At 48.4% G+C, this 57671-nt stretch carries 57 protein-coding genes, 1 other RNA gene and 1 other annotated feature (1 of these 59 running past the window's edge); of the genes, 44 read left to right on the top strand and 14 right to left on the bottom strand.

From position 1 onward, the window contains the following. Window position 1, top strand: a 1-nt sliver of a protein-coding gene (locus ACTTK7_RS09155; protein ID WP_462867605.1) for a sensor histidine kinase. Its footprint begins 1379 nt before the window's first position; only 1 of the gene's 1380 nt is visible here; its start codon lies off the left edge, out of view; only part of the stop codon is in view: it crosses the left edge, with 1 base visible at window position 1. A 25-nt stretch (window positions 2-26) separates the two neighbouring features. Here the strand turns inward: ACTTK7_RS09155 and ACTTK7_RS09150 are convergent, their stop codons facing one another. Both ACTTK7_RS09150 and ACTTK7_RS09145 read right to left on the bottom strand, forming a co-directional pair. Continuing rightward, window positions 27-950, bottom strand: coding sequence for a peptidylprolyl isomerase (locus ACTTK7_RS09150; RefSeq protein ID WP_462867603.1), 924 nt, complete (start codon window positions 948-950; stop codon window positions 27-29). A 121-nt stretch (window positions 951-1071) separates the two neighbouring features. Continuing rightward, entirely contained in the window at window positions 1072-1257 is a 186-nt protein-coding gene (locus tag ACTTK7_RS09145) for a hypothetical protein (RefSeq protein ID WP_022793771.1), read from the bottom strand. A gap of 161 nt (window positions 1258-1418) precedes the next feature. Here ACTTK7_RS09145 and ACTTK7_RS09140 point away from each other — a divergent pair, with 161 nt between their 5' ends. Next, a complete protein-coding gene (locus tag ACTTK7_RS09140) occupies window positions 1419-1988 on the top strand; it encodes a YpmS family protein (protein WP_462867601.1) in 570 nt (189 codons plus the stop codon). A 38-nt stretch (window positions 1989-2026) separates the two neighbouring features. Here the strand turns inward: ACTTK7_RS09140 and ACTTK7_RS09135 are convergent, their stop codons facing one another. The 5 genes from ACTTK7_RS09135 to ACTTK7_RS09115 all read right to left on the bottom strand — a co-directional run bounded on the left by ACTTK7_RS09135 (window position 2027) and on the right by ACTTK7_RS09115 (window position 5447). Then, window positions 2027-2575: a DUF3267 domain-containing protein gene (locus ACTTK7_RS09135; RefSeq protein WP_462867599.1), complete on the bottom strand. Its 549-nt coding sequence runs from the start codon at window positions 2573-2575 to the stop codon at window positions 2027-2029. Window positions 2576-2760: 185 nt separating this feature from the next. Further along, window positions 2761-3324: an HTH-type transcriptional regulator Hpr gene (locus ACTTK7_RS09130; RefSeq protein WP_322525681.1), complete on the bottom strand. Its 564-nt coding sequence runs from the start codon at window positions 3322-3324 to the stop codon at window positions 2761-2763. A 39-nt stretch (window positions 3325-3363) separates the two neighbouring features. Next, window positions 3364-3588 (bottom strand): hypothetical protein, encoded by a 225-nt coding sequence (locus ACTTK7_RS09125; RefSeq protein WP_462867597.1) that lies wholly within the window; start codon window positions 3586-3588, stop codon window positions 3364-3366. Between the two features lie 310 nt (window positions 3589-3898). Then, entirely contained in the window at window positions 3899-4984 is a 1086-nt protein-coding gene (gene serC / locus ACTTK7_RS09120) for a 3-phosphoserine/phosphohydroxythreonine transaminase (protein WP_462867596.1), read from the bottom strand. 34 nt (window positions 4985-5018) lie between these two features. Further along, a complete protein-coding gene (locus ACTTK7_RS09115) occupies window positions 5019-5447 on the bottom strand; it encodes an HIT family protein (protein ID WP_462867594.1) in 429 nt (142 codons plus the stop codon). 176 nt (window positions 5448-5623) lie between these two features. On the opposite strand from ACTTK7_RS09115, the gene ACTTK7_RS09110 reads away from it, so the two are divergent. Together ACTTK7_RS09110 and ACTTK7_RS09105 are read left to right on the top strand one after the other, a co-directional pair. Further along, window positions 5624-6370 (top strand): ABC transporter ATP-binding protein, encoded by a 747-nt coding sequence (locus ACTTK7_RS09110; protein ID WP_462867592.1) that lies wholly within the window; start codon window positions 5624-5626, stop codon window positions 6368-6370. Further along, a complete protein-coding gene (locus ACTTK7_RS09105) occupies window positions 6367-7578 on the top strand; it encodes an ABC transporter permease (protein WP_462867590.1) in 1212 nt (403 codons plus the stop codon). Before ACTTK7_RS09110 ends, ACTTK7_RS09105 begins: the two co-directional genes overlap by 4 nt. A 44-nt stretch (window positions 7579-7622) precedes the next feature. Here the strand turns inward: ACTTK7_RS09105 and ACTTK7_RS09100 are convergent, their stop codons facing one another. Beyond that, window positions 7623-8801 carry a M20 family metallopeptidase gene (locus ACTTK7_RS09100; RefSeq protein WP_462867588.1) on the bottom strand — a complete coding sequence of 393 codons (1179 nt, stop codon included), beginning with the start codon at window positions 8799-8801 and terminating at the stop codon, window positions 7623-7625. Window positions 8802-9011: 210 nt separating this feature from the next. Here ACTTK7_RS09100 and liaF point away from each other — a divergent pair, with 210 nt between their 5' ends. The 4 genes from liaF to hemH all read left to right on the top strand — a co-directional run bounded on the left by liaF (window position 9012) and on the right by hemH (window position 14186). Continuing rightward, complete coding sequence (gene liaF / locus ACTTK7_RS09095; RefSeq protein ID WP_462867586.1) at window positions 9012-9803, top strand: cell wall-active antibiotics response protein LiaF; 792 nt, start codon at window positions 9012-9014, stop codon at window positions 9801-9803. Window positions 9804-9871: 68 nt separating this feature from the next. Beyond that, window positions 9872-12028, top strand: coding sequence for a transglycosylase domain-containing protein (locus tag ACTTK7_RS09090; RefSeq protein WP_462867584.1), 2157 nt, complete (start codon window positions 9872-9874; stop codon window positions 12026-12028). A gap of 176 nt (window positions 12029-12204) precedes the next feature. Then, a complete protein-coding gene (gene hemE, locus ACTTK7_RS09085) occupies window positions 12205-13257 on the top strand; it encodes a uroporphyrinogen decarboxylase (protein ID WP_462867583.1) in 1053 nt (350 codons plus the stop codon). Next, window positions 13254-14186, top strand: a complete 933-nt coding sequence (gene hemH, locus ACTTK7_RS09080; RefSeq protein WP_462867581.1) for a ferrochelatase — start codon at window positions 13254-13256, stop codon at window positions 14184-14186. Before hemE ends, hemH begins: the two co-directional genes overlap by 4 nt. Before the next feature lie 47 nt (window positions 14187-14233). Here the strand turns inward: hemH and ACTTK7_RS09075 are convergent, their stop codons facing one another. Then, entirely contained in the window at window positions 14234-15187 is a 954-nt protein-coding gene (locus ACTTK7_RS09075) for an agmatinase family protein (protein ID WP_462867579.1), read from the bottom strand. Between the two features lie 185 nt (window positions 15188-15372). Between ACTTK7_RS09075 and ACTTK7_RS09070 the strand changes: the two genes are divergently transcribed. The 4 genes from ACTTK7_RS09070 to pheA are packed head-to-tail and all read left to right on the top strand — an operon-like array spanning window position 15373 to window position 18642. Further along, the gene (locus ACTTK7_RS09070; RefSeq protein ID WP_462867577.1) at window positions 15373-15915 is read left to right on the top strand and encodes a Spo0B C-terminal domain-containing protein; all 543 of its coding nucleotides are present in this window, start codon (window positions 15373-15375) and stop codon (window positions 15913-15915) included. A 22-nt stretch (window positions 15916-15937) separates the two neighbouring features. Beyond that, window positions 15938-17227 (top strand): GTPase ObgE, encoded by a 1290-nt coding sequence (gene obgE / locus ACTTK7_RS09065; RefSeq protein ID WP_462867575.1) that lies wholly within the window; start codon window positions 15938-15940, stop codon window positions 17225-17227. A gap of 55 nt (window positions 17228-17282) precedes the next feature. Next, complete coding sequence (locus tag ACTTK7_RS09060) at window positions 17283-17723, top strand: ACT domain-containing protein (protein ID WP_462867650.1); 441 nt, start codon at window positions 17283-17285, stop codon at window positions 17721-17723. A 28-nt stretch (window positions 17724-17751) separates the two neighbouring features. Next, the gene (gene pheA, locus ACTTK7_RS09055; RefSeq protein WP_462867574.1) at window positions 17752-18642 is read left to right on the top strand and encodes a prephenate dehydratase; all 891 of its coding nucleotides are present in this window, start codon (window positions 17752-17754) and stop codon (window positions 18640-18642) included. On the opposite strand, the gene ACTTK7_RS09050 is transcribed toward pheA, so the two are convergent. After that, window positions 18639-19196: a 3H domain-containing protein gene (locus tag ACTTK7_RS09050; RefSeq protein ID WP_462867572.1), complete on the bottom strand. Its 558-nt coding sequence runs from the start codon at window positions 19194-19196 to the stop codon at window positions 18639-18641. The genes pheA and ACTTK7_RS09050 overlap by 4 nt on opposite strands. A 122-nt stretch (window positions 19197-19318) precedes the next feature. Between ACTTK7_RS09050 and ACTTK7_RS09045 the strand changes: the two genes are divergently transcribed. From ACTTK7_RS09045 to aspS, 16 genes are all read left to right on the top strand, one after another. Continuing rightward, window positions 19319-20077 carry a YebC/PmpR family DNA-binding transcriptional regulator gene (locus ACTTK7_RS09045; RefSeq protein WP_462867571.1) on the top strand — a complete coding sequence of 253 codons (759 nt, stop codon included), beginning with the start codon at window positions 19319-19321 and terminating at the stop codon, window positions 20075-20077. Window positions 20078-20218: 141 nt separating this feature from the next. Then, the gene (gene ruvA / locus ACTTK7_RS09040) at window positions 20219-20827 is read left to right on the top strand and encodes a Holliday junction branch migration protein RuvA (protein WP_462867569.1); all 609 of its coding nucleotides are present in this window, start codon (window positions 20219-20221) and stop codon (window positions 20825-20827) included. A 24-nt stretch (window positions 20828-20851) separates the two neighbouring features. Then, complete coding sequence (gene ruvB, locus ACTTK7_RS09035) at window positions 20852-21859, top strand: Holliday junction branch migration DNA helicase RuvB (protein WP_462867567.1); 1008 nt, start codon at window positions 20852-20854, stop codon at window positions 21857-21859. A 116-nt stretch (window positions 21860-21975) separates the two neighbouring features. Then, window positions 21976-23019, top strand: a complete 1044-nt coding sequence (queA, locus tag ACTTK7_RS09030; protein ID WP_462867566.1) for a tRNA preQ1(34) S-adenosylmethionine ribosyltransferase-isomerase QueA — start codon at window positions 21976-21978, stop codon at window positions 23017-23019. Then, window positions 23016-24155 carry a tRNA guanosine(34) transglycosylase Tgt gene (tgt, locus tag ACTTK7_RS09025; protein ID WP_462867564.1) on the top strand — a complete coding sequence of 380 codons (1140 nt, stop codon included), beginning with the start codon at window positions 23016-23018 and terminating at the stop codon, window positions 24153-24155. Before queA ends, tgt begins: the two co-directional genes overlap by 4 nt. 33 nt (window positions 24156-24188) lie before the next feature. After that, the gene (gene yajC / locus ACTTK7_RS09020) at window positions 24189-24440 is read left to right on the top strand and encodes a preprotein translocase subunit YajC (protein ID WP_022793796.1); all 252 of its coding nucleotides are present in this window, start codon (window positions 24189-24191) and stop codon (window positions 24438-24440) included. A gap of 110 nt (window positions 24441-24550) precedes the next feature. After that, window positions 24551-24871, top strand: a complete 321-nt coding sequence (locus ACTTK7_RS09015) for a post-transcriptional regulator (protein ID WP_462867563.1) — start codon at window positions 24551-24553, stop codon at window positions 24869-24871. Window positions 24872-25031: 160 nt separating this feature from the next. Then, entirely contained in the window at window positions 25032-26333 is a 1302-nt protein-coding gene (gene secD, locus ACTTK7_RS09010) for a protein translocase subunit SecD (protein ID WP_462867561.1), read from the top strand. Next, the gene (gene secF, locus ACTTK7_RS09005) at window positions 26323-27273 is read left to right on the top strand and encodes a protein translocase subunit SecF (protein WP_462867560.1); all 951 of its coding nucleotides are present in this window, start codon (window positions 26323-26325) and stop codon (window positions 27271-27273) included. Before secD ends, secF begins: the two co-directional genes overlap by 11 nt. 100 nt (window positions 27274-27373) lie before the next feature. Continuing rightward, complete coding sequence (locus ACTTK7_RS09000; protein ID WP_462867559.1) at window positions 27374-27694, top strand: LapA family protein; 321 nt, start codon at window positions 27374-27376, stop codon at window positions 27692-27694. 162 nt (window positions 27695-27856) lie between these two features. Next, window positions 27857-30220 (top strand): single-stranded-DNA-specific exonuclease RecJ, encoded by a 2364-nt coding sequence (gene recJ, locus ACTTK7_RS08995; protein WP_462867557.1) that lies wholly within the window; start codon window positions 27857-27859, stop codon window positions 30218-30220. Continuing rightward, window positions 30210-30731 (top strand): adenine phosphoribosyltransferase, encoded by a 522-nt coding sequence (locus ACTTK7_RS08990; RefSeq protein ID WP_462867555.1) that lies wholly within the window; start codon window positions 30210-30212, stop codon window positions 30729-30731. Before recJ ends, ACTTK7_RS08990 begins: the two co-directional genes overlap by 11 nt. Window positions 30732-30931: 200 nt before the next feature. Next, window positions 30932-33112: a RelA/SpoT family protein gene (locus ACTTK7_RS08985; protein WP_462867553.1), complete on the top strand. Its 2181-nt coding sequence runs from the start codon at window positions 30932-30934 to the stop codon at window positions 33110-33112. A gap of 30 nt (window positions 33113-33142) precedes the next feature. After that, the gene (gene dtd, locus ACTTK7_RS08980) at window positions 33143-33601 is read left to right on the top strand and encodes a D-aminoacyl-tRNA deacylase (protein ID WP_462867551.1); all 459 of its coding nucleotides are present in this window, start codon (window positions 33143-33145) and stop codon (window positions 33599-33601) included. 43 nt (window positions 33602-33644) lie between these two features. Continuing rightward, window positions 33645-33870: a binding site (T-box leader), on the top strand. 59 nt (window positions 33871-33929) lie between these two features. Further along, a complete protein-coding gene (gene hisS, locus ACTTK7_RS08975; protein WP_462867550.1) occupies window positions 33930-35213 on the top strand; it encodes a histidine--tRNA ligase in 1284 nt (427 codons plus the stop codon). Next, window positions 35210-36997 carry an aspartate--tRNA ligase gene (gene aspS, locus ACTTK7_RS08970; protein ID WP_462867548.1) on the top strand — a complete coding sequence of 596 codons (1788 nt, stop codon included), beginning with the start codon at window positions 35210-35212 and terminating at the stop codon, window positions 36995-36997. Before hisS ends, aspS begins: the two co-directional genes overlap by 4 nt. A gap of 4 nt (window positions 36998-37001) precedes the next feature. Here aspS and ACTTK7_RS08965 read toward each other — a convergent pair whose 3' ends face one another. Beyond that, window positions 37002-37298, bottom strand: a complete 297-nt coding sequence (locus ACTTK7_RS08965) for a hypothetical protein (protein WP_462867546.1) — start codon at window positions 37296-37298, stop codon at window positions 37002-37004. Window positions 37299-37395: 97 nt separating this feature from the next. Between ACTTK7_RS08965 and ssrS the strand changes: the two genes are divergently transcribed. Both ssrS and ACTTK7_RS08955 read left to right on the top strand, forming a co-directional pair. Beyond that, a non-coding RNA gene (gene ssrS, locus ACTTK7_RS08960) (6S RNA) lies at window positions 37396-37578 on the top strand. Between the two features lie 256 nt (window positions 37579-37834). Continuing rightward, window positions 37835-39886: an ATP-binding protein gene (locus ACTTK7_RS08955; RefSeq protein ID WP_462867544.1), complete on the top strand. Its 2052-nt coding sequence runs from the start codon at window positions 37835-37837 to the stop codon at window positions 39884-39886. A gap of 67 nt (window positions 39887-39953) precedes the next feature. Here the strand turns inward: ACTTK7_RS08955 and ACTTK7_RS08950 are convergent, their stop codons facing one another. Beyond that, on the bottom strand, window positions 39954-41237 hold the full coding sequence (locus ACTTK7_RS08950; RefSeq protein ID WP_462867542.1) for a replication-associated recombination protein A: 1284 nt from the start codon (window positions 41235-41237) through the stop codon (window positions 39954-39956). Between the two features lie 221 nt (window positions 41238-41458). Here ACTTK7_RS08950 and cymR point away from each other — a divergent pair, with 221 nt between their 5' ends. Together cymR and ACTTK7_RS08940 are read left to right on the top strand one after the other, a co-directional pair. Then, entirely contained in the window at window positions 41459-41878 is a 420-nt protein-coding gene (gene cymR / locus ACTTK7_RS08945; RefSeq protein WP_027847299.1) for a cysteine metabolism transcriptional regulator CymR, read from the top strand. Window positions 41879-41971: 93 nt separating this feature from the next. After that, complete coding sequence (locus ACTTK7_RS08940) at window positions 41972-42694, top strand: hypothetical protein (RefSeq protein ID WP_462867541.1); 723 nt, start codon at window positions 41972-41974, stop codon at window positions 42692-42694. A gap of 34 nt (window positions 42695-42728) precedes the next feature. Here the strand turns inward: ACTTK7_RS08940 and ACTTK7_RS08935 are convergent, their stop codons facing one another. Continuing rightward, window positions 42729-43328 (bottom strand): hypothetical protein, encoded by a 600-nt coding sequence (locus ACTTK7_RS08935; protein ID WP_462867539.1) that lies wholly within the window; start codon window positions 43326-43328, stop codon window positions 42729-42731. 161 nt (window positions 43329-43489) lie between these two features. On the opposite strand from ACTTK7_RS08935, the gene ACTTK7_RS08930 reads away from it, so the two are divergent. The 12 genes from ACTTK7_RS08930 (at window position 43490) to ACTTK7_RS08875 (ending at window position 56334) form a co-directional block, all read left to right on the top strand. After that, on the top strand, window positions 43490-44644 hold the full coding sequence (locus ACTTK7_RS08930) for a cysteine desulfurase family protein (protein WP_462867537.1): 1155 nt from the start codon (window positions 43490-43492) through the stop codon (window positions 44642-44644). After that, window positions 44641-45738, top strand: coding sequence for a tRNA 2-thiouridine(34) synthase MnmA (mnmA, locus tag ACTTK7_RS08925; protein ID WP_462867535.1), 1098 nt, complete (start codon window positions 44641-44643; stop codon window positions 45736-45738). Before ACTTK7_RS08930 ends, mnmA begins: the two co-directional genes overlap by 4 nt. 100 nt (window positions 45739-45838) lie before the next feature. Further along, the gene (locus tag ACTTK7_RS08920; RefSeq protein WP_462867533.1) at window positions 45839-46501 is read left to right on the top strand and encodes a tetratricopeptide repeat protein; all 663 of its coding nucleotides are present in this window, start codon (window positions 45839-45841) and stop codon (window positions 46499-46501) included. Between the two features lie 9 nt (window positions 46502-46510). After that, window positions 46511-48805 (top strand): SF1B family DNA helicase RecD2, encoded by a 2295-nt coding sequence (recD2, locus tag ACTTK7_RS08915; RefSeq protein WP_462867531.1) that lies wholly within the window; start codon window positions 46511-46513, stop codon window positions 48803-48805. A 304-nt stretch (window positions 48806-49109) separates the two neighbouring features. After that, window positions 49110-51752: an alanine--tRNA ligase gene (gene alaS / locus ACTTK7_RS08910; RefSeq protein ID WP_462867529.1), complete on the top strand. Its 2643-nt coding sequence runs from the start codon at window positions 49110-49112 to the stop codon at window positions 51750-51752. A 138-nt stretch (window positions 51753-51890) separates the two neighbouring features. Continuing rightward, on the top strand, window positions 51891-52160 hold the full coding sequence (locus tag ACTTK7_RS08905; protein ID WP_322525937.1) for an IreB family regulatory phosphoprotein: 270 nt from the start codon (window positions 51891-51893) through the stop codon (window positions 52158-52160). Beyond that, complete coding sequence (gene ruvX / locus ACTTK7_RS08900; protein ID WP_462867527.1) at window positions 52157-52582, top strand: Holliday junction resolvase RuvX; 426 nt, start codon at window positions 52157-52159, stop codon at window positions 52580-52582. Before ACTTK7_RS08905 ends, ruvX begins: the two co-directional genes overlap by 4 nt. 17 nt (window positions 52583-52599) lie before the next feature. Beyond that, window positions 52600-52890: a DUF1292 domain-containing protein gene (locus ACTTK7_RS08895; protein ID WP_091611995.1), complete on the top strand. Its 291-nt coding sequence runs from the start codon at window positions 52600-52602 to the stop codon at window positions 52888-52890. A 110-nt stretch (window positions 52891-53000) separates the two neighbouring features. Then, entirely contained in the window at window positions 53001-54101 is a 1101-nt protein-coding gene (mltG, locus tag ACTTK7_RS08890; RefSeq protein ID WP_462867525.1) for an endolytic transglycosylase MltG, read from the top strand. Window positions 54102-54122: 21 nt separating this feature from the next. After that, the gene (locus ACTTK7_RS08885; RefSeq protein ID WP_462867524.1) at window positions 54123-54794 is read left to right on the top strand and encodes an O-methyltransferase; all 672 of its coding nucleotides are present in this window, start codon (window positions 54123-54125) and stop codon (window positions 54792-54794) included. A 60-nt stretch (window positions 54795-54854) separates the two neighbouring features. Next, window positions 54855-55331 carry a transcription elongation factor GreA gene (greA, locus tag ACTTK7_RS08880; protein WP_298788016.1) on the top strand — a complete coding sequence of 159 codons (477 nt, stop codon included), beginning with the start codon at window positions 54855-54857 and terminating at the stop codon, window positions 55329-55331. Window positions 55332-55515: 184 nt separating this feature from the next. Continuing rightward, a complete protein-coding gene (locus ACTTK7_RS08875; protein ID WP_462867522.1) occupies window positions 55516-56334 on the top strand; it encodes a YrrS family protein in 819 nt (272 codons plus the stop codon). Window positions 56335-56388: 54 nt separating this feature from the next. Here ACTTK7_RS08875 and ACTTK7_RS08870 read toward each other — a convergent pair. Beyond that, a protein-coding gene (locus ACTTK7_RS08870; RefSeq protein WP_462867520.1) for an IS3 family transposase occupies window positions 56389-57548 on the bottom strand; the annotation gives its coding sequence in 2 pieces (ribosomal slippage) (window positions 56389-57257 and window positions 57257-57548; 1161 coding nt in all). Window positions 57549-57671 lie beyond the last annotated feature (123 nt).

The following is a 57671-nucleotide window of genomic DNA, read 5'->3' as shown; positions in this document are numbered from 1 at the left end:
ACCGCCCCGGTTTTTTGTATAAGATGTCAGCTGTCTGAGCTCTCTTCACTTGCTTCAGTGAATGTCTGCACCCAGTCCTCGTATTCTTCGTTTTCGACGTTAATATCAGCGTCCTGCATGAGTTCATTCAGTACCTGCTGGCCGTCCTGCTGTTCTTCAGCTTCAAGCGTCTGTTTAATATCATCTTTTAATTCTTTATAGCTTTCTTTTTTGCCGGTGACATTAATAACGTGGAAGCCGTGCTCCGTTTCGACAGGTTCTTCGGAAATGGAGTCCATATTCATGTTAAAGGCAGCTTCCTCGAAAGCCTCCGTCATTTCACCTTTACCAAAATAACCAAGCTCTCCGCCACTTTCACCAGAAGCAGTATCGACAGACTTTTCTTTTGCAAGCTCAGCAAAATCTGCGCCGCCTTCGAGTTCTTTGATTATTTCGTCTGCTTCTTTTTCACTTTCAACAAGAATATGGCTTGCTTCGACCTGCACAAGATCGTTTTTATTTTCTTCGTAGTAATTTTTCATTTCTTTTTCGGTTACATCAACATCCTGGGAGCCCAGCTCATCAACCACGATCTGCGGCTTTATATACTGCTCCTTGAAAGCTTTCACACTCTCAACCTGAACGCCCATATTTTCCTGTACAGTCTGAAGGAATTGATCATTATCGTCTATGCCGTACTGCTCTTTCATAGATTTGAATTTTTGAGTAACCTGCTTATCTGAAATATTAAGATCATCGGCTTTATCATTCAATACTTTTTGCTGAATGAGATTGTTTAAGGCACCTTCGCCGTAATTGTCCTTTAAATCATCCATTAAATCCTGCTCAGAGATACTTTCGCCGTTCACTTCAACAATCGCATCGTCTCCCGCTGCGCTGCCTTCATTGCTGCAGGACGCAAGCAGAAGGGCTCCACTGATCCCTGCGACTGTAAAAATATATTTTTTCATTTCTCCAGCTCCCTATGTATGTTCATGGTGCTTTAATATTATACCATATTAAAAAGTTTAAAACTGTCGATAAATGTAAAAAATCCTATTGCATTATACAATAGGATCGAAATTCTCAGCTTTAGGCTGCCAAAAGAAGTTCAACATACGATGAAATCAACAGGATGGTCACAAGTATATTGATAGTGTTGAAGACCTTCGGCTGTTTTTCATCCGGGACTTCCCGCTGGGTTACAAACTTATTGGTCATGGAGTTCATGATAAACAGATAAGCAACAGCGAATACAATAAAGAAAAGAATAAACATAAAATTCCCCCATTCCTAACGATACTACCATAACAAATCATAAAGCAAAAAGATAGGCAGAACCCGTAGGAGCAAAGAAAAAGATATTATATCTATAACGTTTTTGCCGAACATGATATAGTGAAAAAGCAGTTGTTACAAGAAAAAAGGAGTGGATCTGCTTGGCGCGGAACATATGGAAAATTTTATTCATTCTGCTTTTGGTTATCAACATTATTATCATCGGTGCTGTAGTCTTCTGGTGGGTTTCTCTGGACCAGGAAAGTGGATCCACCGAAACAGAACCGCAGACTTCTGAAGAGGAAGAATTTCAACCGTACTTTACCGGGGAAACAAATTCCGCGCAGGTGAATAATATTTTAGAAGCAGAGATGGAAAACGAAAGAGCCGACTTAGTGGTGGAAGACGGTCAGTTTAAAATTATTTCTGCGCTGGAGCTTCTCGGTCGTGAAATTGATATTGAGCTGAGCTTTGTGCCCGAAGCTTTAGAGAACGGAAATGTCGAGCTGCAGAAGGATGATTTCTCCATTGCGGGGCTTCCACTGCCGGGGCCGGAAGTACTGACAGTCGTGCAGAACCAGTCGGAATTTCCGGAGTTTGTCCAGATTAATCCGGAGGAAGAAACGATTAGAATACGTCTTGATCAGTGGAGTGAAGATGAAGAGTACACTGTTCGGGCAGAGAAGGTCAATCTGGAGGAAGACGATATTGTCTTTGTTGTAGGCAGATAAAAAGATCCCGGCGCCGAAGCGGCGCCGGGATCTTTTACTTAAGAAGGCTGTTTCAGTACAATATCCATGCCGTCAAGCTTTCGTTCCACCGTACAGTGCTTTGGAGCTCTCACCAGCTGGCGGATAAAAGCAAAGTCTTTAAGGGCCATGCCGCTGTTTAATGAAAAAACAATAAGGAAGTAATGCATATAGCCGGGCATGAGTATGGCCCCTGCAATACTTGCGGCCCCAAGAACTATAAACGGACTGAGCATGGTAATAACGTACATATTTCGAGATACTGGTTTACTGAAGCTGTATTTAATCACAGGAAGCTGCTTCCTGCGGTCTCTGTCGAATTTCCAGGTTGTGGCTATACCAATCATCCAAAGCGGTACGGCGTGCAAAATAGAATGCAGAGGGTAGATCATAAGCATTATTAAAAGAAGAACTTCCAGGCCGATACCTTTTAGCTGTGTTTCCGGCTGCAGCGAACTAAAGATTAAAAAAGCAAACATAAAAGTTAAAAAGGAAAATCCTACCGACATGATTGTCATTTTTGTTGTGTTGTTTTCTTTTCGTAGATTTACTGATTTCCAGCAATTCATGCGACGGCCTCCTCTCTCTCCAAACCCCAACTTTGAATAATGTAATACCAAAAGAAGAAAAAATCAATAGGGTTATAAAAAAATATATATAGAACGAAATTTCTAATAATTCGCTCTACAGAAGAGGAAAGAAGCCAATACGCTGATGCAGGGAGCCTGAGCAGAGCAGGTGGTCTGTGAAAGGTTTATTTGGCAGATCTGTCTGCTGGAAGGAGGGTTCCGTCTTTATCCATAAAATCATTTTCAAAAGACTGGAGGGACTCTTCAAACAAATGCATAAATTCTTCTCCATAAATGTAGCGTACGATGGTCATAAGTTCAGAAAACTCGGGAAACTTTCCGTACAGCTCTTTGATGGGAAGGGCTCCTTCAGAAACCTGAAATGTTTCTTTTTCGTAGGACTCGAGGATGGAGAGAAGCAGGCTTTCGCCGTCTTCTGTTAGCTCGATATACGTATTGCGTTTATCATTCGTTTTCTTTGAAAATTTTAACAGGCCCCGGTCTTCCAGCTTTTTCGAAAAATTAAAGGCTGTTGAGACATGCATAACCCCGAACTTCGCAATTCCGGAAACGGAAGCGCCCTCTAATTGGTGCGCGACCCAGAGAATTTGAAATTCATTAATATTTAAATTGTAGGGTTTAACCCATTCCTGCCAATCTTTTTCCACCGATTTCCATAATGCTTTAGACAGCTGTGCAGCACGGAGACTGAATAATATCGACTGCTTGGCATCAAATGAAGAGTCCAATTAAAGACCCCCCTCTCTTATAAGCTGGGTTATCAGTGACTAGGAACGCCTCGTTTCTTTTTTGATCTGCTTATTTAATTGAGAAATGGAATCAGAAATATCTTTTACCTGTTCCTGAATAGAGGCGACCTCGGGTTCAACTTCCTGCTTGTAACGCTTATAGGTTTTTTTCATTTCTTTGGTCAGCACATCAAATGCCTGGAAGCCTTCTGTAGCAGCATACTGCCAGTCCTCCATGGCTGATTTCTTTGTTGAGGATTTCAAGCCGGAGCGACTCCATTCCGAGTGCTTAATGGAATGTCTTACAGCAGGACCAGAAGCAGGTGTAGTAAAAAGTATAATTAAACTGCTAGCTAACGATCCTGTGAATATACCGGCAAAAAGAGATTTCAGATCCATCCGCCTCATTCCTTCCTTGAAATACATTTTTAATATATTATTCTTTAATAGTAGTATAGGCGAATTCAGTGAAAAAATAAACAATTTCAAACAATTTCGGGTGTCTCGAAGGAAGAGAATCCTATAAATTTTTATTTTATAAAAATAATCAGCGGATAATTCCGCTGATTAAAACCTACTGGTGATTTTTTTGAAAGGTAAGCATAAAGTCCTGCAGAGCCTGGCAGCTCTCCTTGGAAACAGCGTTATAAATGGACGCCCGGCATCCGCCGACAGATCGGTGGCCGTTTAATCCGACAAAACCGGCCTGCTTAGCGTCAGCTAAAAACTGTTTATTCAATTCTTCCGTAGGAAGATTAAATGTGACGTTCATGGAAGATCGGCTGTCTGTTTCAGCATGACCCTGGTAAAACCCACCGCTGCCGTCAATAGTGTCATACAGGAGAGCCGCTTTTTCCTTGTTGCGCTGCTGCATGCCAAGGACGCCTCCGCGTTCTTCCATCCAGCCGAGCACTTCATTCAGAAGGTAAACAGCAAATGTCGGCGGGGTATGGAAAAGCGAATTTTTTTCCGCATGGGTACCGTAGCGGAGCATGGTCGGGGTGTGTTCGGGAGCCTGGCTGACCCAGTCTTTTTTGACGATAACGACGGTAATGCCGGACGGACCGAGATTTTTTTGAGCGCCTGCGTAAATCGCTCCAAACGATGAGACCGGAACCGGACGACTTAAAATGTCGCTCGACATATCGGCGACTACCGGGGAAAGCCAGTTATAATCAAGCTCCTGCCACTGCGTGCCGAAAATAGTATTGTTTGTGGTAATGTGTACGTATTTGTCCCGGCTGTCGAGCTGAAGGGCGTCGATATCAGGAATATGGGTGAAATTTTGCTCCTTTGCCGAAGCCCCGACCCGGGTCTGTCCGATCATCTGAGCTTCTTTTAATGCTTTTTCCGACCAGGAGCCTGTTAAAATATAGTTAGCCGTTTCCCCGGATTGGAGGACGTTCATCGGAAGCATTGAAAACTGCAGACTCGCTCCTCCCTGCAGAAGCAATACGTCATAATCCTCCGGAATATCGAGCAGATGCCGGAGCCTTTCCTGAGCCTGGTTATGCACTTGTTCGTAATCAGAACTTCGGTGGCTGAGCTCCATAACGCTCATGCCAGTATTGTTAAAATCAAGCATTTCCTTCTGGGCTTTTTCCAAAACTTCGTCCGGCAGGGCAGCCGGACCTGCGTTAAAATTATATGCGCGTGACATATGCTCTCTCCTTTAGCCATCCATATTTATTTATCTATAAACGATCGGCAATCCCTTTAGCCATATCGGCTAAATCAGCGCTTGTGTACTGTTCGTTATTATCGGTAAATGTAAAAGAGAACCCATCGTTTTCTGTATAACGTGGAATGAAGTGAAGATGATAATGAAAAACGGATTGCGATGCCACGCTGTTATTGTTGTTTAGAAGATTCATGCCGTCTGGCTGGAAGGCTTCTTTTATAGCGTTCGCAATTTCCGGGGCTTTTTTAAAAAGAGCCGCTGCAGTTTCGGGACGCAGTTCAAAAATGTTTTCCTGATGATCCTTCGGAATTAAAAGGGTGTGGCCCTTCGTGGTCTGGCCCAGATCCATAAATGCCAGAAGGTCGTCATCCTCATAGACGACAGAAGCAGGAATCTCCCCGGATGCTATCTTGCAGAAAATGCAGTCATCATTGTGTGCCATAGTGTTGATCTCCTTTCTAAACGTAAGTATATCTACTATCCTATTATACGTAGTTACAGTTTAGAGTTAAATGGAAATGTAAGAAGAAATAAATTCCCTGCAAAAATATACAAAATACGGTGAAACTGTGTAGAATATAAAAAGACTGTATTTTACTTAGCTGAAGGAGCGTTTGTATGACAGCATTACTTACTATCGATCATATTACCGGCGGTTACAATATCCATAAGCCGGTGCTCCATGACCTGGAATTTGATGTGGGGCCCGGGGAAATTGTAGGCTTAATCGGTTTGAACGGCGCGGGGAAAAGCACGACAATCAAGCACGTTCTCGGACTGATGGAGCCGGTGGAGGGCGGAATTTATATTAATGGTAAAACCATTCATGAGGACGCGGAAGCTTACCGGAAACAGCTGGCATACATTCCTGAATCACCTATATTATACGAAGAAATGACGCTCTGGGAGCATCTGCGCCTGACAGCAATTGCTTACGGGGTTCCGGAAGGCGTCTGGGAGAAGCGAAGTGAAAAGCTGATGGAAACCTACCAGATGACCCGGCGGAAAAACTGGTTCCCCAATCATTTTTCCAAAGGAATGAGGCAGAAGGTGATGATCATGTGCGCCTTTTTGGTGGAGCCGAAGCTGTACGTCGTCGATGAACCGTTTGTCGGGCTCGATCCGGTAGCCATTAAATCACTGCTCGATATGATGGTGGAAATGAAAGAAAACGGAGCGGGGATTTTAATGTCGACGCATATTCTGGCGACCGCAGAACGCTATTGTGACCGCTTTGTACTGCTGCATGAAGGACGGGTCGCTTTGAAGGGAACCATGAAGGAAATCCAGGATCAGGCAGGTATGCCGGGAGCGAACCTTGATGATTTGTATATTGAAGTAACCAAAGGAGAAATCACATCATGACCGGGCAATGGTGGAACGAGCGGGCAGGAGCTTTTTGGGGAAAGGCCGGCCGTTACCTGCGGTTAATCGGAAACAGCGGGTTTATGTTTGCACTGTATATTCTCCTGTTCGCCGGAGCAGTATTTTACCCGGCTTTTCTGGACTGGCTCCCACAGTCTTCGTGGGTGGTAATTGCTCTCTGGCTGATTTTTTCTGTATTAACGCTTCGCGGGCCGATCCGGCCATTTGTTCAGTCCGGAGACCTTGTATTTCTTCTCCCGCTTGAAAAGCGGATGGCGCCATTTTTCAAAAAATCCATTCGCTACTCAGCGGCTCTGCAGGGAGTGGAAGTACTGGCCGTATATATCGTTCTCGGCCCGGTTATTCAGGAGCGCACCGCCGCCGGGGGCGCTGGTTATATCGGCATGCTTCTGCTTTTGCTCGTAATAACCTTTTTGACAACATTTATTAAATGGGAAGAATGGAAATGGCACAACCATACTCATCGTTACATATCCACAGCGGTTCGCTGGGTCTGGCCGGCTCTTTTAATGCTCGCTGCCTGGTGGGGGAGCATTTTTCTGGCCGGCGCTGGACTCCTTGGAATGATCGGGCACTGGCAGCTGGTAAAGAGGCGTTCTGCTTCCCTGCTTTTGCGCTGGGAAGTGCTTTTAGAAGCCGAAAACCATCAGCTGGCGAAATTTTACCGGTTTGTTCAGTCGTTTGCGGAAGTCCCCCATATTGAAGTGAAAATCAAACGCCGGCGCTGGCTGGCATCACTTGTGGATAAAATTTCCCATAAGCAGGAAAATACGTATTTGTATTTGTACGGCAAAGCTTTTGTTCGTTCAGGAGAATACGCAGGTATGTTTATCCGTCTGCTTGTCGTCTGCGGGTTGATTATGTACGCCTTTGCTCCGGAATGGATGCGCCTTGGGATTGGCGGACTGTTTCTTTATATGACCGCTGTACAGCTGCAGGCTCTGAAAAGCCACTATGCCACCATTGACTGGCCGGATCTGTATCCTGTGCCCGTCAAGTGGAAGGAACAGGCATTTATTACGTTTACAAGAGCGCTTTTGACGGTGCAGGGAGCGGGAATCGTTCTGCTTCACGCCTGGATCGGGCAGTCGCTTTTGGTAACCGCAGCACTTATTTTATTTGTGGCGCTGCTTCTTCTGTATTATCCCCGCTGGGTTACCCGGAGAAAGCAAAAAGAGATGGTATAAAAGACGACAGGCCCCCTTTCCGCGAGGAGAAAGGGGGCCTGTGATTATGAAGAAGTGCCGGGGTATTCCAAAACGGCTCTTCCGATGACCTGGGCTGCGGTGAGCATCGCCCGTTCATCAATGTCAAATTTCGAATGGTGGTGCGGATACGTCGTTTCCCAGTCCGGATGGCCGGCTCCTGTGAAGAAATAGGTTCCTTTCACATGCTGGAGATAATGCGCATAATCCTCTCCAGCCATCGAGGGGCTCATATATTCTGTCTTCTTTACCAACGCTGTTTTTTCAGCACATTCAGCAATAAACTGGGCTTCGTTACGGTGGTTGTCTACCGGGGGATAGCCGCGCAGGTATTCATAGTCGGCTTCGGCTCCGGCGGCTTCACAGGTGCCGTGGACAATTTTTCCGATTTCTTCTTCGAACACGTCCCGCACGTTTTCATCAAAGCAGCGGGTAGTGCCGGTAAGCTTCGCGCTGTCGGCAATCACGTTAAAGGCATTGACAGCTTCAAAAGAGCCAACGGACAGCACTCCGGAATGAAGCGGATCGAGGCGGCGGCTCACAATCTGCTGTAAACTGGTGACCACCTGGGATCCGATTACAATAGCGTCTTTAGTAAGGTGCGGCTGGGCCCCGTGCCCACCCTTGCCGCGAATCGTAATATGAAAACGGTCTGAAGCAGCCATCATCGGTCCTTCGCAGTACTGCACAGTCCCGTAGGGCACCGTTGCCCATAAGTGCGTGCCAAAGATGACGTCCACCCCTTCAAGGCAGCCGTCCCGGATCATCTCAATCGCGCCGCCGGGAGCATATTCTTCCGCGTGCTGGTGGATGAAAACAATAGTGCCGCTTAAGCTGTGCTTTTCCTCCTGAAGGGCTTTAGCCAGGACAAGCAGATACGCGGTATGGCCGTCATGACCGCAGGCATGCATCACGCCGTCCGTCTTTGAAGCGAAAGGAAGACCAGTGTCCTCCTGGATGGGCAGGGCGTCAAAATCCGCCCGGAGAGCGATGACGGGCCCGGGTTTTTCCCCGCGGAGAACTGCGGTGACACCGCGCCCTCCTACATTGGTACGCACCTCATGCCCCAGCTTCCGGTGGTAATCGGCTATGTAGGCTGGCGTCTGTTCTTCCTCAAAGGAAAGCTCAGGGTACTGGTGCAGATACCTGCGAATCTCGACCATTTCCGGGTAAAGCTCTTCTAATCTGCTGAATAAATTATCCACAAAGGTTCACATCCTTTATTGAAACGTAATGAACAGAATGAAAATAGGTGTGTCTCCATTCAGGAGTAGCGTATAATAGATATATAAGCTGTATAGTATTTTCTTATCATACATGATCCTTTCCGGAAAATAAAATAAGGAAATCTGGGACGGGCGGTCGTCCTGCTGCGTATATTTATAAAATAAACAGAAGAAGGGCGGAAAGAAAGCATGAGCCAAAGAACCGGTTTTTTAGGACTGGGTATTATTATTGCCGGCGTAAGTATCGTATCCTCCCAGCTCGGTTTTGACGCGAGTTTATTCATATGGCCTATCATAGCATTAAGCCTTGCCTGCTTTTTTGTCTACCAGCGGAATTACTGGCTCAGTGCCATGTTTGTCGGTCTCGCTCTGCTGCACGTATCCAACCGGGCGGATGTGCCTTTTATATTTACAGCGGTCATCACTGTGCTCTTCCTTGCGGGTATTATTCTGTTTTATTTCTGGTGGAGCAGCTCCCGCAGAGAAATAGATATCGATAAAGACCTGAATACGTCTGAGGAAAAAAGCCGGAACAAAAGAAGCACCTCCTACGCACATGAGGTGCGCCGGGCCGGGCAGGAACGGGAGCTTCCGGCACAGCACCGCTTTTTGGCAGGTCAGTGTGTGTATATAAAGAAACCCTTCAGACTCCGTGAAGCTGCCGTCCAGTACGGAGCAGGCGAAGTGATTATAGATTTTTCGAAAGCTAAAACAGAGGAAGAGACAGTACCTGTACGAATCAGCGGCATGGCCGGGAGCATTAAGCTTTTTGTTCCGGAGAACTGGGACGTTAACGTCGACGCAAAAACACTTGTTGGCGAAACGAAGGTGCTCGGCTATAAGGAAGAGGGCCTGAAGGCAGCGATGAAGGTCGAGCATAAGGCGAAAGAGCAGACACAGGTAACATTAAATATTGAGGCAGAGCTTGTCGTCGGCAGCATTCAGGTGAAGTATGCAAAACATCCAGCTGTTTCCGTGTAACTTAACGAAATGTCTGCCGACTAAAGCGGGATAGAATATTTGTGTAAAAAGCGAGGGTGGCAGAGCTCATGAATAAACGGAAATGGGGAAAACGGCTGCTGATAGCTGCGGCGGCTTTTCTTCTGATTTTTGGCATATATTTATCCTCCGTTGTCATCGGCGCTGCTGCGATCAGTGAAAAGCAGCTGACGATGAATGAAACAACGACAATAGTTGATGACAGCGGGGAACAGCTGGCGGAGCTGTATTCAGAGGACAGGGAAGTTATCGACGAAGAACAGATACCGGATCATGTAAAAGAAGCATTTATTTCCATTGAAGATATTAGGTTTTATGACCACCGCGGTATTGACCCGAGAGCGATTGCGCGTGCGCTGTACCGTGATATTTTAGCCGGTGGAATTGTTGAGGGCGGAAGTACGATTACCCAGCAGCTGGCGAAAAATGCTTTTCTCTCGAGTGACCAGACCTTCTTACGTAAAACGAAGGAAGTGCTGATTGCTATGGGGCTTGAAAAGAAATTCTCCAAGGATGAAGTAATGGGGTACTATTTAAACCAGATTTACTTCGGTCACGGAGCTTACGGAATCCAGTCTGCCTCTCAGCAGTATTTCGGGAAAGACGCTTCCGAATTGAACGTTGAAGAAGGCGCTATGCTTGCGGCTATGGTGAAAGGGCCGAGCAACTATTCACCGGTGGATGAGCCGGAGGAGGCCAAAGAACGAAGAGACACTGTCATCGCCATTATGGAACGGGAAGGGTACATATCAGAAGAAGAAAAAGCGGCAGCAACTTCTGCGTCTCTTCCTTCCGGTCTTCAGGAGCAGCAGACCCATCCGGAATACTACACGTATGTGGATATGCTCATGAAGGAAGCTCAGGAAAAATACAACATTGAACCTGAAGAAATTTACAAAGGCGGATATACGATCCAGGTGCCGATGAACGAAGATATGCAAAAAGCTTCCTACAGCCTGATGCAGGAAGATACGTATTACCCGGACGGATCGGAGGATGCGGAGAGTGCCTTCTTTATGATGGATCACAGCAGCGGCGGAGTTGTCGCGGTGCAGGGCGGCAGGGATTACGAACGCCAGGGGATGAACCGGGCGGAGGTGCAGCGGCAGCCGGGTTCAGCCTTTAAACCACTGGCAGTGTATGGACCGGCCCTTGAATCCGGGGATTATGAGCCTTATTCGACACTCAAGGATGAACAACTGGATTACGACGGCTACTCCCCGAAAAATAACAGCGGGGAGTTTCAGGGCGAGGTGACGATGAGCGAAGCGCTGGAGCAGTCCATCAATACATCAGCAGTATGGCTCTATGACAGGCTTGACCGCAGCGCAACGAATGATTTTTTAGAGGAATCAGGTATCGAGCCCCAGGGGGACGGACTGGCGACGGCTCTTGGCGGTCTTGAAAACGGGGTCACCCCGGCCCAGTTAACTGAAGCGTATACGACGTTTTCAAATAATGGAACAAAAACAGAGCCGTACTTTATTACAAACATCAAAGACCGTAACGGAAATATTATTGTGGAAAATGAAACAAAAGAGCAGGAGGTGATGGACCCGCAGAATGCATGGTACATGACCCGTATGCTCGAAAATGTAGTGGAAAACGGAACAGCATCAGCCGGAAGCACCTCGTATGATTTAGCCGGTAAAACGGGAACCACTTCATTTGAAGCGGTCGAAGACGGGGCAAGAGACGCCTGGTTCGCCGGCTATACGCCGCAGTGGACGGGCACGCTTTGGATGGGGTATGACCAGACAACCGAAGACAATTATTTAACCGGCGGCAGTTCCCATGCGGTAGAGCTGTTTAAATCCATTTTGAACGAAACACCTGCTGGAAACAGCGCGGTAGACTTTGAAAAACCCGAAGGTGTACGTGATTTGGAGGAGCCTGTGGAGCTTCCGGAAATTGATTCGCTTGAAGGGGATCTTACATTTGCCGGTGATGGCTTCTTAAACGTGGAGCTTACGTGGGAAGCATCTGAAGACGATCGTGTTAATTACACAATTTACGAAGTGACAGACGGAGAACGCGAAGAAATCGATCAGGTCCGCGGACAGGGGAGCTACACGATCCAAAATGCAAACCCATTTAATTTAAGAGAGTATATTGTCGTCCCTTCCTATGAACCGACAAACCAGGAGGGTGAAAAGTCGAACACGGCAGAGGTACAGGCCCGTTCTATTTTTGGAATAGGAGGGTAACAGAGAATTAGAGGCAGCCTTGGCGGGCTGCCTTATTTGCGCCCGGCGTTCATGAATTTTTTATGAATGTTGTCGAAATGCACTATACATGACAGGATCGGGCAGGTTATGGTAAAAACAGAAAAGGTGATTGTGCGAAATTGAATGGTGAGCAGGCAGAGAGGAAGTGCCCAAAAATGAAAGAAACCTTATACAATAATACTTTTTTAGAAGCAGCAGGAGGAAACTATACCGGACACGTGCCGGTATGGTACATGCGCCAGGCAGGGAGGTCACAGCCTGAATACCGTAAATTAAAAGAGAAGTATTCGCTGGTGGAAATTACTCATGACCCCGAACTGTGTGCATATGTAACCCGGCTCCCTGTGGAGCAGTATCAAAACGACGCGGCTATTTTATATAAAGACATTATGACACCGCTGCCGTCTATCGGCGTAGATGTAGAAATAAAACCAGGCATCGGCCCGGTGATTGACCGCCCGATTGAAACGCTGGACGATGTAAAACAGCTTGGAACGCTTGAACCGGAAAAGGATATCGACTACGTGCTTGAAACAATCAAGCTTTTGCGTCAGCAGCTGAATGTGCCGTTAATCAGCTTTAGCGGGGCCCCATTTACCCTGGCAAGCTACATGATTGAAGGCGGCCCGTCGAAAAACTACCACCGGACGAAAAGCTTTATGTACTCCCAGCCGGACGCCTGGTTTGCCTTGATGGAGACGCTTGGCGATATGGTGATTCGGTACGCCGGTGCCCAGATAGAGGCCGGTGCCCAGTCTATTCAAATCTTTGACTCCTGGGTCGGTGCTTTAAACGCCGCCGACTACCGGCAGTACGTGAAGCCGGTCATGAGCAGAATTTTTGCGGCTTTGGAAGAAAAGAACGTGCCGGTGTCCATGTTTGGAGTCGGTGCCGGCCATCTGCTTGAAGACTGGAACGACCTGCCTCTCTCTATTATTGGACTGGACTGGCGGACCTCCATTCTTGAAGCAAGAAACCGGGGCGTCACTAAAACGCTTCAGGGCAACATGGATCCGAGCCTGCTGCTTGCTCCGTGGCCGGAAATAGAGAAAAGAGCTGCCGCTATTATTGATGAAGGCATTCAGCATCCCGGGTTTATTTTTAATTTGGGGCACGGTGTATTCCCGGATGTGAAGCCTGATACGTTGAAACGTTTAACAGCTTTCGTTCACGAATATTCGAAAGAACAGTTGGAGGGAAGACGATGAAAAAGAAAACCGGCCTTCTGGTGATGGCTTATGGAACTCCGAGAAGCCTCGACGAAGTAGAAAGCTATTATACCCATATCCGGCGTGGAAACAAACCATCCGAAGAAGCTTTGGAGGATCTGGTCTCCCGCTATAAAGCAATCGGCGGGGTGTCCCCGCTTGCAAAAATTACGGAGGATCAGGCCTATGGCCTGGGCGAGGTGATGAACGAACGTCACCCGGAACGGGAATTTCACGTTTATATTGGTTTAAAGCACATTGACCCGTTTATCGAGGATGCTGTTGCTGAAATGAAAGAGGACGGCATCGAAGAGGCGTACAGCATCGTCCTCGCGCCGCATTTTTCGACATTCAGCGTAAAGTCTTATAATGGACGGGCCCAGGAAGAATCCTCCCGCATCCATGGCCCGGCGATTCACAGTGTAGAAAGCTGGTACGACCAGCCAAAGTTTCTGCACTACTGGGCTGAACGGGTGCGTACTATGCTTGACGGGCTTGATGAAGAGAAAACGTGTGTTATCTTTTCTGCTCACAGCCTGCCGGAAAAAATCATCGCCAAAGGAGACCCGTATCCGGAACAGCTGAAAGAAACCGCCCAATGGATCGCAGAGCGTGCCAATGTTCAGCACTACGATATTGGCTGGCAGAGTGAAGGCAACACCCCGGATCCATGGCTTGGACCGGATGTGCAGGAATTAACGAAGGATCTGCACCATCAATACGGCTATGAGTCATTCGTCTACTGTCCGGTAGGATTTGTAGCGGATCATCTTGAAGTATTGTTTGATAATGATGTTGAATGTAAAGATGCCTGCGACAGTGTGGGAGCGGCATACTACCGGCCGGAAATGCCAAACAGCCAGCGTGAATTTTTAGAGGCGCTCGGTGACGCGATTGATTCTTTAGTGGAACAGAAGGTTTCCTCGTAATATAAAAAGGCGTCCTTTCGATGACGAAAGGGCGCCTCCTTGTATTGCTATGCTTTTCCTTCCTGCTTTAATCTGCCGGCAAGTACATAAAGCACAGCCAGTGTGACAAAGTGGGAGGAAAAATCATTTTGGTCCTGCTGCGGATAGACTTCAACAAAATCCATGCCACAGACTCCGTGTATACCGAATTCATGAATGAGAGTGAGCAGCTGCTCGGGGTGGAGACCGTTGGCATCCGCCGGGCCGCCCGGATTGTAGGCATAATCTAAAATATCACTGCAGATACTTAAATATACTTCGTCGGTCCCCTCAGAAGCGGTGTCATAGACTTCTCTGGCAAACGCCTTTAAATCCGGAGCATTTCGGATTTTGTCGATGGTAATCGTAACAGCGCCCGCTTCCTTGGCGGATCTGCCATTGACGGCTTTATTGCGCGGGCCGTGAATGCCGAGGTGCACGAGGCTTTCGTTTCTCACCTGCTCATATTCATACAGGCGGGCAAACGGGGAACCTCGCCCGAACTCGTCGCCCATCGATTCGTCGTTATTATCAAAGTGGGCATCGATATGAATAATGCCGATTTTTTTTCCGGTAGTTTCACCAAGCGCCCGCACGACCGGGTATGTGATGCCGTGGTCGCCTCCAAGGCCGACAGGAAAAGTGCCGGATGCCCATAAAGAAGAAGCGAAGGACTGAATTGTTTCCATCGTGGCCGGGACGTCGGCTGGCGTGGTGGAAACGTCGCCGGCATCTGCGAGGCTGTAATGGCTGAGTACATCGATGCCGTCAAGCTCAGGCAGATAGCCGCTGTAGCGCTCGGAGCACTGGCGGATCACCTTCGGACCAAGCTCACAGCCTGTATACGCTCCCCAGGTTACCGCTCCCTCCCATGGCACGCCGTAAATAGTTGCCTGATAGTTTGCTGCTTTCGATAAATCCTTTGCTACTGAAGAAGCATGAAGGAAGGTCGGTGTATTTCCGTAAATGAGTGGTCGGTTCATATGTCAGCACCCTCTCTGTGTATGATTTTCAATGTATAGGGAGTGAAGAAGTGTACATGCCCGGATACGTTTACCACGTGACATGTGATACAATAAAGTGTACCATATGTGAGTAGTTTTGCGTTCGAAGCAGTGGAACAAACTGTACGGCAGCGGCGCAGTGAAGTGGAAAGGCGGTAACTCCTATGAACGCTGAAGAGAAATTGGACGTATTGAAGCATTCCCGGCATGACTGGATGAATGTCCTGCAGCTTCTGAAAACACACGCTGCGCTTGGTAAAGTGGAAGAGCTTCAGAAAGTGATCGAAAAAACGAGCTTTAAAGCTTCCCATGAAGCCAAGCTGTCAAATGTACAGGCTCCAACGTTCGCTGTCGAACTGATAACGTTCCACTGGCAGGAACACTGGTTTTCCATTGATTTTGAGGTGGAGGATACGTTCAGTGCCAAACCGGACGATCAAAAATGGACTCGTTTTTTTCAAGGTCTGGCAGCGCACATTGATGAACAGGCCGAGCGAACGAGAAATAACCATCTCGAAATTTCCATCAACCAGAACGATGGCGGGCTTCCGTGTCTGGAGCTCGATTTTGAAGGTGAATTAAAGAGTCCCGAGAGGCTTGAACAGTGGATACGAAAAGAGTCCGTAATGATAGATATGATTGAGTATATAGAAGTAAGCACAGAACACCTATATTGCGTCATTGTCGATCAAGCAGGCGGTCAGTAAGAATACTAATGAGGTGAAAGAATTGTTTGTAGATCACGTAAATTTATATGTAAAAGGCGGCGATGGCGGAGATGGCATGGTCGCCTTTCGTCGGGAAAAGTATGTCCCGGACGGCGGACCGGCCGGAGGCGACGGAGGCAGAGGCGCAGATGTAGTTTTTGAAGTGGATGAAGGGCTCAGGACATTGATGGACTTCCGTTATCAGCGCCACTTTAAAGCAAAGCGCGGAGACAATGGAAGATCCAAAAACCAGCACGGCAGAGGCGGCGAAGATTTAATTGTCCGTGTACCGCCGGGTACCATCATCCGTGACCGCAGCTCCGAGGCTATGATTGCGGATTTAACAGAGCATAAACAGCGCGTGGTAGTGGCAAAAGGCGGCCGTGGCGGCCGTGGGAACACGCGATTTGCTTCTCCCTCCAACCCAGCTCCGGAAATCAGCGAAAAAGGTGAACCGGCGGAGGAAAAAGACATTCAGCTTGAGCTGAAGGTGCTGGCAGACGTTGGTCTCGTCGGTTTTCCGAGCGTCGGTAAATCCATGCTATTGTCTATTGTATCAGCGGCACGGCCGAAAATTGCCGATTATCCATTTACTACACTGAAGCCGAACCTCGGCGTTGTGGATGCAGGAGAAGGAAAAAGCTTTGTCATGGCGGACCTCCCGGGACTTATTGCTGGAGCTCATGAAGGCGTTGGGCTCGGAGCCCAATTCCTGCGGCATATTGAACGGACACGGGTGCTTGTGCATATCGTGGACATGGCCGGAGAGCTTGAAGGCCGTGACCCGTTTGAGGATTTCCAGCAGATCAATGCGGAGCTGCGGGAGCACAACCTCCGGCTGCTTGAGCGTCCAATGGTGGTAATGGCTAACAAAATGGACATGCCAGGCACGGAGGAACAGCTTGAAGAGTTTAAAAAGAAGCTCCCGGAAGGTATTGAAGTGTTTCCTGTATCTACACTTAGAAAGCAGGGCATTCAGCCGCTTCTGCAACGAGTGGCGGACCTGGTGGAAACGACACCTGCCTTTCATTTATATGATGAAGAGGACCAGGAAGAAAAAGTGGTATACACGCTTGATGAAAAAGAAGCTCCGTTTTATATCGGCCGTGCCGACGACGGTGCTTATGTGCTCTACGGACCGGACATCGAAAAACACTATAGAATGGCGGATCTCTCCCACGAAGATTCAATGCAGCGTTTTTCAAGGAAAATGCGCAACATGGGCGTTGATGAAGCACTGCGCGAGCGAGGAGCTAAGCACGGTGATACAGTAAGGCTGCTGGACTTTGAGTTCGAATTTGTTGATGGGTGACCAGTCAGTATAAATCAGAGTATAAAAGAGTGTGGTGAAAGCAGTGGCAGACAGAATTGATCATTTCTATCTTGTACGGGAAGATCTGTTGACAGATGCAATGCAGAAAACGTTGGAAGCAAAAGCACTGCTCGAAAGCGGGAAGGTGCACAAGGTGGCAGAAGCGGTACAGCATGTGGATCTGAGCCGCAGCGCATTTTACAAATACCGGGATGCTATTTTTCCGTTCCATACGATGATACAGGAGAAGATTATTACATTATCGATCCAGCTCGCCGACCGTTCAGGCTCCCTCTCGGAGCTGCTGCGTATTGTAGCAGAAGCGAATTCAAACGTCCTGACCATTAATCAGACGATTCCACTGCAGGGGCGGGCCAACATCACGTTAACTGTTGATACGTCGGCGCTCAGTCTGGAAATCCGTGACTTTGTCCGCAAAATTCAGGGAATGGAATTTGTGGAAAAGACTGAAATAGTTGGCTCCGGATCGCTGTAAAGAGTAGAAAGGTAAAGGAGTGGAGAGAGTGAAGCGAGTGGGATATCTTGGCCCGAGGGGGACTTTCACAGAAATGGCAGCGCGGGTGCTGTTTCATGAGCAGGTGCTCGAGCCCTTTGATACGATTGCAGAAGGGATGAAGCTGACCGAGCAGCAGGAGATAGATATTGCTGTCGTACCGCTTGAAAATGCGATCGAGGGATCGGTGAATGTGACCCTGGACTATTTGATTCATAAGCATGAACTGCCGGTTATTGGAGAAGTGACTGTACCGATTGAGCAGCACCTGCTGGCTCGTCCGGAGGAAAAGGAGCAATGGGAACAGGCGGAATTTGTGCATTCACACCCGCACGCCATCGCCCAGTGCCATGAGTTTCTAAGCCGGTGGATGCCGGAGACGAAAGCACAATTCACGAATTCCACGAGCGCCGCTGCAAAAAAACTGAGTGAAGGTGCTGCCGAAGGGGTGGTTATTGCGACGAGGCTTGCTGCGGAGCAGTACGGTCTGGAGATCGTGAAGGAAAACATTCATGACTATACGAACAACCACACCCGCTTTGTAGTGCTCGCAGGCAGTGAAGACCGAGCAGAAGGTCTTTCGGAAGAAAAGAAAGCAACGGAGAGGACGACGATGGTCATTACGCTGCCGTCCGACTACCCCGGGGCTTTGCACCAAGTACTCGCAGCTTTTTCATGGCGGAAGCTAAATTTAACAAAAATTGAATCCCGGCCGATGAAGACCGGGATTGGAAATTACTTTTTTGTGATGGACGTGGAACAGCCGGAGGACGATATTTTGATTCCAGGCGTTATTGCGGAGCTTGAGGCCCTCGGCTTCGGTGTCCGGGTTCTCGGGCATTATCCGTGCTTTGAACTCTCTACAGCCGAGGCGAAGGTAGACAGCCGGACATCAGGCTAATTGTCTTCGTTGATCAGGTAGGCATGATTTTCTAAAGCTTCAAGCAGAATGTTGAACTGAGCGAGCGAAGAAATTTCAATGGTATGAAGATGCACGCCGGCGGTCAGCTCTGAGAGCATGGAAGCATTTGTGTTTTTCATATTCTCAATAAAGCGGTCCGCATCAATCCGGCTCTCGATCATTAAGGATGCGGTAATGTCTCCGTACACGGGATGCTCAACGGAAACATCAACAACCTTCCCCCCGTGATCTACGATCAAGTACAGCTCCTCGAGGGTGCTCTCCGGGTCGGAAGGATGGGAGACGGCTACGCGCTTTCGTACCGTTTGGTGCGTTTCCTTGTTTTTGATAATAATGTAGCCCTGGGACGTGGCGAGAATTGGATGTCCCTGGGCTTTCAGTAACGACATGTCCTGGACGATGACCTGGCGGCTGACGCTCGCCCTTGAAGCAAGAGAGCTCCCGGTCAGCGGCCGTGCGGACATTTCAAGCCATTCGAGCAGCTGATTGCGCCGGTCGGCTCCAAGCATTTTTTTAGATGAATGATTAGGCATAATAATACCTCACTTTGTTGGTTGCTACTCTATATCATAGCGGTAATGTGTTTTTATTGTAAATTAAAAACTGCCGCCGTTTTAATCTATATCGGGCGGTGAAGACAGGAAGGGGAAACGTAATGGCAGGGCATTCGAAATGGAACAATATTAAACGCCGTAAAGAAGCTCAGGATTCCAGGCGGGCAAAGATATTCACAAAATTGTCGAAGGAGATTTTCGCCGCTGTCCGGGAGGCAGGAGATGATCCCGACCAGAACCTTCGTTTGCGTATGGCGATCACAAAAGCGCGGGCAGCGAATATTCCAAATGAAAATATTACGCGGACCATCAAAAAAGCAAAAGGACAGGGCGCAGAACTGCAGTACGAAGAAATGACGTACGAAGGGTACGGCCCCGGCGGAGCGGCTGTAATGGTAAAAACGTTAACGGACAATAAAAACCGGACTGTGGCGGATATTCGCGCCGCTTTTAACAAAAATGGAGGAAACCTCGGGGAGAATGGCTGTGTCTCGTTTCTTTTCAATAAAGAAGGATTTCTGGCCGTCGACCGTGAAAACGTTGAATCCGATGAAGATACGTTCATGCTTGAAGCGGTGGAAGCCGGAGCGAATGATGTGGAGTACGATGACAACGGCTTTTATATTTACACGGAGCCCGAGGATTTCGAGGCTGTAAAAGGGGCTATGGAGCATACGTATCACTTTTCCACGGCGGAGGTTACCATGATTCCGGAAACGAAAGCCCAGTTAGAAGATGAGCATGCCCGGAAAATGCTCAAATTGATCGATACGCTGGAAGACAATGACGATGTGCAGAGCGTATACCATAACTTTGAAGCAGAAGAAGAGCAGATGGAACGTCTGGAAGTTTCCCAGTAAACCTTTCACCCCGGCGGTGGAAGGTTTTTAACGCGCAGCCGTTTGGCAGACTGGGCGAATAGTCATTTTTCAACGAGGGCGATCTTTGCTATGATATAGGAAAGCATGTTCGCATTTCAATAAGGCAAGGAGAGGACCGCAGTGATCGAATTCGTAAAGGGACGCGTGGATCATATAAAAGGAGACACGATCACGATTGAAAACAACGGGATCGGCTATTTAATCTATTGCTCTAATCCTTTTGTATTTAACGGCCAGCAGACAGATGAAGAAACAGTAGTATATACATATCAGTATGTAAAAGAGGACGTGAATCGTCTGTACGGCTTTCGTTCAAGAAAAGAGCGCGAGCTGTTTGAACAGCTGCTGCAGGTTTCGGGAATAGGGCCGAAAGGCGCTCAGGCGATTCTTGCCTCCGGGGACCCGGGGCAGGTCGTAGGAGCTATTGAAAACGAAGACGAAACGTTTTTAACGAAATTCCCGGGGGTCGGTAAAAAAACAGCAAAGCAGATGATTATCGACCTGAAAGGAAAACTGACCGGCGTTTATGATGCGGTAACAGTTGCGGGAGCGCCGGTGTCCCTGCTTGACGAGCAGCAGCCGGGCGGAGACCTCGAGGAAGCGCTTGAAGCGCTGACGGCTCTTGGCTACGGAGAAAAAGAAATCAAAAAAGTGCGCCCGCATTTGGAGAAAGAACAGCTGAGTGCAGATGAATATGTAAGAAAAGCCCTGCAGTGGATGCTCACATAGCAGAAAACGGAGGAGGAAAAATTCTTGGAAGATAGAATTGTTTCTCAGGAAGCAGAATCAGGAGAAGATTTGGTGGAACAAAGCATTCGTCCGGACCGGCTCCGGGAATATATCGGACAGCGGAAAGTAAAGGAAAACCTGGAAGTGTTTATTGAAGCGGCTAAGCTTCGGGAAGAGCCGCTTGACCATACATTGCTTTACGGACCGCCCGGCCTTGGAAAAACGACGCTTGCCATGATTATTGCACGTGAGATGAATGTAAACATCCGGACGACGAGCGGTCCTGCTATTGAAAGGCCCGGAGATCTGGCCGCGGTCATGACAGCTCTCGAGCCCGGTGACGTACTTTTTATCGATGAGATACACCGGCTCCCCCGGGCGGTGGAGGAAGTCCTCTACCCGGCGATGGAGGATTTTTGCATCGATATCGTGATTGGCAAGGACAGCTCTGCGCGTTCTGTCCGCCTTGATCTTCCCCCGTTCACGCTGATTGGCGCCACTACGAGAGCGGGCCTGCTTTCCGCACCGCTCAGAGATCGTTTTGGAGTGCATGCGCGCCTGGAATACTACGTGGAGGAGGACCTGGCTGAAATTGTCCGGCGTTCGGGAGATTTATTCCAGCTCAGTATTGATAAAGGGGCAGCCTACGAGCTGGCCAGAAGATCCCGCGGGACGCCCCGGGTAGTGAACCGGCTGCTGCGACGGGTGCGTGATTTTGCCCAGGTGCAGGGGGACGGAAGCATCACGATGGAACTGGCAAATCATGCCCTGGAACGGCTGCAGGTGGATAAGCTCGGCCTTGACCATATTGATCATAAATACCTGCTCGGCTTAATTGAAACCTTCCGGGGCGGCCCGGCCGGTGTGGAGGCAATAGCGGCGAAGATCGGGGAGGAGGCCCATACGCTTGAAGACGTGTATGAGCCGTATTTAATGCAGATCGGATTTTTGCAGCGGACGCCACGGGGAAGAAAAGCAGCTCCACTTGCGTACGAGCATTTCGGTTATCCGTATCAGGAAGAAAATACTTGAGCCGTATTTAAGGAGCCAGCACTTTGCGGTGCTGGATTTCTTTCGTGCATAAAACAGTAAACTCCTATATAATAGCTTTTGGTTTTACGTGATTGAACGAATAGGAAGGGTTAGCCATGAATATAAACGAATTTGATTTTGAACTGCCGGAGGAGCTGATCGCGCAGCATCCGCTGAAAGAACGGGATCAGTCCCGGATGCTCGTGATGAATACAAAGGAAGAGACCATTGCGCATGAACGTTTTCATCAGATTGAAGATCACCTTGAGGCTGGTGACTGTTTAGTGCTCAACAACACAAAAGTTTGGCCTGCAAGGCTCATTGGTGAAAAGAAAGAAACCGGTGCAGGGATAGAAGTGCTGCTGCTGCAGCAGGAGGGTGACACGTGGGAGACGCTTGTGAAGCCGGCGAAACGAGTGAAGCCTGGAACCGTAGTCACCTTCGGGGACGGACGTTTGACGGCAGAATGCACGAAGTTGCTTGATCACGGGGGGCGGGAGATGGTGTTCACCTATGACGGTATTTTTCTTGAGATTCTCGAGGAACTCGGCGAAATGCCCCTGCCTCCTTATATTAAAGAAAAACTTGAAGACCAGGACCGTTACCAGACTGTGTACGCCGAGCATTACGGCTCCGCTGCAGCTCCTACGGCAGGTCTTCACTTTACGTCGAATCTGCTTGAACGGCTGAAGGCAAAAGGGGTTCGGACGGCGCATGTGACGCTGCATGTCGGACTCGGGACGTTTCGCCCGGTATCCGCCGAAACGGTGGAGGAGCATGATATGCATGCGGAATTTTATCATCTCCCGCAGGAAGCAGCCGAAATTTTAAATGAAACGAAATCGGCAGGCAAACGTATAATTGCAGTGGGGACGACGTCAGCGCGTACGCTCGAAACCGTGGCAGGCAAACAGGAAAATAAATTTATGGAAGCGAGAGGCTGGACGGATATTTTCATTTATCCAGGCTATACGTTCCGGGGAATTGACGCGCTTTTGACAAATTTCCATCTGCCAAAATCTACACTGGTGATGCTTGTGAGCGCTCTTGCCGGGAAGGAATTTCTTTTCCGGGCATATGGGGAAGCCATACGCGAAAGGTACCGCTTTTTCAGTTTTGGGGATGCAATGCTTATACACTCGGGAGGAAATAACGAATGACCGCAGTAACATACGAACATATTAAGACGTGCCGGCAGTCAGGAGCTCGGCTCGGCAAGGTGCACACACCGCACGGGTCGTTTGATACTCCTGCCTTTATGCCGGTGGGGACGCTTGCCACCGTAAAAACATTAAGCCCGGAGGAACTGGAGTCGATGGGCGCAGGGATGATTTTAAGCAACACGTATCATTTATGGATACGGCCTGGCGAAGATATTGTGGAAGAAGCCGGCGGCCTGCATAAATTCATGAACTGGAATAAGCCAATTCTCACCGATTCCGGAGGTTTTCAGGTCTTCAGCCTGAGCAAGCTGCGGGATATTAAAGAAGAAGGCGTTCATTTCCGGAACCATATTTCCGGAGCTAAATTATTTCTCTCCCCGGAAAAAGCGATGCAGATTCAAAACTCTCTTGGCGCCGACGTGATGATGGCATTTGACGAATGCCCGCCTTATCCGGCCGAGGAAGAATACATGAAAGCATCTGTTGAGCGGACGACCAGATGGGCCGAAAGGTGTCTTGAGGCACATGCGCGTCCAAAGGATCAGGCGTTGTTTGGAATCGTGCAGGGCGGAGATTACCGGCATTTGCGTGAAAAATCTGCAAAAGAGTTGATTTCAATGGACTTTCCGGGTTACGCTATAGGCGGATTATCTGTTGGAGAGCCGAAGGAAACGATGAACCGAGTGCTGGAATATACGGCCCCGCTTCTTCCTCAAAACAAACCACGCTATTTGATGGGAGTCGGGTCGGCAGATGCGTTAATTGACGGATCTATCCGTGGGATAGATATGTTTGATTGCGTTCTTCCAACAAGAATCGGACGAAACGGTACGTGTATGACAAGCAAAGGCAGACTGGTCGTAAGAAATGCTTCAAATGCCAGAGACTTCCGCCCGATTGATGAGGCATGCGGGTGCTATACCTGCCGCAATTACTCAAGGGCTTACATCCGGCATCTGATCAAAAGTGAAGAAACGTTCGGCGTCCGGCTTACTTCGTACCATAACTTGTATTTCCTGCTGTCTTTAATGCAGCAAGTACGCGAGGCTATCCAGCAAGATCGTCTGCTCGATTTTCGGGAAACTTTTTTTGAACAATACGGCTTTAACCGTCCGGATGCTAAAAATTTCTAGATCGGGGAAGCTAAAGGGACAAGGGGTGAAACAGTGAGTACAATTATCGTATTGGTTTTGATGTTTCTCATATTCTATTTCCTTTTGATTCGTCCGCAGCAAAAGCAGCAGAAGCGGATCAAGGAAATGCATGCGAATCTGCAGAAGGGTGACCGTATCGTTACTATCGGCGGTATACACGGCACCATTGATGCTATTGATGAAAACAAACTTATCGTGGACGTAGACGGCAACATGAAATTGACATTTGACCGGAACGCGGTCCGCGAAACAGTAAATGAATAGTTTGTACAGAATTCCCGTTTATGAATAAACGGGGATTTTTTCATCCTGTGAAAAAAGTATGTTTGCCACATCTTCATGGTTAAGTATAATGAAAAACAGGAGGTGTTCTGATGGAAAAAGCCTGGGAAGAATGGAAGCCTGTTGTTTATCCGGCACTTGAGAGCAAAGTGAAGGAGTTTGAAACTCTGGGATACAAAAACATATATATAGACGAAATCTGGGAAATGAGCGTATGCCAAATGAAAAAACGTCAGGCTGAGCCGGAATTACATACAATTGTGCAAACAATACTGCATATGAAAATGCACGATTACATGCAGCAGAAAACGATCGAATCGTACAAAAAGATCGAACAAAAGAAAAACTATGATGAAGCCCTGGAGGAAATACTGGCCCAGGTGAGTGGTAATGTAGCAGAAAAGGTCGATTGACATTTAATTCTGCGAATACGTATAATTGCTTTTGTTTGAGAAACATTGAACGGCACGGATACAAAAGAGATGGACCAGACGGCACGCTCCGCTCTGGTTTATTTATGGGAGCAGAAGCATCATATAACGGCGGATCGAAGCACGGAAGGATGAACCTGTAATGGTAAAGAAATCAAGGATTGTTTATTTCTTTTTAATTATTTTTGCGCTGGCGGCGTTAATGATCCCAACGTCGGAGAAAATTGTGAACGGTATCGACCTCGGGCTTGATCTTCAGGGCGGATTTGAAGTGCTTTATGAAGTGGAGCCACAGGAGGAAGGACAGGAAATTACAGATGAAACTTTGCAGAACACGGTAGCTGCGCTGACGCAGCGGGTGGACATTTTGGGTGTTTCCGAGCCGAATATTACCATTGAAGGTGACAACCGTATAAGGGTGCAGCTCGCTGGTGTTGAAGACCAGCAGTCCGCACGGGAGCTGCTTTCTACAGAAGCGAACCTGAGCATCAGGGACGTAGACGATAATGAACGGCTGTCCGGAAGTGACATCCAGGAAGAAAGTGCCTCTGTGAACTTTGACGATTCAAACAACCCAATCGTCACGGTTTCCTTAAGAGACGGGGACCAGTTTGGACAAGTAACGGAAAATATTATTAATGAATACCAGCCTCCCGACAACCGGCTGGTCATCTGGCTGGATTACGAAGAAGGGGATTCCTACGAAGAGGAAGCCATGAAGGAGGATCCGAAATTCATATCTGCTCCGGCAGTGAGCGAGCCGCTGTATACACAGGACATTCAGATTGAAGGCAACTTTAGTGTCGAAGAAGCGGAAAACCTTGCGGATATTTTGAATTCGGGATCACTTCCTGTAAACCTCGAGGAAGTATATTCGAACTCGGTTGGTGCTTCACTTGGAGAACAGGCCATGGATAAAACCATTTTTGCAACGTTTATTGGCGTTGGGCTGATTTTCTTATTCATGCTCGTGTTCTACCGCTTTACGGGATTTATCGCTGTGTTAACGCTCAGTACATACATTTATTTTGTACTTGCGATGTTTAACTTTATCCAGGGAGTGCTCACACTGCCAGGTATAGCGGCACTTGTCCTTGGGGTCGGCATGGCTGTTGATGCGAATATTATTACGTATGAACGGATTAAAGAAGAGATCAAATACGGCAGATCCATTTTATCGGCGTACCGTTCAGGAGCAAGAAGGTCTCTTGGTACAATTATCGACGCGAACGTCACAACCCTGATTGCTGCCGGGGTGCTTTTCTACTTCGGAACAAGCTCGGTGCAGGGCTTTGCCCTGATGCTGATCGTGAGCATACTGGTAAGCTTCATTACGGCAGTGCTTGGTACAAGGCTGCTTCTCGGCCTATGGGTGAACAGCCGGATCTTTAATAAAAAACCGAAGGTGTTTGGCGTAAAGGAGCGTGACATCCATGAACCTTAATAACAGCAGGAAGATCTTAAAACGGGTGATTCCTTTCGTCAAATTCCGGAATGTCTTTTTCCTGATTACTCTCGCCTATGTTCTTGCCGGAGCCATACTTTTGTCAACGATCGGCTTGAACCTGGGCATTGACTTTCAAAGCGGATCAAGAGTAGAGGTCTCTGCAGACGAGCCATTAACCGAAGAACAGGTGCGCGCTGATTTTGAAGAGGTGCAAGGGAATTTGGAGCCGGATGATATTACACTTGGCGGAGATAATAATACAATTGCTTCCGCACGCTTTATCGGAGAGCTTTCCCAGGAGGAAATAGCTGCTGTGCAAACGTATTTTGAAGAAGAGTACGGAAGCGTTCCAAATACGGGCACGGTCTCTCCGCAGGTCGGCCAGGAGCTGGCGCAGAACGCATTTATATCTGTGCTGATTGCTTCGCTCGGACTGATAATTTATATCACGATCCGCTTTCAGTTTTTATACGGAGTTGCTTCGATTATTGCCCTTCTTCACGACGCCTTCTTTATTATTGGCTTTTTCAGCCTGCTGCAGGTGGAAGTGAATGTGCCGTTTATTGCAGCGGTTCTCACGATTGTAGGTTATTCCATTAACGATACGATTGTGACGTTTGACCGGATCCGGGAAAACATGCCCCCGGCAGAGGAAATTGAATCGTTTGAAGACCTGGCAGAAGTAGTGGATGTCAGTCTGAACCAGACGCTCACGCGCTCCATTAACACTGTTTTGACAGTCGTTTTTGCGGCCGCAGCGCTGTTTATTTTCGGCGGCGAAGGCATACGGTCATTTTCTCTCGCCCTTTTGATCGGCCTGGTTGCCGGAACGTATTCCTCCGTCTTCCTGGCAGCTCAGCTGTGGGTGATATGGAACTGGAAAAAAATTAAACGGAACCGTGAAAAGGTGCCAGCAGAAGAAGAACCAGAGTCGTAAAAACAAAGGCTTCCCTTTTGAAAGGGAGGCTTTTTATGGTTATTTTTGCAATTATACGGGTATAATAAAGAAGAACACAGATTGTGAAAGGAGTGAAAAAATGAAAGCACAAACAGGTTTAATCATGGGACTTATTTTAGCACTCATTATCGCTGTTTTTGCCGTGATTAATGTAAATAGCGTAGAAGTAAATTTATTGTTTGGCACAGGGGAATGGCCGCTGATTATTGTCATTCTGGTTTCTGTATTGCTTGGAGCGATGGTGGCAGGATTTCTCAGCATGTTCCGTATCTATAAGCTGAAAGCGGAAGTGCGCCGTCTCCGGAAAGCCTCGGATGATCACGGGGCCTCCGTCGGTTCAAGAACAACAGGCACTACGCACGAAAATGATGATAAAGGAAAATCCAGCCGTTCATCATAAATGCATTAATTTTCGCTTCTTTTCCCTTTTGCGGGAAAAGAAGCTTTTTTATGGAAGGAGGTGCAGATAAAATAGCTTTTATCCCGTAAGTATTTTCGATACAATAGTGAATGCAGACAAGGAACGTTTGAAAAGCTAAAGCAAGAAAAGAGGAAGAGGTATATGCTGCAGTCACGAACAAGATGGCATCAGCCCGAAGTGGACGAACGTCTGGCAGAACAGCTTAAAAAAGAGCTGAATGTAAGTGTAATATCTGCGCGGCTTCTTGCTGCAAGAGGATTTGAATCCGCAGAGAAAGTCCGGCAGATGATTCATAATGACTGGTCTATTGTACATAGCCCGTATCTGCTTGATGGAATGGAAGAAGCTGTCCGCCGTATTCAGCAGGCGGTTGAAAATAAAGAACGTATTCTCGTTTTCGGAGATTACGATGCGGACGGAGTGTCGAGCACCACTATTATGATCCGGCTCTTAACTGAACTTGGAGCTTCGTTTGGCTGGTATATTCCTAATCGGTTTACGGAAGGATATGGACCGAATGTTCCGGCTTTTCAGTCGGCTCATGATGAAGGAGCTTCACTCATTATTACCGTGGATACGGGTATCGCGGCGGTTAACGAAATCCAGGCCGCCAATGATTTAGGCATGGATGTTATTATTACCGACCACCACGAGCCGCCTCCGGAGCTGCCGCCTGCGTACGCAATCATTAACCCGAAAAAACCAGGCTGCACGTATCCGTTTAAAGAGCTTGCGGGGGTCGGGGTCGCCTATAAGTTAGCACATGCTCTTCTTACCGAGGAGCCTGTTCAATGGCTCGATATTGTCACGCTCGGCACGATCAGTGACCTTGTACCGCTCGTGGAGGAAAACCGGCTGTTCGTGCAGCGGGGACTCGACCTGTTAACGAATAGTAAGCTTCCCGGCATTCAGGCGTTAAAACGTATATGCAGCATTGAAGGGGAACAGCTTGAAGAAGACCATGTCGGCTTTGCGATGGGACCACGCCTGAACGCAGCGGGCCGGATGGAAGAAGCCGATCCGGCTGTGCATCTTCTGACTGCAGATGCGCTTGACGAAGCGGAATCGTGGGCGGAAATGATCGATGACCTTAATAATGAACGCAAATCGCTTGTGGAAAGTATGACCAAAGAAGCGGTGGAAGAAGTAGAAACGAACTTTCCTGTGGAGGACAATCCATTCATTATTGTGGCAGGAGAAGGATGGAATGCCGGCGTAATTGGCATCGTGGCGAGTCGTCTGGTGGAGAGGTACTACCGTCCGGTAATCGTTATGAGTATTGATGCTGCAAACGGGGAAGCCAAAGGCTCGGCAAGAAGCATTGAAGGCTTCGATATGTTTCAGGAGCTTTCGAAAAACCGCGACGTGCTCCAAAAGTTCGGAGGGCACCCAATGGCGGCCGGCATTTCTTTGGATCCTGCCGATATCGACACCCTGAGGACCCGCATGGTCAGCCAGGCAAAAGAAACGCTGAGCAGCGAACTGCTTGTTCCGGCGACGCACATTGACGTGCATGTTTCGGTAAATGACATTACGATTGAGGCGGTCGAAGACCTTCGAAATCTGGCGCCGTTTGGCGTTGGCAATCCAAAGCCGGTTTTCCGGATTGAAAAAACGGTTCTCGAATCAGTGAAAACGATAGGTGCGTCGAAAAATCACTTAAAGATGGCACTGGCTGCCGGTGGGAAAAAGCTTGATTGTGTCGGATTTCATCTCGGGTATTTATCGGAAAGTCTGACAGAAAATGAAGAGGTCTCCGTCGTTGGGGAGCTGAGTATCAATGAATGGAACGGCTTCCGCAAGCCGCAGCTGTTTTTAAAGGATGCGAAGGTGGAGCAGATTCAAATATTTGACCGCAGAAAAGAAAAGCGGGTGACGTTTGCGGACAATACAGACACGGCAGTTCTGGCTTTCACAGAAGAACAGCGGAAAGAGCTGGCGGCATCTGCGGGACACGCTGCCATTCTTAACGGGACCGATATGGAAGGTCAGACGCATCACGCGGCGAATGTAGTGATAGCGGATATGCCGGCCTCTCTCGATACGCTGAAGCAGGCACTTGAGGTATTCCCGCAGGCGGCGAACATTTATGTCTACTTTCAGGGAAGAGAAAAAGCGTATTTTCATTCGATGCCTTCAAGAGAACAGTTTAAATGGTATTACGCTTTCCTGAAAAAGCGCGGTTCGTTTGATCTGAACAGCCAGGGCAGGAAACTGGCCGAATATAAACAGTGGAAGACGGAAGATTTGTTTTTTATGAGTCAAGTGTTTTTTGAATTAGGTTTTGTTAAAATGAAGGATGCGGTTGTCTCGGCAGAGGAAAAGCCTGCGAAAAAAGATTTAACTGACTCCTCCTCCTACCAGGAAAAAATGGAGGCGAGAAATGTCGAGCAGGAATTAATGTTTACTCCGTTTCCGCAATTAAAAAAACGGCTCCTTTCCTGGCTGCCGGAAAAGGAAGAAACTATATTAGATACTAGGAAGAAGGTAAACCATGGACTTTAAAGATTACATAACAGTGATCGAAGATTTTCCTGAAAAGGGAATCCGGTTTAAAGATATTACAACTCTTATGCAGAATGGCCCGGCGTACCGGGAGGCTATCGACAACATGATCGAATTTGCCGGAAAGCATGATGTTGATGTAATTGTCGGCCCGGAGGCAAGAGGATTTGTAGTCGGATGCCCGGTTGCTTATGCAATGGAAAAAGCATTTGTACCGATCCGCAAGGAAGGCAAGCTGCCACGGGAAACCATTACGGAGGATTACGGCCTGGAATACGGGGAAGCGAGCCTGTCGATTCATACAGACGCCATTAAGCCGGGCCAGCGGGTGCTTATCACCGATGACCTGCTTGCTACTGGAGGCACCGTAAGAGCTACTGTGCAGCTGGTGGAAAAGCTGGGGGGAGTTGTAGCCGGCCTCGCATTCTTTATCGAGCTTTCCTATCTGGAGGCAAGAAACAACAAAGAATTGAATGACTACAATATCTATTCTCTAGTCACGTTTGATTAATAGGGATATTTGTCTTAAGCCCCCTGCCAACCAGTGGTTCGGGGGTTATTATTATACCTGGAAGAGTCTGTGGCGGAAAAAAGGCCTGAGGCTTGAAATTAGAGTCAATTAGCGTTATATTTCTTCATATTCAGATATTTATGTCCGGTAGGTGTACCGTGTATCTATTATAAGGTGGAAAGGCGAATAAGGGTGATTCCATGACGATTGATGAAGTAATGGAAAAAGCGGGCGTTTATTTATCCGAAGCGAATGTTGCTTTTTTGGATAAAGCTTATCATTATGCAGAAAAAGCCCATCAGGAACAATACCGGAAGTCAGGCGAGCCTTATATCCTGCACCCTATTCAGGTAGCCGGTATTCTAATAGAACTGCAGTTGGATCCTGATACGATCGCGGCTGCTTTTATGCATGATGTGGTAGAAGACACAGAAGTGACCGTCGAAGATCTCGAACGGGAATTTAACAGCGAAGTTGCCATGCTTGTCGACGGTGTCACAAAGCTGAAAAAAATTAAATACAAATCGAAGGAACAGCAGCAGGCGGAAAACCACCGCAAGATGGTGGTCGCAATGGCCAAGGACATCCGGGTGATCCTGATTAAGCTTGCAGACCGCCTGCACAACATGCGGACCCTGAAGCATCTTCCACCGGAAAAGCAGCGCCGTATTTCTAATGAAACATTGGAAATTTTTGCCCCGCTTGCTCATCGATTAGGTATTTTCACAATCAAATGGGAGCTTGAGGATACGGCGCTCCGTTACCTCGAGCCCCAGCAGTATTACCGTATTGTGAATTTGATGAAACAAAAGCGCGCCGAACGGGAAGAATACATTGACCAGGTAATTGATAACATTCAGGAAAACGTGAATGATTTAAAAATCAATGCCGAAATGTACGGGCGGCCGAAGCATATCTACAGCATTTACCGAAAAATGGTGAAGGATAAAAAGCAGTTTAATGAAATTTATGACCTGCTGGCTGTACGTATTATTGTTGACAGCATTAAGGACTGCTACGCCGTGCTTGGAATCATTCACACCTGTTGGAAGCCGATGCCGGGCCGGTTCAAGGACTATATCGCCATGCCGAAGGCGAATATGTACCAGTCCCTTCATACGACCGTCATCGGGCCGAACGGTGAGCCTCTTGAAGTACAGATACGCTCCAGGGAAATGCACCGTATCGCCGAATTTGGTGTAGCAGCTCACTGGGCGTATAAGGAGGGCAAAGACGCGCAGAACAAACAGTCCCTTGAAGACAAGCTCACCTGGTTCCGTGAAATTCTGGAATGGCAGGATGATACACCGGACGCCCAGGAGTTCATGGAATCGCTCAAGATCGATTTATTTTCCGACATGGTATTTGTGTTCACGCCAAAGGGCGATGTCATTGAGCTACCCCGGGGGTCAGTTCCTATAGACTTTGCCTACCGTATTCATACGGAGATCGGCAACCGGTCGATTGGGGCAAAGGTGAATGGCAAAATGGTGCCGCTCGATCATGAGCTGACCACCGGCGATATTGTGGAAATGCTTACGTCCAAGCATTCCTACGGGCCAAGCCAGGATTGGCTGAAGCTGACGAAAAGCTCTCATGCCAAAAACAAAATTAAACAGTTTTTCAAAAAAGAACGGCGTGAAGAAAATATTCAAAAAGGCCGTGAAATGGTGGAGCGCGAGCTGCGGGCGCAAAACTACGAGCCAAAAGAGATATTAAACGAAGAGAACCGGCAGGAAACAGCCGACAAATTCAGCTTTTCCAACGATGAGGATATGTTTGCGGCAGTAGGGTATAACGGGGTCAGTCCGAAGCAGATCGTTACAAGGCTGACTGACCGGGCCCGCCAGGAGCAGGAACAGGCGGCTGAACAAAAGTCTGTAGCTGAAGCTGTCAAAGACGTACAGCCGGCAACGCCGACGAGAAAGACTGGTGCCGGAGTGAGAGTGAAAGGCGTCGATAATCTGCTCGTGCGCCTGTCGCGGTGCTGTAACCCGGTTCCCGGCGATGAAATTGTAGGCTTTATTACGAAAGGCCGGGGCGTTTCCGTGCACCGGAGCGACTGTCCAAATATTAAAAACGAAGATTCAGAACCGCGTCTATTGTCTGTGGAATGGGAAGGCGCGGCTGAGAAATCGAAAAACTATAATGTGGATATTGAAGTGACCGGCTATGACCGGCGCGGGCTTTTAAATGCTGTGCTGCAGGCGGTGACTGAAACGAAAACCAACATGAGCGCTGTCAGCGGCAAAGCAGATAAGAACAAAATGGCTATTATTCACGTAACAGTAAATATCAGCAATACCGATCACCTGCGGCGGGTTGTGGATAAAATTAAGGGGCTCCCTGACATTTATTCCGTGCGGCGGGTGATGCATTAACGATTTACCGGAAAGAAAGGGTCGTTCAGCGTGAAAGTGGTACTGCAGAGAAGCAAAGAGGCGGCGTGCCGCGTCGGGGATGAAGTAACAGGAGAAATATCTTCAGGACTGGTGCTTTTTGTAGGCATTCACGGAGAGGATACGAAAAGGGATCTGGCGTGGATGGCAGAAAAGGTGAGCAATCTCCGCGTTTTTGAGGACGAAGCGGGGAAAATGAACCGGTCTGTGCTCGATGTAGGCGGCCGCGTGTTATCTATTCCTCAGTTTACGCTCTATGGTAATACGCAGAAAGGACGCCGGCCGAACTTTATGGAGGCGGCCCCGCCAGAGCAGGCTAAAGCATACTACCTCCAGTTTAACGAACTTCTCGCAGAACAAAGTGTTCACGTGGAAACAGGCGTTTTCGGAGCGGATATGGATATATCTCTTACGAATGACGGCCCGGTGACACTCATACTGGATTCCCCGAAAAGCCAGGGAAATGGTTGACAATCCCCGGGAAGATTCGTAAGATTGTTTTACAGAAGAACAGCTAAAGCCGATGATAAAGAAAGTAAACAGCGCGGCAGACTGCCAGAGAGGAAGGACCTGAGGCTGGAAGTCCTTCTCTTTCTCCCCTGTTGAAAGACACTTTGTAGGTTTTATTTCGAATGCTGCCGAGCAGCCGGTAGGAATAAACGTACGCCTTCGTTACAGGCATAAAGTGGAAACGAGTGTCGTTTCAATTAGGGTGGCAACGCGGATCAACCGTCCCTCATGATTCATGAGGGGCGGTTTTTTATGTGGAAAGACTGAACATATTAAGGGAGGAAAGAGCATGGCTTATCGAATTCCAAGAGGGACCCAGGATATACTGCCGGGTGAATCGGAAAAATGGCAGTTTATTGAACAAAAAATAGACGATATCTGCAGCCGGTTCAACTACAGTGAAATAAGAACCCCTGTTTTTGAACAAACCGAGCTGTTTGCACGGGGAGTGGGGGACTCCACGGATATTGTACAAAAAGAAATGTATACGTTCGAAGACAAAGGCGGAAGGCAGCTCACACTCCGCCCGGAAAATACGGCTTCCATCGTGCGTTCCTACGTGGAAAACAAAATGTACGGCTGGGCCGGACAACCGGTCAAACTGTATTACACTGGGCCGATGTTTCGCTATGAGCGCCCGCAGTCCGGACGAATGAGACAGTTTGTGCAATTCGGCGTGGAAGCAATCGGCAGTGCGGATCCTGCGATTGATGCAGAAGTTATCGGGCTTGCCATGCAGTTTTATGAAGAAATGAATCTCAAGGGCCTGAAGCTGGTTGTCAACAGCCTTGGGGACAAGGAGAGCCGGATAGCTCACCGCGCGGCGCTTGTTTCTCATTTTGAACCCTGTATCGGAGAATTCTGCAGTGACTGCCAGGAGCGCCTGCACACCAATCCGCTCCGGATTCTCGACTGCAAAAAGGATAAAGATCATCCGCTGATGGCAGATGCGCCTTCTATTCTTGATCACTTAAATGAAGAGTCAAGCAGCTATTTCAACCAGGTGAAAGCAATGCTTGATGAAATGGGCATTCCTTACGAGGTGGATGCGAACCTTGTACGCGGTCTTGATTATTACACCCACACGGCCTTCGAAATTATGATTGAGGGAGAAGGCTTTGGCGCGATTACGACGCTTATGGGCGGTGGCCGCTACAATGGGCTGATTGAGGACATTGGCGGGCCGGATACGCCTGGCATCGGCTTTGCGCTTAGCATCGAGCGGCTTTTAATGGCACTCAATACCCAGAACGTAGAGCTGCCGGCAGAAAAAAACCTGGACTGCTACATTGTGGCAATGGGAGAGGAAGCCAAGAAGCGCTCCGTTTCCCTGGTGCATGAGCTCCGGAGGGCAGGGGTTAAAGCCGATAAAGATTACATGGACCGTAAAACAAAAGCCCAGTTTAAAGCAGCGGATCGTACAAACAGTACCTTCACCGTTGTCATCGGTGACGATGAGCTGGAAGCAGAAGCAGTTAACATTAAAAATATGGAGACCGGCGAACAGGAAGAAGTGCCGCTGTCGGCATTTATTACTACTATGCAGGAACGTACAGGGAGGAAAGCACAATGATAGGACGGACGCACCATTGCGGCGACATTCAGGAAGCGCTGATAGGCGAAAAAGTACGATTGAAGGGCTGGGCCCAGACCCGCCGTGACCTGGGCCAGGTTGTTTTTATTGATCTCAGGGACCGTTCGGGAATCGTACAGGTAGTAGCGACCCCGGAACAGTCCCAGGAGGCACTGAACGCAGCGGAAAGGGTCCGAAGCGAATACGTGCTCGATGTAGAAGGGATTGTCGTGCAGCGCGATGAAGAAACGTATAATGAAAAAATTCCGACCGGAAAGGTGGAGATCCGTGTCGATAAGCTTTCGATTATGAATGCCTCGAAGCCGCTGCCGTTTCAAATTGAAGCAGATACTAATGTTTCTGAAGATGTAAGGCTCCGTTACCGCTACCTTGATCTCCGGCGCCCAGATATGCAGGAAACGTTCAAGCTCCGTCATCAGACGACGAAGTTTATCCGTCGTTTTCTTGATGACCGCGACTTTTTCGATATGGAAACACCGATGCTCACCAAGAGCACGCCTGAAGGGGCAAGAGACTATCTGGTGCCAAGCCGGGTGCATCCTGGGGAGTTTTATGCCCTGCCGCAGTCCCCGCAGTTGTTTAAACAGCTGTTAATGGTCTCAGGGTTTGAGCGTTACTACCAGATTGTCCGCTGTTTCCGGGATGAGGACCTGCGGGCTGACCGTCAGCCGGAATTTACCCAGGTGGACATTGAGACGGCCTTTCTGGACACCGAGGACCTTTTCTCCATGATGGAAACAATGATGGCCGGACTGCTGAAGGAAACGCGCGGGGTCGACATTGAAACACCATTCCCGCGTATGACGTATTACGAAGCGATGAACCGCTACGGATCCGACAAGCCGGAAACAAGATTTGGCATGGAGCTTGTAGAGCTGACCGATGTTTTAAAGGACAGTGATTTTAAAGTATTCAAAAATGCTGCGGCTTCGGGAGGCATCATTAAAGGACTGAACGTCAAAGGCGTGGCTAACCAGATGTCACGGAAGGAGATTGACGATCTGGCAGAATTTGTGGCTGCCTACGGAGCGAAAGGGCTCGCCTGGCTGAAGGTAGAGGAAAATGAACTGAAAGGCCCGGTTGCGAAGTTCTTAAGTGATGAAGAAACAGCATCGCTCCGGGAAGCGATGGAAGCAGAAGCAGAAGATCTGCTGTTCTTTGGAGCAGACAGCCATCAGGTGGTCTGGGATTCTCTTGGTGCCCTGCGCCTGAAATTCGGAAAAGAGCTCGATATGATTGACCGCAGCACGTTTAATTTTCTCTGGGTGACAGAATTTCCGTTGATGGAATATAACAAGGACGACGACCGTTATGTAGCGATGCACCACCCGTTTACAAGGCCGGTGGAGGACGATGCCCACCTGCTTGAAACAAAGCCGGAGGATATCAGGGCGGAGGCTTACGACCTCGTGTTGAATGGCTATGAAATTGGCGGGGGATCGCAGCGTATTTATGAAAAAGATCTGCAGGAGAGAATGTTTACGGCTCTTGGATTTAATAAAGAAGAGGCGAAAGAACAGTTCGATTTTCTTATGGAAGCCTTTGATTACGGTGCACCGCCACACGGCGGCATAGCGTTTGGCCTTGACCGGATCGTCATGATCCTCGCAGGCAGAAATAATCTGAGAGATACGATTGCCTTCCCGAAAACGGCGAGCGCAACTGATCCATTGACTCAGGCGCCTGGGAAAGTCAGCAGCAGACAGCTTGATGAACTGCATCTTAAGCTCGATGTGTTTGAAAAAGAAGATGAAGACGAATAAAAAGCTATAAATGGTCAAGCTGATGAAACTGCTCAACAAAAGCACCGGGGTCTGAATTGATCTGAAAAGTGCGGATGCCCTGAATCGTATGAATGTAAAGAAAACCTATTTTTCCAGGTTCATAGCGGTATGAAACATCGAGTACCTCCTTGAGAGGGTAAGAAATCTCCTGATCGTGGCCGTAGGCGATATGATCTTCTTTTAAACAAAGAGGGATTTCCACAGGGACCCGTTTTTTCTGAAAATCCTCAATTACGTGTTCTGTATACGTTGCATTAAGCCTGGCTAGTGTTTCTGTCATCATCTGCTCCTTTTAAGGCTCTGTGCACCTTGGAATGTTGTAGTAACGTTCTTGACCGAATTATACGAAAGTGCTAATATATAATCAAACAATGTGAAGAGTCCTGAGGTGTTCGTGAAGCACTGATCGTTTTGAGCCAACACATTCACATTGGGAGCCTGTCGTCTTGTTCTGGAGTACAAGCCTCAATACTTGGGGAAGTATGAACGAACAAGCAAGGCACCCACCTGCCATGAGCAGGTTCAAAAACAAGTTCGTTTGACGGCACATTGGGACTCTTCCTGTTTTATTTAAATTGTTATGCATCCTCCGGCGCGTGAACAGTGCTCCGGAGGTTTTTTACATAAATCCGGCGAAAATGATGAATTGTCACGGCAGTAAGAGAAACGCAGGTGAACATACATTGAGAAAACTCCGTTCTAAGCTTCTGGTAATTACCTTGATCATAACAGCGCTTCCGCTGTTAATCTTTGGGGTGGTTTTGTTCGAATCCCAGCGTTCAGAAATGGAATCCCAGCTTGAGGGTTCCTTATTTTTTGTTATCCAATAATCTGTCATTAACGATGGAGAGCGTTCTGTCGGAACGAATGAACGACCTGGATATGATGACGATGAATCCTGTGCTGCAGGATGAGAACGCAGCGCCTTCCGATATACGAAACGAGCTTGAACAAATGGTGGAAGCGGAAAATTTATATATGGGTATTGTTTACATAGATACGAATGGAGATATTATTACGTCCACCCGGGATGAAGTGGTAGGGAAAAACGTCTCCGACCGCGTATGGTACCAGAAGGCACGGGAGGGAAATCCAACGCTTGAAGAAGCGTTTATAGATCCAATTTTAAAGCAGCCAATTATTCCTCTCGCAGGACCGGTGGAAAATGATGCAGGAAATGTGATGGCTGTCATCTCCCCCTCAATTAATGAAAATGCGCTGTGGGAAGTGCTCTGGCAGCGCCTGAATAAAATGGGCGAGCATGAACGTTTTTCCGGTCAGGCCTTTGTCGTTAATAATGAAGGGGAATACATTGCCTCCCCGAACTCGGGCTACGTGCTCGAGGAAAGCTTTCTTGAGGAGCAGGGAATGGAAGAGGATTCTATCGAAGAACTGATCGCCGGGCAGGAGGACCAGCTTATTGAGCATGGCAATGATGTTTCCGTCGTTACCCCGGTGGAGAATGTAGGGAGCCTGGCAAATGAATGGTACGTCGGCTATACGGTGCCCAAAAGCGGATTCTATGCGAATCTCCGGCAGCTCGTCTACAGCTACTTGTTTGTTTTCAGCATTGTTTTGATTATTACGGTGTTTGCCGTTTTTAAGCTGTCCAAGTACATCGTGCATCCTGTCGAGCGCCTTGCAGAAGCGACAAGCCGTTTTGCAATAGGGAAAAAGGTATTTCCGCTGCAGACCAATGCCTATGAAGAAGTGGACGTTTTGACTAATACATTTAATCATATGTCAGAACAGCTTGAAGAAAGAGAACGGGGGCACCGCCAGTCCACGATGATTCTGGAAACGACAGATAACGGGGTAATAGCTGTTTCGAGAGATTTTACGAATATCACTACGTTTAATGCTATGTGTGAAAAGCTGTTTGGACTCGACCGGAAAGAAGCACTCGGGCACTCCGTGCAGGAGGTAATGGAAAAATCTGAAGACTTCCGCATGTTCGCCCGGGAAATAGAGGCACACCGCCTGAATGACATGCAGCTTGAGATGAAAGAAATCCAAGCGCCTATCGACGGAAAAAACCGTACCTTTTTAGTGAATATGACAATTCTCCCTCCCGTGGACTCCCGCGAGTCCTCTGAGGGCATTGTACTTATATTTAACGATATTACAGAAAAGAAGGATATGGAAAATGAGCTCGTCCGAAGCGAAAAGCTGAAAATGGTAGGGCAGCTGTCTGCAGGCTTTGCCCATGAAATCAGGAATCCACTCACAACTATCAAAGGATTCGTGCAGCTGTTCCGCCAGTCGGCAAAGAAAGAAAAGGATATTCAGCATTACGATTTAGTACTGAACGAAATTGACCGGATGAACAGCATTGTGGAAGATCTGCTTGGTCTTGCCAGACCTACCAGCTCCGGAGATGAACACGGTATTCAGGTGAACAGCCTGCTTGAAGAACTGCTCGAGCTGTACAGTCAGCAGGCTGTAAAAAATAAAACATTCATTTATACGAATTTTGATGATCTGCCGGAAATAATCGGGGACCGCAAGAAATTATCCCAGGTGTTTGTGAATCTGATCAAAAATGGCCTGGAAGCGATGCCGGAGGGGGGCGTGCTGCGGGTGGAAACATCCATGCACTGGACCGGAGAGCCGTATTATGAAGTGAAAATAAAGGATACCGGAAGCGGTATGAGTGAAGAGCAGCTGCAGAAAATCGGAAATCCTTTTTATACGACCAAATCAAATGGAACCGGTCTTGGGCTGATGACTGTGTTTCAAATTGTGGAAGATTTTAAAGGAACGCTGGAGGTCGATTCCGCTCCTGGCAGCGGAACCGAATTTAACGTACGGCTCCCGGCGCAGCTGGCCGGGGAAACGACGAGCAGTGACAGCCAAAATGTAAATTAAAAGACGCCTGTACTTAAGGCGTCTTTTTTGTGTTAATTCCGATTCGACAGGCGGCATAGCAGGCTGCTTATGCTTTCTTCTTTGCTGGTTTGATCTGGCGGTATACGTCCGTCAGGGCTTTTTCAAATTTGCTGTTGTTTTTTGGTTCGTAATATTGCTCGTTTTTAAGCTTGTCCGGCAGGTACTGCTGAGGCACCCATCCCCGTTCATCATTATGCGGGTACTCGTACTCGTTGCCGCGGCCGAGGGATTCTGCCCCTTTGTAATGCGAATCCCGGAGGTGGGAGGGGATAGACGGCGTGCCAGCTTTCAGCATCGCCTCCCGCGCTGCATCAAGCGCTTTATAGGCGCTGTTTGATTTAGGGGAGAGGCAGAGCTCTATGACGGCATCCGCGAGCGGTATTCTGCCTTCCGGGAATCCCAGCCGTTCGGCGGCTTCAACAGCAGCCAGGGCCCTCGGTCCTGCCTGGGGGTTTGCCAGCCCGATGTCTTCATAGGCAGTGACGATAAGCCGGCGGCCGATGCTGATTAAGTCCCCGGCTTCAATTAAACGGGCGAGGTAATGAAGCGCGGCGTCAGGGTCACTGCCCCTAATGGATTTTTGGAAGGCGGAAAGCACATCGTAATGGTGGTCGCCGTCTTTATCGTGAGTGAAACGCTTCTGTTGAATGCATTCCTCTGCCACCCTTTGAGTAATGCGGATGATGCCGTCATCGTCCGGCTTCGTGCTGAGCACGGCAAGCTCAAGCGCATTAAGCGCAGCACGCACGTCGCCTCCCCCCGCTTCGGCCAGATGCGTCTGTGCCTCTTCTGTTATTTCTGTCCGGTACGCGCCCATCCCATTGGTCGGGTCATGGAGGCTGCGCTCAATCAGCTGCTTCATTTCCGGTATGGAAAGCGGCAGCACCTCAAATATATGTGTGCGGCTGCGTATCGCCGGGTTAATAGCGTGGTAGGGATTGGCAGTAGTGGCTCCAATCATGATAATCAATCCGCTCTCAAGGTAGGGAAGCAGAAAATCCTGTTTTGTTTTATCAAGCCGGTGCACTTCATCCATAATGACAATCAGCTGGTCTGACATTTTGGCTTCCTGCACGGCTAGTTCCATATCCTTTTTATTGTTCATAACGGCGTTCATTTTTTTATAGGCAATATCTGTACTGCCTGCGATGGCAGAGGCAATCGATGTTTTTCCTGTGCCCGGGGGGCCGTATAAAATCATGGAGGAAAGTTTCTTTGTTTCCACCATACGCGCAATCATTTTGCCTTCCCCGAGAATATGCTCCTGGCCGGCGACTTCTTCGATAGAGCCAGGACGCATCCGGTAGGCAAGAGGCTGTTTGGATGACATGTAGTTTCTCCTTTCGTAAACAGTTCACGTTGAAATTGTATCATGTTTTCTCTTATATGAGGATGAACAGCACACTGCAGGTATGATATACTGACATTAATTCCAACTGTTTTTATCAGCATTAGAAGCTGGGCAGCCAAATGACAAAGCAACTAACCAATCAGCAGAATCATTGAAGATGTAACAGGTACTCACAGGCCTGACAGGAAGGGATGACGGCATTGAAAATTTCAACTAAAGGCAGATACGGATTGACGATTATGATGGCGCTTGCGAGAAAGCATGGGAGCGGCCCTACCTCCCTGAAATCCATCGCACGGGATCATAATCTTTCCGAGCATTATTTGGAGCAGCTGATTGCTCCGCTTCGAAACGCAAGCCTCGTTAAAAGCGTGAGGGGGGCCTACGGCGGCTATATGCTTTCTAAAGAACCGGCTGATATAACGGCGGGCGATATTATCCGTGTCCTTGAAGGCCCCATCAGCCCGGTCGAGGTCCTCGATGACGAAGAGCCGGCTAAGCGGGATCTGTGGCTGAAAATTCGGGATGCTGTGAAGGATGTCCTCGACAGTACTACGCTTGATTATCTGGCGGAGTATCAGGGCGACGAAGAACAGGAAAATTATATGTTTTATATTTAATTTCTGAAGGTATGAAAGGAATACATGCGAAATCTCCACGCCGCATCCGGCATGGAGATTTTTTTATGATAAAGTTTTCAGGGGGGGATGGCCGTGGCCGTAGAAAATATTATCGTTGTTGTAATCTTTTTACTTATCCAGCTATTCGCAGATAAATTAATATCATCCGAAAAAATCGGCCGTTTCAGCTGGCTCTCATTTTCCGGAGGAGTGGCTGTCGCGTTTATTTTTGTGTACATACTTCCGTATCTGCATGATGAACAAAGCAAATATGGAGAAAGTTCTTTTCGGGGTCTGACGTTTGAGTCGGAATTTTATCTGCTCAGCCTGATCGGACTTATTATTTACTTTGTGATTCACAATTTTGCGGTACGGGCCTACCATTCCACGAGCAGGGGGGAGGGGCAGTTTTTCTGGATTCAAATTGCCTTTTTTGCCCTGTATAACAGTATGGTTGCCTACACAGTGTTCGGCTCCGATGTAGAGGGGCTTCAGACAGTTTTTTACGGGGTGGCAATTGGACTTCATTTTATGGCTATCTCGCATGACCTGCACCGGGAGGATGCGGGCAGGTATAAGCGGGGAAGATATTATCTGGCAGGAGGTATTTTATTTGGCTGGATATTTGCCATTGTGTTTACGCTGCCGGAAATTGTCCTGGCTATTACGTTTGCGGTCATTGCAGGCGCGATGATATTTAATGTGCTGAAAAAAGAAATGCCGACAGAAGAATCCGCTCATCTGCCGACCTTTTTATGGGCAGCATTCATCTATACTGTCGTAACAGAAATATTGAAGCTGCTGTTTAATTGGTAAGCGTGGCTGCGTATATAAAAGCAAGCATTTCTAATTAAAGATCATATTTAAGCGCAAGCTCGGCGGCCCGCAGCCGGGTATCAACCGTCTGATGCTCTTCAAGCAGCTCCCTGACCGTTTCAATCGCTTTGCCCTTCAGCACGCCGCCGCTGATAAACGCTACATCAAAGATGATTTCATTCAGCACATCCAGGTGATGGGTCAAGTCTGTGATGGTTTTTGGCGAGCGCAGGGAGGCCTGCAGCTCTTTACTGAAATCATTGCGGTTAAGCGGCTCTTTGTTGAAAAACCAGCTGACGGTCTTCTGATGGGGATAGCCGAGCCCTTTTTTCTGATTATCAACGTTTGGCACATAAATATACTGCGAGGTGACCGTGCAGAAATATACGTCACGGTTGTTGTCATCCGGCACGATCACGAGGTCGTCTGTTTTCATCTGGGTAATAAAATTGTACACATTCGTGGCCCCTTCATCCATATCAAAGCGGGCCAGTTCCTTTTTGATTTTTTCATAGCTGAGGCCATTCAGGGATTTGCCGATGGAATATCCGATAGCGATAAAATCATACTCTAAAAAATTATGAAGCTGGTTGGTGCCGTTAGGTAAAGGCCGGAGCATCCAAACATTTTTCACTCATACATCCCGCGCTTTCATAAAATAGTAGGAAACAAAATACATATTACACGGGAAACGAAAGCACAGGCAAGGAAATAGACAAAAAAACTCCTATTTGTTAATGTAAAAATAATGTTATTCCGATTATAAGAAATAACTCCATTAGGAGGAGAAGAAATATGCTCGCTATATATGCAGATCATGCAGCTACGACGCCGCTTCATCCAGAGGTGGCTGAAGCTATGATCGATTCTATGAAAAAGCCGGCAGGAAACCCTTCGAGTGTCCACGAGTACGGCCGCGGGGCCAGGAAAAGACTCGACGGGGCCCGCCGTACGATAGCGTCATCCATAAATGCAAGTCCGAAAGAGATCGTATGGACAAGCGGAGGCACAGAAAGCAATAACCTGGCGCTCCGCGGTTTTATGCGCGCCAATCAGGACAAAGGAAACCACCTGGTGACAAGTGCTATTGAACACCATGCTGTATTGCATACGGCCCAGGCGCTTGAAAAAGAAGGATTTCAGGTCACATACGTACGCCCCGATGAGCAGGGCATCGTTTCGGTGGAAAAAATTATGGCAGCAGTTACTGAGGAGACGGTACTGGTTTCATTAATGTATGTGAACAATGAAACAGGAGTGGTCCAGCCTGTCCATGAAGCTGCCGGAAGGCTTGCGGAGAAGGGTATTGCCTTCCATACCGATATGGTGCAGGCCTATGGACAGCTGCTGCTTGACGTAAAAGAAACACCGGTGACGATGGCGACAATAACGGCCCATAAAATTAACGGTCCTGCAGGAGCAGGAGGTTTATTCGTTCGTCAGGGCGCCAAAATTCGTCCGGAATTAACGGGCGGCGAGCAGGAAAGAAAACGCCGAGCAGGCACGGAAAACGTCGCCGCTGCCGAAGGCTTCGCCAAAGCCGTTGAGCTGCAGATGAACAGTCTCGAGAAACGCCGGCAGGAGCTCGAATCGCTCAGGGCGGCATTTTTAGCCGAGCTTGACCGCAGCGGGGTCTTTTATCAAATTAACGGCGAGCATGCAGAAAAAAGTCCGCACATTTTAAATGTGTATTTCCCCGGCATTCAGCTCGAATCATTTCTTGTGCAGATGGATATGGAAGGCATAGCTGTTTCAAGCGGATCGGCATGCACGGCCGGGACTGTAGAACCGTCTCACGTCCTTGAAGCAATGTATGGCAAAGACGCACGTATCTATGAATCCGTCCGGTTCAGCTTTGGGTACGGAAACACCGTGGAGGATATGAAAACAGCGGCGCAGGCGGCAGTGAAAATAAGCCGGAAAATGAAGAAAAAGGAGGCTTTGAAATGACCAATGAAGAGACACGGATTGTAGTAGGAATGTCCGGGGGAGTGGACTCCTCTGTTACGGCCGCTCTATTAAAAGAGCAGGGCTATGAAGTGATCGGTATTTTCATGAAAAACTGGGATGATACAGATGAGTCGGGCATGTGTACGGCAACGGAAGACTATGAAGACGTCATTGCGGTATGCAACCAGCTGGATATCCCCTACTACGCTGTGAATTTTGAAAAAGAATACTGGGACCGGGTCTTTACGTACTTTCTGGAGGAATACAAAGCCGGCCGTACCCCGAATCCTGACGTGATGTGCAACAAAGAAATTAAGTTTCGGGCGTTTATCGACCACGCGTTTAATCTCGGGGCAGACTACGTCGCGACCGGGCATTATGCCCGTGTTGAACACACCGAAAGCGGGACGTATCTTCTGCGCGGAGTGGACAACAACAAGGACCAGACGTATTTTTTAAATCAGTTAAGCGAAGAGCAGCTGAGCCGCGTGCTGTTTCCACTCGGGGAGTATGACAAGTCCGAAGTACGGAAAATGGCGGAAGAGCGGGACCTTGAAACGGCTGGGAAAAAAGACAGTACTGGAATCTGCTTTATTGGGGAGCGGAATTTCAAGGATTTCCTGCAGGAGTATCTTCCAGCCCAGCCGGGTAACATGGAGAGTCCTGAAGGAGAAGTGAAGGGCCGCCACGATGGTTTGATGTACTACACGCTCGGCCAGCGCCAGGGGCTTGGTATCGGCGGCTCCGGGGAACCATGGTTTGTCGTGGACAAAGACATGGAACGTAACGTTCTGATTGTCGGGCAGGGCGGCAATCATAAACGATTATATTCCGAGCAGCTGACTGCCTCTGAACCTAACTGGATTCATGAGCCGGAAGCCTTTCCATTTTCCTGCACTGCGAAATTCCGGTACCGCCAGAAGGACCAGGGCGTTACCGTCCACCAGAAAACAAATGGAGAACTGCTCGTAGAGTTTGATGAACCGCAGCGGGCAGTGACTCCGGGACAGGCTGTAGTCTTTTATGACGGTGATGTGTGTCTTGGAGGTGCAACAATAGAAGAAGCGATGATGAAGGAAAGCGTTGCAACGTAACGTTTTCCTTTTTCTTGGTTCTTGCTGTTTGCCGGTAAGGCTTTTCAATCACCAGGGATCGTGAAATAATACAGAAACAAGACTTGAAAAGGATGATAGTATGGATAAAAATCAGCAGGCAATGGAGCATTTACAAAACGGGGATTTTGAAGAAGCGGCAAAGCTTTTGAACGAGCAGATGGAAGCAGAGCCAAATGATCCTGTCGCGTACATAAACTTTGGGAATCTGCTCGCCGAGGCGGGTGAAGACGATAAAGCGATTCGTTTTTTCACAAAAGCGCTGCAAATAGATGAAACAGCCGCGACAGCCTATTACGGGGCCGGCAACGTATTATACAACCGGGAAGAGTACGCTGAGGCCATTACGATGTACAAGGGAGCACAGCAGCAGGGGCTTGAAGATTCGAGTCTGTTTTTTATGCTGGGTCTTAGCTACCTTCAGTCCGACCGGCTTCCTTATGCGATTGCCAACTTCAAGCGTTCGGTGGAGCTCGATGAAGCAGACGCCGAAGCCAGATATTACTACGCTCTTTCCTTAGCTCAGCAGGAGGAAGTCGACCAGGCAGAAGCAGAATTTAAAAAAGTGGTGGAGCAGAACCCGGACCATGCCGACGCCTATTATAATCTGGGCGTGGCTGCTCTGTTTAATGAACGGGCGGAAGAAGCGCTCAGCCTCTTCGAGAAAGCACTTGAAGCAGAGCCAGAACATGCATTGGCAGAGAACGGCAGGCAGCAGGTTCAGCAGCTGCTAAGCGAAAAGTGAGGTTGTGCTATGGAGAACGGACACGATGAACAGGAACTGCTCGAGCCTTACGTCCTTGGAACCGTGCAGCACGTTATATTTCGGAATGAGGAAAACGGTTATACAGTAGCGAAAGTAAAAATCAAAGAATCGATACCCTCCTTTGAAGAAAGCACAACGACTATTGTCGGCATTCTTCCGACGGTGGAGGCAAATGAACGTTATCGGTTTAACGGCGAGGTTAAACAGCATCCGCGGTTTGGCACCCAGTATCAGGTCATCTCTTACCAAAAGGAAATACCGACCGAGCGCTCAGCGTTAATTGACTACTTATCGAGTGACCGGTTCCCGTACATCGGGCCAAAAACAGCAGAAAAATTGGTCGACCGCTTTGGGGCAAAAGTGATTGATGAAGTGCTTGAGCGTCCGGAAGCGCTTGAAAAAATTCCCGGACTGAATGAAGAGAAGCGCAAACAAATCCGTACCGCCATGCTTGAAAATCAGGGCATGGAGCATGCGATGACGCTTCTTGTACGCTACGGATTCGGTACGGATCTTGGCGTAAAAATATACAACCAGTACCGCGAGCGGACGCTCGATATTATTCGGCATGATCCCTATCAGCTCGTCTGGGACGTGGACGGGGTCGGGTTTACAAAAGCGGACCGGCTCGGGGAAAATACCGGCATCCAAAAAAATGACCCAAGCCGCCTGAAGGCGGGAGTGCTGTTTGAGCTGTATGAACGGACAATGCAGGACGGACATGTGTATATCCCAAAGCAGCAGCTGCTTGACAGCGCGGAACAGCTGCTTGCAGATCCGGCTGTTACCATTGATCAGCAGGAGCTGAAGCTTGTCCTGCAGGAGCTTGTAAACGAAGAACGGGTGCAGATTGACGATGATCGTGTGTATATTGCCTCTTTGTATTTTGCGGAAAAAGGGTTTGCAGGCAGGGTGCATAAGCTGCAGGAGGAAGCAGAAGAAAAAGAACATTCCCAGGCAGATCTGCTGCAGGCTCTCGGAGAAGTGGAGGAAAAGTTTGATATTGAGTATGCCGAACAGCAGAAGGAAGCGATCCAGACGGCTATGGAAGAGCCGGTGATGCTGCTTACAGGCGGACCGGGGACCGGAAAGACCACGATCATCCGGGCCATTGTGGAAGTGTACGCCTCACTCTATGATGTTTCTCTGGACCCTTCCGAATACTCAGGCAAGAAGCCTTTCCCTGTACTGCTCGCTGCCCCGACTGGCCGGGCGGCGAAACGGATGAAGGAGTCTACCGGCCTCCGGGCGGTGACGATTCATAAGCTGCTCGGGTTTAGCGGAGAAGGAGAAAACGAGCTGTTTGAAAAGGATGAGTATGAGCCTCTCGAAGGGGAGCTTCTGATTGTCGATGAAGTATCGATGGTGGACATGTGGCTCGCCAATCAGCTGATCCGCGCAGTCCCTAAAGGAATGAAGGTCGTGTTCGTTGGGGATGAGGATCAGCTTCCTTCGGTAGGACCGGGCCAGGTGCTTGGAGATTTACTTGAAGCCGGTACTATACCGACCGTGAATTTGTCGGTTGTGTACAGGCAGACGAATCAGTCCTCGATTGTCGAGCTGGCCCACGCGATGAAGGAGGGGGGACTGCCGGACGATTTTGAACAGCCGTTTGAAGACCGGCGGTTTTTCCCATGCACGAAAGCCCAGGTGGCCGATGTGGTGGAGAAAACGTGTGCCGGTGCCATTCGCAAGGGCTACGATCCGATGGATATTCAGGTGCTTGCCCCGATGTACCGGGGGGAGGCAGGTATTCACGCCCTGAATGAACGGCTGCAGGAAATGTTTAACCCACGCACGCCTCAAAAACGGAGTGTAACCTTCGGGGACGCTGTTTACCAGAAGGACGATATCGTCCTTCAGCTTGTAAATAACGGCGAAGAAGGTATATATAACGGGGATAAAGGTGTGCTCGAAACGGTCTTTGAAGCAAAAGAAACTGTTGATAAAGAAATGCAGGTTGTGTTTTCCTTTGACGAAAAGGAAGTCAGCTACACGCGCCAGGACCTTAAACAAATCACTCTTGCCTACTGCACTTCTATTCATAAGGCGCAGGGCAGTGAATTTCCCATCGTAGTCGTACCGATGCTGATGTCCTATCGGCGGATGCTGCGCCGTAATTTGTTGTACACAGCGATAACACGGGCAAAGGACTATTTAATTCTCTGCGGGGAAAAGGAAGCATTTATGTATGCCGTAAAGCAGGAGTCAAAAAATGAACGCTATTCTTATCTTCGGGAACGCCTGAAGAACCGGGAGGAAGATCCGGAGGAGCAGGCTTGACAGAAAATACGGTTTCCTATATAACTGAAACAGAATAACAAAAACAGTGATGGAACGAGTACGGTGGATATATTCTCACAGAGACCGGCAGCAGCGGCTGAAACTGCCGGAGAACAACCCGCCCGAACGCTGCTCCGGAGTGCAGGCAAACCCTGCCGGATCATCCACGTTACGGATGCTGAGTTGGCCGTGTGTATATGCGGCAACCAGGGTGGTAACGCGAGCGCACTCGTCCCTGTTTTCAGGGGCGGGTTTTTTAATGTGATTTAAACGAAATGAAAAACTCACGGGAGGCTGATCAATAATGCCAGCATTAACATCTACTGAAGTCCGTCGGCGCTTTTTGGACTTTTTTAAGGAAAAAGGACATACAATTGAGCCGAGCGCCTCGCTCGTTCCGCATGAGGATCCGACGCTTTTATGGATCAACAGCGGGGTAGCTACGATGAAAAAATACTTTGATGGACGGGTGATTCCTGAAAATCCGAGGCTTGCAAATGCTCAAAAGTCCATCCGGACAAACGATATTGAAAACGTCGGAAGAACGACGCGCCATCACACATTTTTTGAAATGCTCGGTAATTTCTCGATTGGCGATTATTTTAAAAAAGAAGCTATCGAATGGGCATGGGAATTTTTAACGTCAGAGCGATGGATAGGCTTTGATGAAAATAGGCTGTCGGTTACCGTTCATCCGGAGGATGACGAAGCGTACCAGTACTGGAGAGAGATTATCGGCCTTCCGGAAGAACGGGTTATCCGTCTCGAAGAAAACTTCTGGGATATCGGCCAGGGGCCGAGCGGGCCGAATACGGAAGTTTTTTATGACCGCGGCCCCAGCTGGGGAGACGATCCCCGGGATCCGGAAATGTATCCGGGAGGAGAAAATGAGCGTTATTTAGAGGTATGGAATCTTGTATTTTCGCAGTTTAACCATAACGCCGATGATACGTACACCCCACTTCCGAAGAAAAACATTGATACCGGCATGGGGCTTGAACGGCTTGTCACCCTCGTTCAGGACGTACCGACAAATTTTGATACCGATCTTTTCCGGCCGATAATCCGAAAGGTAGAAGAAGTATCCGGAAGAACGTACGGGGAAAATGAAGAGCAGGATATTGCTTTTCGTCTGATTGCCGATCACGTCCGGACTGTCAGCTTCTCCATCGGGGATGGGGCCCTTCCGTCCAATGAAGGGCGCGGTTACATTCTGCGCCGCCTGCTCCGCCGCGCGGTACGTTATGCCGGCTGGCTCGGTCAGGAGGAGCCGTTCATGCACAGGCTGATAGGTGTCGTGGGCGAAATTATGGAAGACTATTATCCAGAAGTCCGCGAAAAGCAATCCTTTATTGAACGTGTGGTGAAAACCGAAGAAGAACGTTTTCATGAGACGCTTACTGACGGGCTGAAAATGCTGAGGCAGGTGACAGAAAAAGCCCGCAACAAAGGGGAAACAGTCATTTCCGGTAAAGATGTATTCCGCCTGTATGATACGTACGGCTTCCCGCCTGACTTAACGGCGGAATATGTAGTAGACGAAGGATTCGCGGTGGACAATGAAGAATTCGAAGTGGAAATGGAAGCCCAGCGGAGCCGGGCACGTGCAGCTAGAAAAGATAGTGGCTCGATGCAGACGCAGGAGTCACTTCTGACAGATATCGATACAGAGAGCACGTTCGTCGGCTACGAGCATTTTGACGTGGAAACAAGCGTTCAGACACTTATTCACAACAAAGAACTCGTGGATACAGTCGGCGCCGGGGAACAGGTGCAGCTTATCCTGGAAAAAACCCCGTTTTATGCAGAAAGCGGCGGCCAGGTGGCAGACCGGGGCACGATCATAAACGAAGCAGCAGGAATGGAAGCGGTAGTGGAAGATGTCCAGAAAGCTCCGAATGGCCAGCATCTTCATACGGCACGAATTGAAAAAGGCTCGCTTCGCAAGGGGATGCACGTAAGAGCGTCCATCGAAGAAAATACGAGAAGAAGCATTATTAAAAACCATACAGCGACCCACCTGCTGCATCAGGCCCTTAAGGATGTGCTGGGTGAGCATGTCAATCAGGCAGGATCGGTTGTGACAGACAACCGCCTCCGTTTTGACTTTTCCCATTTCGGACAGGTCACTGAGGAAGAAATAAAGCGGATCGAGTACCTTGTAAACGAAAAGGTGTGGTCCAATGTTTCGGTGCTGATTGAAGAAAAAGGAATCAGTGAAGCGAAGCAGATGGGGGCTACTGCGTTATTTGGTGAAAAATACGGGGAAAGAGTGCGCGTAGTACAGATCGGCGACTACAGCGTTGAACTGTGCGGCGGCTGCCATGTCGGCAGCACCTCCGAAGTCGGCGTGTTCAAGATTACAGGAGAATCCGGAATTGGCGCCGGTACACGGCGCATCGAAGCTGTTACCGGCCAGTATGCGTATGAATACTTTGAAAGCAGAATGCAGCTGCTTGAAGAAACAGGCAGCATCGTCCGGGCTCGTGCCATTGACGATATCCCGCAGCGTGCAGAAGCTCTGCAGGAGCAGATCAGAAGCCTTCAAAAGGAAAATGAATCGCTGTCGCAGAAGCTGAGTAATCTTGAGGCCGGGGATCTTGCAGACGCGGCAGAAGAAATAAATGGTATTCCGGTGATTGCCAAAGAACTTCCAGGAGCAGATAAAGATACACTGCGGCAGACAGTAGATGAACTCAAACAGAAGCTTGGAAGCGGTATTGTCGTGCTTGGAACATCGGAAGGAGAAAAGGTACAGCTTATTGCTGGAGTAACAAAGGATCTGACTGCACGGTACAAAGCAGGAGATATTGTGAAAAAAGCAGCGGAAGTATGCGGAGGCGGCGGAGGCGGCCGTCCGGATATGGCTCAGGCAGGAGGAAAACAGCCTGAGAAGCTTGGGGAGGCATTAGAAGAAGCGAAGAACTTTATCTTAACCCTTTCCTAAATACCCCTATCTCATGTACAATATAATCGTCTATACAGTAATCGTATTAATTACCACAGTATAGGAAGGGAGCTTCTCCTCCCTTCTGCTTTTTATGAAATGACATTTCGTGAAAAGTCATCCGAGGAGGTGGAGGAATTGGATACGAACGACCGGACCGTACGTTTTAACCGAGAGGAAGATTCTTCCGACCCGAAGGCCGAAGAAGTTCTGCTCAGCGTGTATGAAGCGCTTGAGGAAAAAGGGTATAATCCAATCAATCAAATCGTGGGATATTTGCTTTCAGGCGATCCAGCCTATATCCCCCGTCATAAAGAAGCAAGAACGATCATCCGCCAGCTCGAGCGGGATGAGCTAATTGAAGAATTAATTCGACACTATTTGAAGGATCACCAATCATCCTCGTGAAAAGAGCGCTTGGTATCGATGTCGGAAAAAAAAGAATCGGGATTGCCATCTCCGACTCGCTGGGCTGGACAGCCCAGGGTGTAGAAACGATTCATTTAAAAACGACAGACCCGGACGAAGCTTTTCCGCGTATTCTTGAACTGGTTAAAGAAAACGAAATCGAGCAGCTTGTGGTCGGCCTTCCTAAAAATATGGACGGGACGATTGGGGGCAGGGGGAAAGAATGTCAGGCATTCGCAGAGAACCTTGAAGAATTTTCCTCGCTGCCTGTAGCCATGTATGATGAGCGATTGACAACGAAGGCGGCAGAACGCACACTGTTACAAGCAGATGTCAGCAGAAAAAAGCGCAAAAAAGTCGTAGACAAAATGGCAGCTGTGATGATTTTGCAGAGTTATTTGGACCATCAATCAAACTTATAGTAAAGAGGTGAAATATAATGGCTGAAGAAGAAGAAAAAGAAAGAATTGTCATACCCGATGAGGATGGCAATGAACATTTATTTGACATCCTGTTTACTTTCGACGCAGATGAGAGTGAGCAGTCCTACATTGTAGTGGTTCCATCAAGTGAAGCCGACAATGACGAAGTGGAGGTTTTTGCTTTCCGCTATGAGGAAGAAGGCGAAGGGGACGAGTCGGATATAAACCTTTTCCCAATCGAATCTGACGAAGAATGGGAAATGGTCGAAGAAATGGTGAACACTTACAGTGCTAACGAGATGGAGTAGAACCTGTTCTAACCGTAAAGGAAGCACACCGGATCTTCTTCCGGTGTTTTTCTTTATCATTATATCTGCCCTGCAGCTGAGTGAGGCAGTTAAGAGGAGAACATCCATTCATGAAAACGCTCATATATTCATATGCCGGGCGCCGCACCTCTAAAAAGAAAAAAGGGAAGGCGGCACTTTATTTCCTGGGGATTATATTTCTGATGAGTGCCGCTTCGGCTCTCATATATGTGCTGTACATGCTTTTTCCGGCAGCGGAAGATGACGGGGAAAAACAGACCGTTGTTATTGAACAGGGTGCCTCTATGGAAACTGCGGCTGAGTATTTGGAAAAGCAGCAGCTGATCAAAAATTCTGTTGTGTTTCAATACTACAGTTACTTACGGCCGGACAGCCTGAAAGCAGGTACATACCAGTTATCTGCTTCGATGAGTGCCGGAGAAATCGCCCGTACACTTGAAGCCGGGCAGCAGGCACAGGAACCGGTAGTTTCCATCACTATTCCGGAAGGCCGGTCTCTGGAGCAGATAGCACGAATCAGTGCGAAGAATGCTGATTTTTCGGAAGAAAAATTTATGGAAACCGTCACAGATGACGCGTTCATTCGTTCCCTGAGTGAATCTTATTCATTTATCCGGGAGCCGGATAACGAAAATGGCGTGCGCTACACACTGGAGGGTTATTTATCCCCACAGACGTATGAATACTACGGTGACTCCCCGGATGCTGAAGCAGTAGTGAAGGATATGATTGAACGAACAAACGAAACTATGGTAGAATTTTCGAATCAAATCACCAACAGTCCATGGACCGCCCGTGAAATATGGACCATTGCTTCTATTGTGGAACGTGAGGCGGCACGGGCAGAGGACCGGGCTCCGATTGCCGGAGTGATCGAAAACCGGCTTGGGAAAAATATGCGTCTTGAGATGGACCCTACGGTGGCATATGCTCTCGGGGAACACAGGCTTCGTACTTCCTTCAATGATCTGCAGGTGACTTCACCGTACAACACCTACCGAAACCAGGGACTGCCGCCTGGCCCGATTGCAAGCCCGGGCGTAGAGTCGATCAAGGCAGCTTTGAATCCTGAAAATACGGAGGCGTTATATTTTTATGCCCGCCCGAACGGAGAAGTTATTTACAACGAAACGTATGAGCAGCATACACGTACCCAGAGAAAGTATGAAAGCGAATGGGAAAATCAATAGCCAGGAAAGCGGGCGAAAAAAATGCCGGACATAAACAACCACTTTAAGGAGTACCGGAAAGAGCTGGGCATCGGGCCGCCGCCGTGGTTTGAAGAAATGACTGAAGAAGCGGAACGCGACCGTGTACCGATTATGGATGAAGAGGCCCTGCAATTTATGATCGGGCTTCTTCAGTTAAAAAGACCGGCAACGGTTCTGGAAATTGGCACGGCGATTGGGTATTCTGCTTTGCGAATGGCAGCTGCCCTTCCCGGAACCTCCATAGTATCGGTGGAAAAAGACGAAGAACGCTACAGGCGTGCAGAATATTACCGGGCTGAAAGCCCGTGGCAGGAGCAGACTACGTTTGTTCTTGGCGATGCTTTAAACCTGCAGGAAGAATTTTCAGACAAAACGACGTTTGATGCAGTATTTATAGACGCTTCCAAAGGCCAGTACCAACAGTATTTTCAATTGTGCGAGCAGCTGCTGGCTCCGGGGGGGCTTATTATTAGTGATAACGTATTATTCCGTGGGTTGGTAGCTGATCCGGAAGCAGAGGTCCCTGAACGATTACAGCCGATGGTGAAAAAAATTCGGGCGTACAACCGCTGGCTGGTGGAAAGAAAAGACTTCAGCACCAATATTTTCCCTGTCGGTGACGGCGTGGCAGTAAGTATTCTGCTTCCGGAAGCAACCGGTAGTACAACGTAAAATACTATAAAAATGAGCCAAAATATGATACATTTTTATACTGAATAGAGGAGTGAAAATATGCCAGAAGAAAAACAGCATTTTATGACAGAAGAAGGCAGAAAGAAGCTTGAAGAGGAACTGGAATATTTAAAAACGGAGCGGCGCCAGGAAGTCGTAGAGCGTATAAAAATTGCAAGAAGCTTTGGCGATTTGTCCGAGAACTCGGAGTATGATGCTGCCAAGGATGAGCAGGCCTTTGTAGAAGGACGCGTAAGCCAAATTGAGCAGATGCTTAAAAATGCTGCTATCATTGAGGAAGACACAAGTAATAACTCCGTGGTGTCGCTTGGAAAGTCCGTACGGTTTAAGGAACTGCCAAATGGTGATGAAGAAAGCTATACAATTGTCGGCAGCGCAGAGTCTGATCCGCTGGAAGGAAAAATTTCCAACGATTCACCGATGGCCCAAAGCCTGCTCGGGCGCCAGATTGGTGAACAGGTGACGGTTTCGACACCGGGCGGGGACATTGAAGTCGAGATTATTGAAATCGCCTAAAAAACGGTTATCAGTAATGAAAACTTAAGCACGGCGCCCTGCTTTGAGGATGTAAATCATAGGTCTATATTCCCTCGTTTTCCGGAAATATTTCCTTTATGATAAAACATGTTACGTTCTCTCTGCAGGGCGTGTTTTTGTACTATAAAAGCAATACATACGATAGGGGCAGGTGAATCATAGGATGTCGAATAACAATTATAACGACGACTCCGGCTCGCGCTTTCAAAAGAAAAGAAAAAAGCGGATGAATAATGTTTTAAATGCTGCTATTGGTATTGTAGCAGTGCTCATTCTGTTCTTTGGGATTCTGTTATTGTTTTTTAACAATAACAATGAACAGGCTGAAGATAACGGGGAAGAGATGGCAGATTCAACTAATACCGAAGAAGAGCAGAATGAAAGCGGACCGGAGGACAACCCGGACACTTCTTCTACAGAGGAAACCCCGGAAAATAATGCAGATGAAGAAGGAACAGAAGAAGAAACTTCAGAAGATGCAGAAGAAACCTCTGAATCTGATTCTTCCTCTGAGTCCGATTCTTCTACAGAAGAAGAGCCGGCTGCTTCCTCAAACGATGAAGCCGGAAGTGACTCCTCTGAGGAAAGCACGACCAGTGAAGACTCGTCAGCAGAGGAGAACAGCAGTACTTCCGAATCGGAAGGCAGTGACAGCGCTGATACGGAAACGACTCAGGAAGACGGAGAATACGAGCCAGTAGGCACTGAACAGGAAAACTTTACAGCTGACTTTACAGAGGGCGGTCAGAACTGGGAAGAAATGGAGGATGCTGTAGAAGCTGCCACTGGGCTGAGATCGACAGAAGGTAACAGCACAGTGCTCTGGAGGCTCGAGAACGGAGGATCGCAGGATACGGCAAGAGCAGTTATCAGTGAAGACGCCAGCAGTGAAAATCCATACGAAGTACGCATGGAGTGGGTGGACGGCGAAGGTTGGAAACCAACAAGTGTTGAACGTCTGAGCAGCAATCAGTACAATTAAAAAAACCGGCTTTCCTGTGAACTGACCCAAAGAAATGAGACAAGAAAAAAACACCTATGCGGCCGCCGTTCGGAATTCTACCGGACTGTGGTCGTTTAATTTGGTAAATGGTCGTATGTAATTGTAATAATACATGTACGAATCGACTTTTTCGACTATAATAGAAGATGTAAGAGGCATCCGTACGCGAATGCTGAATTCTTCCGACTTTAGCGAGGAATGGAAGGATTCGATCATGGCATTATCAAAGCAGCTTCCTTTCCGGGACATGCTTGTGATAATGCCTTTTTCTTTGGCTGCCTGCTGAAACGCGTGCGAGGTATACTGGGAGCCCTGATCACTGTGCAGGAGGAGACCGTAGGTCTCCCGGCCCCGACAAGCCGCTTCCAGCGTATCCAGCACCAGACTCGTCTCTTGCGTATCCCGTAGCTGATACGCCACTAATTCATTATTGTATACATCCATGATCGTAGATAAATACCACATCTTCTCTCCATACGGCAGGTACGTAATGTCCGTCACCCATTTTTGGTTGGGACGATCAGCTGTAAATTCCTGCTGAAGGAGGTTCGGCACCGTCTGATGGGTTTCTCCCGTCGGTTGGATCCGTTTCTTCGGCTTGATCTGGCATTGGAGCTGATACTTCTGCATCACGCGTTGGGCGGTTTTCCGATTGATTTTGATCCCGTGTTCTTTTCGGAGAAGAGCCGCCACCTTGCGGTGCCCCAGCCAATAGCGATACCGTCGGCAGATATCCATAATTAGTTGGTGGAGGGCAGGAAGCTCCCGGGAACGTTTTTTCCATCGGTAATAGGTGGAACGGGGAATGCCGAAGGCATGACACATCTCCTGGACGCCATAGGCATGTCTATTCGCCTCTATTACTTCGACGATGACTTCTGGAACCACCTCCTTTCGATGGCATTGGCCTTTCCCATCAGATCATCTCTCATTTCGTAATACGCCACTTTCTTTCGCAGCTGCTCGATTTCTGTTCCCTCGTCAGGCCCTTTACCGAAGGTATATTGTTTTCCCGGCGGCTGGGCCAGGCGGTGGAAGGCTCCCTGTTTATACCACCGGACCCACGCTTTAATCTGGGATTCATTTTTAATCCCAAACTGCTTTATGAGTTCCTGGTTGGAGGTTTGCCCCTCCAATTTCAAGCGAATGACCTCGCGCTTTACCTCTTCCGGATAAAATCGATTGGTTTCCATCAAAAAAACACCTCCAGATCATCGTTAATACTACATTGGAGTGACTTAAATAAATGAGACAGATAAAAGCACCTCTCACGTCGTATTCGTAGTAGGATCGATAGATGGAGGTGTTTTTCTTAT

This window comes from Marinococcus tarijensis (assembly GCF_054971385.1).
This window is presented reverse-complemented; position numbering and strand designations above follow the sequence as displayed.

What these genes read in the sequence shown, in the direction of transcription:
- ACTTK7_RS09045 (WP_462867571.1), top strand. Translation starts at nt 19,319, where the DNA reads ATGGCAGGGCATTCGAAATGGAACAATATTAAACGCCGTAAAGAAGCT.
- ACTTK7_RS08895 (WP_091611995.1), top strand. Translation starts at nt 52,600, where the DNA reads ATGGCTGAAGAAGAAGAAAAAGAAAGAATTGTCATACCCGATGAGGAT.
- ACTTK7_RS08950 (WP_462867542.1), bottom strand. Translation starts at nt 41,237, where the DNA reads ATGTCATCCAAACAGCCTCTTGCCTACCGGATGCGTCCTGGCTCTATC.
- ACTTK7_RS09110 (WP_462867592.1), top strand. Translation starts at nt 5,624, where the DNA reads ATGACAGCATTACTTACTATCGATCATATTACCGGCGGTTACAATATC.
- ACTTK7_RS09000 (WP_462867559.1), top strand. Translation starts at nt 27,374, where the DNA reads ATGAAAGCACAAACAGGTTTAATCATGGGACTTATTTTAGCACTCATT.
- ACTTK7_RS08965 (WP_462867546.1), bottom strand. Translation starts at nt 37,298, where the DNA reads ATGACAGAAACACTAGCCAGGCTTAATGCAACGTATACAGAACACGTA.
- liaF (WP_462867586.1), top strand. Translation starts at nt 9,012, where the DNA reads ATGAGCCAAAGAACCGGTTTTTTAGGACTGGGTATTATTATTGCCGGC.
- recD2 (WP_462867531.1), top strand. Translation starts at nt 46,511, where the DNA reads ATGGAGAACGGACACGATGAACAGGAACTGCTCGAGCCTTACGTCCTT.
- ACTTK7_RS09115 (WP_462867594.1), bottom strand. Translation starts at nt 5,447, where the DNA reads ATGGCACACAATGATGACTGCATTTTCTGCAAGATAGCATCCGGGGAG.
- mltG (WP_462867525.1), top strand. Translation starts at nt 53,001, where the DNA reads ATGAAAACGCTCATATATTCATATGCCGGGCGCCGCACCTCTAAAAAG.
- ACTTK7_RS09090 (WP_462867584.1), top strand. Translation starts at nt 9,872, where the DNA reads ATGAATAAACGGAAATGGGGAAAACGGCTGCTGATAGCTGCGGCGGCT.
- ACTTK7_RS09050 (WP_462867572.1), bottom strand. Translation starts at nt 19,196, where the DNA reads ATGCCTAATCATTCATCTAAAAAAATGCTTGGAGCCGACCGGCGCAAT.
- ACTTK7_RS09150 (WP_462867603.1), bottom strand. Translation starts at nt 950, where the DNA reads ATGAAAAAATATATTTTTACAGTCGCAGGGATCAGTGGAGCCCTTCTG.
- ACTTK7_RS08920 (WP_462867533.1), top strand. Translation starts at nt 45,839, where the DNA reads ATGGATAAAAATCAGCAGGCAATGGAGCATTTACAAAACGGGGATTTT.
- secD (WP_462867561.1), top strand. Translation starts at nt 25,032, where the DNA reads ATGGTAAAGAAATCAAGGATTGTTTATTTCTTTTTAATTATTTTTGCG.
- ACTTK7_RS09135 (WP_462867599.1), bottom strand. Translation starts at nt 2,575, where the DNA reads ATGAATTGCTGGAAATCAGTAAATCTACGAAAAGAAAACAACACAACA.
- secF (WP_462867560.1), top strand. Translation starts at nt 26,323, where the DNA reads ATGAACCTTAATAACAGCAGGAAGATCTTAAAACGGGTGATTCCTTTC.
- mnmA (WP_462867535.1), top strand. Translation starts at nt 44,641, where the DNA reads ATGACCAATGAAGAGACACGGATTGTAGTAGGAATGTCCGGGGGAGTG.
- ACTTK7_RS09105 (WP_462867590.1), top strand. Translation starts at nt 6,367, where the DNA reads ATGACCGGGCAATGGTGGAACGAGCGGGCAGGAGCTTTTTGGGGAAAG.
- ACTTK7_RS08875 (WP_462867522.1), top strand. Translation starts at nt 55,516, where the DNA reads ATGTCGAATAACAATTATAACGACGACTCCGGCTCGCGCTTTCAAAAG.
- ACTTK7_RS08990 (WP_462867555.1), top strand. Translation starts at nt 30,210, where the DNA reads ATGGACTTTAAAGATTACATAACAGTGATCGAAGATTTTCCTGAAAAG.
- greA (WP_298788016.1), top strand. Translation starts at nt 54,855, where the DNA reads ATGCCAGAAGAAAAACAGCATTTTATGACAGAAGAAGGCAGAAAGAAG.
- ACTTK7_RS08985 (WP_462867553.1), top strand. Translation starts at nt 30,932, where the DNA reads ATGACGATTGATGAAGTAATGGAAAAAGCGGGCGTTTATTTATCCGAA.
- recJ (WP_462867557.1), top strand. Translation starts at nt 27,857, where the DNA reads ATGCTGCAGTCACGAACAAGATGGCATCAGCCCGAAGTGGACGAACGT.
- ACTTK7_RS08885 (WP_462867524.1), top strand. Translation starts at nt 54,123, where the DNA reads ATGCCGGACATAAACAACCACTTTAAGGAGTACCGGAAAGAGCTGGGC.
- hemE (WP_462867583.1), top strand. Translation starts at nt 12,205, where the DNA reads ATGAAAGAAACCTTATACAATAATACTTTTTTAGAAGCAGCAGGAGGA.
- tgt (WP_462867564.1), top strand. Translation starts at nt 23,016, where the DNA reads ATGACCGCAGTAACATACGAACATATTAAGACGTGCCGGCAGTCAGGA.
- queA (WP_462867566.1), top strand. Translation starts at nt 21,976, where the DNA reads ATGAATATAAACGAATTTGATTTTGAACTGCCGGAGGAGCTGATCGCG.
- aspS (WP_462867548.1), top strand. Translation starts at nt 35,210, where the DNA reads ATGATAGGACGGACGCACCATTGCGGCGACATTCAGGAAGCGCTGATA.
- serC (WP_462867596.1), bottom strand. Translation starts at nt 4,984, where the DNA reads ATGTCACGCGCATATAATTTTAACGCAGGTCCGGCTGCCCTGCCGGAC.
- ACTTK7_RS09145 (WP_022793771.1), bottom strand. Translation starts at nt 1,257, where the DNA reads ATGTTTATTCTTTTCTTTATTGTATTCGCTGTTGCTTATCTGTTTATC.
- ACTTK7_RS09070 (WP_462867577.1), top strand. Translation starts at nt 15,373, where the DNA reads ATGAACGCTGAAGAGAAATTGGACGTATTGAAGCATTCCCGGCATGAC.
- hisS (WP_462867550.1), top strand. Translation starts at nt 33,930, where the DNA reads ATGGCTTATCGAATTCCAAGAGGGACCCAGGATATACTGCCGGGTGAA.
- alaS (WP_462867529.1), top strand. Translation starts at nt 49,110, where the DNA reads ATGCCAGCATTAACATCTACTGAAGTCCGTCGGCGCTTTTTGGACTTT.
- ACTTK7_RS08930 (WP_462867537.1), top strand. Translation starts at nt 43,490, where the DNA reads ATGCTCGCTATATATGCAGATCATGCAGCTACGACGCCGCTTCATCCA.
- ACTTK7_RS09015 (WP_462867563.1), top strand. Translation starts at nt 24,551, where the DNA reads ATGGAAAAAGCCTGGGAAGAATGGAAGCCTGTTGTTTATCCGGCACTT.
- ACTTK7_RS09075 (WP_462867579.1), bottom strand. Translation starts at nt 15,187, where the DNA reads ATGAACCGACCACTCATTTACGGAAATACACCGACCTTCCTTCATGCT.
- hemH (WP_462867581.1), top strand. Translation starts at nt 13,254, where the DNA reads ATGAAAAAGAAAACCGGCCTTCTGGTGATGGCTTATGGAACTCCGAGA.